This window comes from Geotalea toluenoxydans JCM 15764, assembly GCF_001311985.1.
Lineage (GTDB): Bacteria > Desulfobacterota > Desulfuromonadia > Geobacterales > Geobacteraceae > Geotalea > Geotalea toluenoxydans.
Genome location: NZ_BBCJ01000004.1, coordinates 113,292 through 170,962 on the forward strand (window position 1 = coordinate 113,292; position 57,671 = coordinate 170,962).

44 protein-coding genes and 9 pseudogenes (2 of these 53 cut by a window edge) are annotated in these 57,671 nt (G+C 52.3%); 34 read left to right on the plus strand and 19 right to left on the minus strand.

Annotation, left to right across the window (positions count from 1 at the left end):
• From JCM15764_RS03670 to JCM15764_RS03700, 8 genes and pseudogenes are all read right to left on the minus strand, one after another.
• Positions 1 to 185 carry the start of a CheR family methyltransferase gene (locus JCM15764_RS03670; protein WP_243688299.1) on the minus strand. The gene continues 688 nt to the left of window position 1, outside the view, so the window shows 185 of its 873 coding nt (coding positions 1-185); its start codon is at positions 183 to 185; the stop codon falls past the left edge of the window.
• Positions 186 to 218: 33 nt separating this feature from the next.
• Positions 219 to 1,277: a methyl-accepting chemotaxis protein gene (locus JCM15764_RS03675; RefSeq protein WP_279384250.1), complete on the minus strand. Its 1,059-nt coding sequence runs from the start codon at positions 1,275 to 1,277 to the stop codon at positions 219 to 221.
• On the minus strand, positions 1,256 to 1,936 hold the full coding sequence (locus JCM15764_RS26010) for an MCP four helix bundle domain-containing protein (RefSeq protein ID WP_054692710.1): 681 nt from the start codon (positions 1,934 to 1,936) through the stop codon (positions 1,256 to 1,258). The genes JCM15764_RS03675 and JCM15764_RS26010 overlap by 22 nt, the downstream gene beginning before the upstream one ends.
• Positions 1,920 to 3,650, minus strand: coding sequence for a chemotaxis protein CheA (locus JCM15764_RS29280; protein WP_243688300.1), 1,731 nt, complete (start codon positions 3,648 to 3,650; stop codon positions 1,920 to 1,922). The genes JCM15764_RS26010 and JCM15764_RS29280 overlap by 17 nt, the downstream gene beginning before the upstream one ends.
• Positions 3,629 to 4,555 carry an Hpt domain-containing protein gene (locus JCM15764_RS29285; protein ID WP_243688301.1) on the minus strand — a complete coding sequence of 309 codons (927 nt, stop codon included), beginning with the start codon at positions 4,553 to 4,555 and terminating at the stop codon, positions 3,629 to 3,631. Before JCM15764_RS29285 ends, JCM15764_RS29280 begins: the two co-directional genes overlap by 22 nt.
• On the minus strand, positions 4,552 to 4,896 hold the full coding sequence (locus JCM15764_RS03690) for an STAS domain-containing protein (RefSeq protein WP_054692713.1): 345 nt from the start codon (positions 4,894 to 4,896) through the stop codon (positions 4,552 to 4,554). The genes JCM15764_RS29285 and JCM15764_RS03690 overlap by 4 nt, the downstream gene beginning before the upstream one ends.
• A gap of 257 nt (positions 4,897 to 5,153) precedes the next feature.
• Positions 5,154 to 6,569: pseudogene (locus tag JCM15764_RS03695) on the minus strand (sigma-54-dependent transcriptional regulator).
• A gap of 13 nt (positions 6,570 to 6,582) precedes the next feature.
• Positions 6,583 to 6,816: an ATP-binding protein gene (locus tag JCM15764_RS03700; RefSeq protein ID WP_054692716.1), complete on the minus strand. Its 234-nt coding sequence runs from the start codon at positions 6,814 to 6,816 to the stop codon at positions 6,583 to 6,585.
• A gap of 203 nt (positions 6,817 to 7,019) precedes the next feature.
• Between JCM15764_RS03700 and JCM15764_RS21680 the strand changes: the two genes are divergently transcribed.
• Positions 7,020 to 7,166, plus strand: coding sequence for a hypothetical protein (locus JCM15764_RS21680; protein WP_243688302.1), 147 nt, complete (start codon positions 7,020 to 7,022; stop codon positions 7,164 to 7,166).
• A 30-nt stretch (positions 7,167 to 7,196) separates the two neighbouring features.
• Here the strand turns inward: JCM15764_RS21680 and JCM15764_RS03705 are convergent, their stop codons facing one another.
• Together JCM15764_RS03705 and JCM15764_RS03710 are read right to left on the minus strand one after the other, a co-directional pair.
• Positions 7,197 to 8,123 (minus strand): PAS domain-containing protein, encoded by a 927-nt coding sequence (locus JCM15764_RS03705; protein ID WP_243688303.1) that lies wholly within the window; start codon positions 8,121 to 8,123, stop codon positions 7,197 to 7,199.
• Positions 8,105 to 8,656 carry a HAMP domain-containing protein gene (locus tag JCM15764_RS03710; protein WP_054692722.1) on the minus strand — a complete coding sequence of 184 codons (552 nt, stop codon included), beginning with the start codon at positions 8,654 to 8,656 and terminating at the stop codon, positions 8,105 to 8,107. Before JCM15764_RS03710 ends, JCM15764_RS03705 begins: the two co-directional genes overlap by 19 nt.
• 323 nt (positions 8,657 to 8,979) lie before the next feature.
• Between JCM15764_RS03710 and JCM15764_RS29290 the strand changes: the two are divergent.
• The 4 genes and pseudogenes from JCM15764_RS29290 to modC all read left to right on the plus strand — a co-directional run bounded on the left by JCM15764_RS29290 (position 8,980) and on the right by modC (position 12,414).
• Positions 8,980 to 9,647, plus strand: a pseudogene (locus JCM15764_RS29290) (TVP38/TMEM64 family protein).
• 276 nt (positions 9,648 to 9,923) lie between these two features.
• Positions 9,924 to 10,639, plus strand: a pseudogene (modA, locus tag JCM15764_RS03720) (molybdate ABC transporter substrate-binding protein).
• Between the two features lie 33 nt (positions 10,640 to 10,672).
• Positions 10,673 to 11,355 (plus strand): annotated as a pseudogene (gene modB, locus JCM15764_RS03725) (molybdate ABC transporter permease subunit).
• Between the two features lie 3 nt (positions 11,356 to 11,358).
• The gene (gene modC, locus JCM15764_RS03730; RefSeq protein ID WP_054692725.1) at positions 11,359 to 12,414 is read left to right on the plus strand and encodes a molybdenum ABC transporter ATP-binding protein; all 1,056 of its coding nucleotides are present in this window, start codon (positions 11,359 to 11,361) and stop codon (positions 12,412 to 12,414) included.
• Positions 12,415 to 12,498: 84 nt separating this feature from the next.
• On the opposite strand, the pseudogene JCM15764_RS03735 reads toward modC, so the two are convergent.
• The 3 genes and pseudogenes from JCM15764_RS03735 to JCM15764_RS03745 form a co-directional block, all read right to left on the minus strand.
• Positions 12,499 to 14,355, minus strand: a pseudogene (locus JCM15764_RS03735) (cytochrome c3 family protein).
• Between the two features lie 221 nt (positions 14,356 to 14,576).
• Positions 14,577 to 16,220 carry a B12-binding domain-containing radical SAM protein gene (locus tag JCM15764_RS03740; protein WP_279384251.1) on the minus strand — a complete coding sequence of 548 codons (1,644 nt, stop codon included), beginning with the start codon at positions 16,218 to 16,220 and terminating at the stop codon, positions 14,577 to 14,579.
• A 279-nt stretch (positions 16,221 to 16,499) separates the two neighbouring features.
• Positions 16,500 to 17,042 carry an MXAN_5187 C-terminal domain-containing protein gene (locus tag JCM15764_RS03745; protein ID WP_054692826.1) on the minus strand — a complete coding sequence of 181 codons (543 nt, stop codon included), beginning with the start codon at positions 17,040 to 17,042 and terminating at the stop codon, positions 16,500 to 16,502.
• Positions 17,043 to 17,237: 195 nt separating this feature from the next.
• Here JCM15764_RS03745 and glmU point away from each other — a divergent pair.
• Positions 17,238 to 18,610, plus strand: a pseudogene (gene glmU, locus JCM15764_RS03750) (bifunctional UDP-N-acetylglucosamine diphosphorylase/glucosamine-1-phosphate N-acetyltransferase GlmU).
• Positions 18,611 to 18,649: 39 nt separating this feature from the next.
• Positions 18,650 to 20,478, plus strand: a pseudogene (glmS, locus tag JCM15764_RS03755) (glutamine--fructose-6-phosphate transaminase (isomerizing)).
• Positions 20,479 to 20,535: 57 nt separating this feature from the next.
• On the opposite strand, the gene JCM15764_RS03760 reads toward glmS, so the two are convergent.
• From JCM15764_RS03760 to JCM15764_RS03775, 5 genes are all read right to left on the minus strand, one after another.
• Positions 20,536 to 20,751, minus strand: a complete 216-nt coding sequence (locus tag JCM15764_RS03760; RefSeq protein WP_054692728.1) for a hypothetical protein — start codon at positions 20,749 to 20,751, stop codon at positions 20,536 to 20,538.
• Between the two features lie 87 nt (positions 20,752 to 20,838).
• Positions 20,839 to 21,324 carry a glycine/sarcosine/betaine reductase selenoprotein B family protein gene (locus JCM15764_RS03765; RefSeq protein ID WP_054692731.1) on the minus strand — a complete coding sequence of 162 codons (486 nt, stop codon included), beginning with the start codon at positions 21,322 to 21,324 and terminating at the stop codon, positions 20,839 to 20,841.
• A 45-nt stretch (positions 21,325 to 21,369) separates the two neighbouring features.
• Positions 21,370 to 21,624, minus strand: a complete 255-nt coding sequence (locus JCM15764_RS21685; protein WP_243688304.1) for a carboxymuconolactone decarboxylase family protein — start codon at positions 21,622 to 21,624, stop codon at positions 21,370 to 21,372.
• Positions 21,606 to 21,902 carry a carboxymuconolactone decarboxylase family protein gene (locus tag JCM15764_RS21690; RefSeq protein WP_243688305.1) on the minus strand — a complete coding sequence of 99 codons (297 nt, stop codon included), beginning with the start codon at positions 21,900 to 21,902 and terminating at the stop codon, positions 21,606 to 21,608. Before JCM15764_RS21690 ends, JCM15764_RS21685 begins: the two co-directional genes overlap by 19 nt.
• Before the next feature lie 43 nt (positions 21,903 to 21,945).
• The gene (locus JCM15764_RS03775) at positions 21,946 to 22,533 is read right to left on the minus strand and encodes a TetR/AcrR family transcriptional regulator (protein ID WP_054692733.1); all 588 of its coding nucleotides are present in this window, start codon (positions 22,531 to 22,533) and stop codon (positions 21,946 to 21,948) included.
• A gap of 274 nt (positions 22,534 to 22,807) precedes the next feature.
• Here JCM15764_RS03775 and JCM15764_RS03780 point away from each other — a divergent pair, with 274 nt between their 5' ends.
• The 11 genes and pseudogenes from JCM15764_RS03780 to JCM15764_RS21705 all read left to right on the plus strand — a co-directional run bounded on the left by JCM15764_RS03780 (position 22,808) and on the right by JCM15764_RS21705 (position 33,657).
• Complete coding sequence (locus tag JCM15764_RS03780) at positions 22,808 to 23,509, plus strand: LytR/AlgR family response regulator transcription factor (RefSeq protein ID WP_054692735.1); 702 nt, start codon at positions 22,808 to 22,810, stop codon at positions 23,507 to 23,509.
• A gap of 232 nt (positions 23,510 to 23,741) precedes the next feature.
• On the plus strand, positions 23,742 to 25,634 hold the full coding sequence (gene cooS / locus JCM15764_RS03785; RefSeq protein WP_243688320.1) for an anaerobic carbon-monoxide dehydrogenase catalytic subunit: 1,893 nt from the start codon (positions 23,742 to 23,744) through the stop codon (positions 25,632 to 25,634).
• A 6-nt stretch (positions 25,635 to 25,640) separates the two neighbouring features.
• Positions 25,641 to 25,865 carry a nucleotide-binding protein gene (locus JCM15764_RS21695; protein WP_243688306.1) on the plus strand — a complete coding sequence of 75 codons (225 nt, stop codon included), beginning with the start codon at positions 25,641 to 25,643 and terminating at the stop codon, positions 25,863 to 25,865.
• 8 nt (positions 25,866 to 25,873) lie between these two features.
• Positions 25,874 to 26,464: an ATP-binding protein gene (locus JCM15764_RS03790; RefSeq protein ID WP_243688307.1), complete on the plus strand. Its 591-nt coding sequence runs from the start codon at positions 25,874 to 25,876 to the stop codon at positions 26,462 to 26,464.
• A gap of 16 nt (positions 26,465 to 26,480) precedes the next feature.
• Complete coding sequence (locus JCM15764_RS03795) at positions 26,481 to 27,074, plus strand: 4Fe-4S dicluster domain-containing protein (RefSeq protein ID WP_054692737.1); 594 nt, start codon at positions 26,481 to 26,483, stop codon at positions 27,072 to 27,074.
• 26 nt (positions 27,075 to 27,100) lie between these two features.
• Positions 27,101 to 28,299, plus strand: a pseudogene (locus JCM15764_RS03800) (NAD(P)/FAD-dependent oxidoreductase).
• Positions 28,300 to 28,576: 277 nt separating this feature from the next.
• The gene (locus JCM15764_RS03805; RefSeq protein WP_054692739.1) at positions 28,577 to 29,563 is read left to right on the plus strand and encodes a fibronectin type III domain-containing protein; all 987 of its coding nucleotides are present in this window, start codon (positions 28,577 to 28,579) and stop codon (positions 29,561 to 29,563) included.
• A 569-nt stretch (positions 29,564 to 30,132) separates the two neighbouring features.
• Complete coding sequence (locus JCM15764_RS29295) at positions 30,133 to 30,558, plus strand: CxxxxCH/CxxCH domain c-type cytochrome (RefSeq protein WP_439645252.1); 426 nt, start codon at positions 30,133 to 30,135, stop codon at positions 30,556 to 30,558.
• Positions 30,540 to 30,881 (plus strand): annotated as a pseudogene (locus JCM15764_RS29300) (CxxxxCH/CxxCH domain c-type cytochrome); the annotation flags it as partial. The gene JCM15764_RS29295 and the pseudogene JCM15764_RS29300, both read left to right, overlap by 19 nt.
• Positions 30,882 to 31,051: 170 nt before the next feature.
• Positions 31,052 to 33,343 (plus strand): CxxxxCH/CxxCH domain c-type cytochrome, encoded by a 2,292-nt coding sequence (locus JCM15764_RS03815; RefSeq protein WP_054692745.1) that lies wholly within the window; start codon positions 31,052 to 31,054, stop codon positions 33,341 to 33,343.
• A gap of 32 nt (positions 33,344 to 33,375) precedes the next feature.
• A complete protein-coding gene (locus JCM15764_RS21705) occupies positions 33,376 to 33,657 on the plus strand; it encodes a CxxxxCH/CxxCH domain-containing protein (RefSeq protein WP_243688309.1) in 282 nt (93 codons plus the stop codon).
• Here the strand turns inward: JCM15764_RS21705 and JCM15764_RS03825 are convergent.
• A complete protein-coding gene (locus JCM15764_RS03825; RefSeq protein WP_243688323.1) occupies positions 33,546 to 33,785 on the minus strand; it encodes a hypothetical protein in 240 nt (79 codons plus the stop codon). The genes JCM15764_RS21705 and JCM15764_RS03825 overlap by 112 nt on opposite strands.
• On the opposite strand from JCM15764_RS03825, the gene JCM15764_RS03830 reads away from it, so the two are divergent.
• The 16 genes from JCM15764_RS03830 to JCM15764_RS03905 form a co-directional block, all read left to right on the plus strand.
• Positions 33,786 to 34,580, plus strand: a complete 795-nt coding sequence (locus JCM15764_RS03830) for a CxxxxCH/CxxCH domain c-type cytochrome (protein WP_054692753.1) — start codon at positions 33,786 to 33,788, stop codon at positions 34,578 to 34,580.
• 341 nt (positions 34,581 to 34,921) lie between these two features.
• Complete coding sequence (locus JCM15764_RS03835; protein WP_243688310.1) at positions 34,922 to 35,455, plus strand: hypothetical protein; 534 nt, start codon at positions 34,922 to 34,924, stop codon at positions 35,453 to 35,455.
• Between the two features lie 83 nt (positions 35,456 to 35,538).
• Positions 35,539 to 36,159, plus strand: a complete 621-nt coding sequence (locus JCM15764_RS03840) for a transglutaminase-like domain-containing protein (RefSeq protein WP_054692759.1) — start codon at positions 35,539 to 35,541, stop codon at positions 36,157 to 36,159.
• Positions 36,160 to 36,326: 167 nt separating this feature from the next.
• Positions 36,327 to 36,731: a hypothetical protein gene (locus JCM15764_RS03845; protein WP_054692762.1), complete on the plus strand. Its 405-nt coding sequence runs from the start codon at positions 36,327 to 36,329 to the stop codon at positions 36,729 to 36,731.
• A 40-nt stretch (positions 36,732 to 36,771) separates the two neighbouring features.
• The gene (locus JCM15764_RS03850; protein WP_054692765.1) at positions 36,772 to 37,068 is read left to right on the plus strand and encodes a hypothetical protein; all 297 of its coding nucleotides are present in this window, start codon (positions 36,772 to 36,774) and stop codon (positions 37,066 to 37,068) included.
• Positions 37,069 to 37,211: 143 nt separating this feature from the next.
• Positions 37,212 to 40,196, plus strand: coding sequence for a hypothetical protein (locus JCM15764_RS03855; RefSeq protein ID WP_243688311.1), 2,985 nt, complete (start codon positions 37,212 to 37,214; stop codon positions 40,194 to 40,196).
• Positions 40,160 to 40,648, plus strand: coding sequence for a S1 domain-containing protein (locus JCM15764_RS21710; RefSeq protein WP_243688312.1), 489 nt, complete (start codon positions 40,160 to 40,162; stop codon positions 40,646 to 40,648). The genes JCM15764_RS03855 and JCM15764_RS21710 overlap by 37 nt, the downstream gene beginning before the upstream one ends.
• Complete coding sequence (locus JCM15764_RS03865; protein WP_243688313.1) at positions 40,552 to 41,745, plus strand: hypothetical protein; 1,194 nt, start codon at positions 40,552 to 40,554, stop codon at positions 41,743 to 41,745. Before JCM15764_RS21710 ends, JCM15764_RS03865 begins: the two co-directional genes overlap by 97 nt.
• 11 nt (positions 41,746 to 41,756) lie before the next feature.
• Positions 41,757 to 42,728, plus strand: a complete 972-nt coding sequence (locus tag JCM15764_RS03870; protein WP_054692783.1) for a hypothetical protein — start codon at positions 41,757 to 41,759, stop codon at positions 42,726 to 42,728.
• A 556-nt stretch (positions 42,729 to 43,284) separates the two neighbouring features.
• Entirely contained in the window at positions 43,285 to 46,443 is a 3,159-nt protein-coding gene (locus JCM15764_RS03875; RefSeq protein WP_243688314.1) for a putative adhesin, read from the plus strand.
• 8 nt (positions 46,444 to 46,451) lie between these two features.
• Positions 46,452 to 46,841, plus strand: a complete 390-nt coding sequence (locus JCM15764_RS03880) for a hypothetical protein (protein WP_054692789.1) — start codon at positions 46,452 to 46,454, stop codon at positions 46,839 to 46,841.
• 82 nt (positions 46,842 to 46,923) lie between these two features.
• A complete protein-coding gene (locus JCM15764_RS03885) occupies positions 46,924 to 47,871 on the plus strand; it encodes an REP-associated tyrosine transposase (RefSeq protein WP_054692796.1) in 948 nt (315 codons plus the stop codon).
• Positions 47,859 to 48,311 carry a hypothetical protein gene (locus tag JCM15764_RS03890; RefSeq protein WP_054692798.1) on the plus strand — a complete coding sequence of 151 codons (453 nt, stop codon included), beginning with the start codon at positions 47,859 to 47,861 and terminating at the stop codon, positions 48,309 to 48,311. The genes JCM15764_RS03885 and JCM15764_RS03890 overlap by 13 nt, the downstream gene beginning before the upstream one ends.
• A gap of 152 nt (positions 48,312 to 48,463) precedes the next feature.
• Positions 48,464 to 48,835, plus strand: a complete 372-nt coding sequence (locus tag JCM15764_RS03895; protein ID WP_054692800.1) for a hypothetical protein — start codon at positions 48,464 to 48,466, stop codon at positions 48,833 to 48,835.
• A gap of 132 nt (positions 48,836 to 48,967) precedes the next feature.
• Positions 48,968 to 53,395 carry a CARDB domain-containing protein gene (locus JCM15764_RS03900; protein ID WP_054692802.1) on the plus strand — a complete coding sequence of 1,476 codons (4,428 nt, stop codon included), beginning with the start codon at positions 48,968 to 48,970 and terminating at the stop codon, positions 53,393 to 53,395.
• Positions 53,343 to 57,671, plus strand: the 5' portion of a protein-coding gene (locus JCM15764_RS03905; RefSeq protein WP_243688315.1) for a FlgD immunoglobulin-like domain containing protein. The gene runs 603 nt beyond the window's last position; 4,329 of the gene's 4,932 nt are visible here — the first part of the coding sequence; the start codon lies at positions 53,343 to 53,345; the stop codon falls past the right edge of the window. Before JCM15764_RS03900 ends, JCM15764_RS03905 begins: the two co-directional genes overlap by 53 nt.

The window sequence follows — 57,671 nt, forward strand, 5'->3', positions numbered from 1 at the left end:
AGGCGGCGGGCCAGACGGCTGTATACCAGGTCATGCTTGTTTGGTGAAAGGGAAATGCCGGCGATGCTGTGAATGAGTGCGCGAATGCGGCCGAACTCCTCCTCAGTAAGGGGAGAAAGGACCGCCTCCTTCCCATCCCATAGTCTGTCCGGTGCCGGCGTCTTGCCGGATGGTGCAGTCAGCATCCCCATCATTTCCATTGTTCCAGTCCCGGCGGTTTAAAATTCTTTCCAGTCACCCTCGGCCTCTGCCGGCACAGCGCAGTCATGCCCTTCCGCCTTGGCCAGCCGCATTAGAGCAGTGGCCGGCCTGGCCTTGGCAGTCAAAGGTTTGTTCGGCAGGGATTCGATCCTGCGTACTTTCTTCTCCACTGTTACCTTTCGCGATTGCATGGTTTCATCCAGCTTGAAGCGGCTGACCATTTGCACCAGTTGCCCTGCCTGTTCTTCCAGTGACTCTGCCGCTGCTGCCGCCTGCTCCACCAGGGCGGCGTTCTGCTGGGTCACATCATCCATCTGGGTAATGGCGGTGTTGACCTGTTCGATGCCGCTGGACTGCTCCAGGGAGGCGGCGGAGATTTCGGCCATGATATCGGTGACCCTTTTTATGCTGGTGACGATCTCCTGGGTGGTGTGGCCTGCCTCCTCCACCAGTTTGCTGCCGTCTTCCACCTTGCTTACCGAGTCTTCAATGAGTGATTTGATCTCCTTTGCCGCAGCGGCGCTCCGCTGGGCCAGACTCCGTACCTCGGCGGCGACCACGGCGAAACCTCGTCCCTGTTCACCGGCTCGGGCGGCCTCCACGGCAGCATTTAGGGCAAGGATATTGGTCTGGAAAGCGATGCCGTCGATGACGCCGATGATGTCGGAAATTTTGCGGGAACTGTCGGAGATGGAACCCATGGTGTTGACCACTCTGGTAATGACCTCTCCCCCTTTGACCGCTACCGAGCTGGCACTGATGGCCAGCTGGTTGGCCTGCTGGGCATTGTCGGCATTCTGCTTGACGGTTGAGGTCAGCTCCTCCATGCTGGAGGCGGTTTCTTCAAGTGCCGAAGCCTGTTCCTCGGTGCGCTGGGAGAGATCAGCATTGCCGGCGGAGATCTGCTCGGTGGCTGTGGCAATGGAATCGGCGCCGTTGCGTACATCCTGGACGATATTGACCAGGCTGCCGTTCATTTCCTTCAGGGCCAGGAGCAGCTGGCCGGTTTCATCCTGAAATTTCGGGTCCACCTTGCAGGTCAGGTCGCCATCGGCTACCAGCTGGGCGGTGCGCACTGCCTCCTGTAGGGGAGTGGTGATGATGCGGGTGATGAAGACGCCGAAACAGATTGCAGGATAATCCCTACCACCGCCAGGATGAGGGTGGAGCGGATTGCGGCATTGGCCATGGCCGTGTTCTGCTCGGCGGTTGCCGCCGCCTGCTTGACCTTGAAGTCCACCAGCTTGTTGACGGCAGCCTGTTCAATCATGGCTGCCTGGGTCGCGTCCCCGTTATAGACGGCGAGGGCTTCGGCATCCCTGCCGGCCATGGACAGGTCGGCTATCCTGCCGATGAGCGGCCTGAAGACAGTGCGGCTGTCGCTGAAGTCCTTCAACAACCCCTTCTCCTCGCTGCCGGTAAAGGCCTTCTCAGCCATTTCCACATTCTTGGTGATCTCTGCGCTCAGTTCCTTGATCTGTTCACTGTATTTCTGTTTTTCCGCCCGGTCCTGTACCAGCAGAATCTTGGCCAGGTTCACCCTCACCCGCTGAAAGGCGGTGGAAATGGCTCCCAGTTGGGAAATTGGCATGGTGACATTTTCATAGAGCATCTGTCCATTGTCGTCGGCCTTATGGATGTTGGCAATGCCGATCCAGCCGATGATCCCGCGATGAGGGCCAGGATGATGAAGCTTGACAGCAGTTTGGTACCGATCTTCAGATTGTAGAACCATTGCATAGCTGTTCTCCTTGGGCAGTTTTTGTATCCACCGGCAGTGCCGACGGTAGCATGCTTTCTGCGTTGTTCATCAGCTGCATCTCCGGGCTGGACATCAACCGCTCGATGTCCACCAGGATCAGCATCTGGTCATTGATGGTGCCGAGGCCGGTGATGTACCTGGTATCAAGACCGGAGCTGAATTCCGGAGCTGCCTTGACCTGTTCCGGAGCGAGGCTGATGACGTCAGATACCCCATCGACAACCATGCCGACCACTCTGCCGGCGACATTGATGATGATGACGACGGTGAATTCGTTGTAAACGGCGTTGCCCAGGTTGAATTTGATGCGCATGTCGACGATGGGGACGATGACGCCGCGCAGGTTGATGACTCCCTTGAGGAAGTCGGGTGAGTTGGCAATGTGCGTTACCGCGTCATAGCCGCGAATTTCCTGTACCTTGAGAATATCCATGCCGTACTCTTCTTTGCCAAGGGTAAAGGTGAGATACTCTTCTCCCTCCCCGCTCTGCGTTGATCCCTGTTCATTCTGCATCCCACGCCTCCTTTGATCTGGTCCGGTGCCAGTTACTGTTCCCTTTTTCCCGGTTGCATCAGCTCCCACGTCAAGGATCAAGGCTACACGACCGTCGCCAAGGATAGTTGCGCCTGAAGTGCCTTCCACCTTGCGATAGTTTTCCTCCATGCTCTTGATTACAACCTGGAGTTCGTCCTGCAGATTGTCGACCAGCATTGCCCCCTTTTCCCCTTCCACCTCTATGACCATGAGAATGCCACGCCGGGGATCGGTCACCGCATCGGCAAGGTTGAAGAGCCGGTGGAGGCGCAGGATGGGGATATATTCTCCCCTCACATGGACCACTTCGTTGCCGTTAATGGTTTTCAGATTTTCCCCGGTGGGTTGGAGGGATTCGACAATAGCGTTGACTGGCACAATCAGACGTTCATTGCCGACACCAACGCTGAGCCCGTCCAGAATGGCGAGGGTGAGGGGGAGGCTTATGGTGACGCTGGTTCCCTTACCCTGCTCCGACTTGATGGCAACCCGTCCTCCAAGGCTCTGAACGTTTTTCAACACCACATCCATGCCGACGCCGCGTCCGGAGATATCGGTGACCGCTTCGGCGGTGGAGAACCCCGGGGCGAAAATGAGCTGCCAGACTTCTTCATCGGACATGGTGTCGGCAGCAGCAATACCGCGTTCAGCCGCTTTCATCAGGATCTTTTCCCGGTTGAGGCCGTCGCCGTCATCGATGACGTCAATGACGATCCTTCCCCCCACCTGGGACGCCTGCAGGATCACGCTGCCGGTGGGCGCTTTGCCGGCGGCTAGCCGCAACTCCGGAACCTCCAGGGCGTGATCCAGAGCATTACGCACCAGATGGGTGAGGGGATCGGCGATTTTCTCCACCAACCCCTTGTCCAGTTCCGTTGTCTCGCCGACCATTTTCAGTTCAACCAGCTTGCCCAGCTTGGTCGCCAGTTCCCGCACCAGCCTGGGGAAGCGGTTGAAAACGATGCTGATGGGAACAAGCCGGATGGACATTACGCTCTGCTGCAGATCCCTGGTGTTCCGTTCCAGTTGCAGCAATCCCCGATGCAGGTTTTCAAAAAGAACCGGATCCAGCTGCCCCCCCATCTGGTCGAGCAGGGCTTGGGTGATCACCAGCTCTCCCACCTGGTTGATCAGCTGGTCGACCTTGGCCACGCCAACCCGGATGGAAGATTCCGCCTCTCCCCCCCGACGGCCGAAGGCTCCCGGCGCCGTTTCATCCTTGTCATAGGCCTTCTGCCGAACGGTTGTGTCTCCGCTGCCGTCCGGGAACCACTTGCCGTCACCGGCTGCGGCTCCGGCCTGTCATTGCCAATTTCAGCGCTTTGAACCCTGCGGATGTTCAACTGATCATCATCAGCCACAAACTCGAAAACATCGCGGATTTCCATATCGTTGCAGGTGCCGGCGAGCCGTAGCTGCCAGCGGGTGTGGCAATGTTCGGGATCAAGCTGCTCAACCGGCGGAGCATCAGCTATGATTGCCTGAGCCGTCAATTCTCCCAGTTCCCCCAGTTCGTCGAAGAGATAGTCAAGGCGGGCGCCACGCATGAAGAGGTCCGTGTCCGGGCTGAAGCGGAGCTCGAAGGGGCTTTGCATCTTTCCATCTTCTGCCTGGGCCTGAACTGCGGGTGAATCCTCTTTTGTCGAGGGGGAGGGAAGGGCGTCCTGTTCGGTTAGATGCCGCAGGCTGCAACAGACCTCCTCGATAAACTGCAGGTCGACCCGTTCTCCATCACGGTGACCGGCCAACTGCACGGCGATGGCATCCTTTGCCTTCAGAAAAAGGTCAACCATCGACGCGGTGAGCAGCATTTCGTGGCCCCGGATCCGGTCGAGCAGCGATTCAAGCAGGTGGGTGACCGAGGTCATATCCTCGAAGCCGAAGATGCCGGCACTTCCCTTGATGGTGTGGGCCGAGCGGAAGAGGGCATTCAATTCCTCTTCATCCGGCCTGTTCAGATCCAGGGAAAGGAGGATCCGTTCTATTTCAGCCAGATGCTCGCTGCATTCCTCAAAGAAGGTCTGGCAGAATCGGGCCATGTCCATGGAGGTTTTCATTGCTCGATCGCTTCAGGATCCAGGATTTGAAAGTGGTGGGTAAAGCCCAGGGCATTGATGATGCCGTACAGGTTATCCGACACGGCGGTAAGGCATGGCTCAATGCCGATCTCTCGCACATCGCGGACGAAGATCGCCAGAAGCTGACATCCGCAGGCATCCAGTGCATCAATGCCCTCCATGCCGATCAGAATCCGCCGGCTGGCTTTATCTGCACCTTCGTTGTCATTCTTGAGCCCGGCCAGGTACGCTGAAACCAGTGCCCACTGGCCAGCTATGCCGGCCACCGACCAGTCACCATGCAGACTGAGTGTCAGCGGCTTCTGTAACGATACGGTCATGGCAATCCTCCCTGCTGCATTTGTCAGTCTCACTTTGCAGGGGCAATGCAAGATTGAATCGATAAATTTAAATGTAAAATCAATAAGTTGGCAAAAGGACAGTTTGTGGGTAGCGTGCGACGTTTGTTGCGCCTGAAAAATGGGAATTCCGGTTGAGTGTTGATTTTTAGCGGGGTGAGAGGGGAGCGACAAAGGTTACGCCTGCAACTTTTGTCGCAGGGTTTGGAGTGGGGAGGCTCTTCGTCTGGATTAATATCTCAGTCTGGCGGATTTTCACCCCGGCGGCTCAGGCGCTTGTTCAGAGCCTGCCTGCTGATGCCCAGGTGGGAGGCTGCAATTCCCTGATTGCCGCAGGCAGCTTTCAGGGCATGGGCGATGAGAGCTTCTTCCGCTTCCTTGATGGTTGGCATACGCTCACCTGCTGCTCCGCTGCAGTGCTTGAAATAGTCAATGGGATCGGGGCCATGGGGGGCATGGTCGTTGCCGATGGCTTTCCGGAAAGTTTCGAGGGAAAGCACCCCCTGTTGATGACTGGCCACGGCGTCGAAAATCAGCCTTCAACTCGCGGATATTGCCCGGGAAGCTGTAAGCAGCAAGGTAGCCGTTAAGCTCGACTGGGGTAACCGGCCTGCTTTTGCCTATGGCCGCAGCTGCTTCATCCAGGAAGTGGTTGACGAGCAGGGGCATATCTTCAAGCCGGTCGCGCAGTGGCGGCACCTGGATCCGGTGCGTTTTTAGCCGGTAATAGAGGTCACTGCGGAAGGAATTCCCCTCCATCATCTGCTTCAGGTCGCGGTTGGTGGCGACGACAATTCTGGCATCGCTTTTCTTTCCATTGTCGGAGCCGAGAGGATAATACTCCCTTTCCTGCAGAAGACGCAGCAGCTTGATCTGGGACGGCAGTTGCAAGTCGCCGATCTCATCGAGGAAAAGGGTGCCCCCTGCCGCCTTTGCCACCAAGCCTTCACGCGCCTGGTCAGCCCCTGTAAACGCTCCCCTGGTGTGGCCAAAGAGGGTGTCCGAGAAAGCCTGGTCATCCAGACCGGCCACGTTGACGGCTATGAACTGGCCTTTGCGGTGGCTGGCATCATGGAGAGCGCGTACGACCATTTCCTTGCCGACCCCGGTTTCTCCAGTCACCAACACCGGCTGATCACTTGCCGCCACTGCCTCCATATAGCGGAAGATGCGTCTCATGGCCGGGTTTCGCGTGATGATAGAGGCAAATACCTCTTCCCGGTCCAGGCGATCCGAGAAAAAATGCCTTGTCAGCAGGGAGACCTCGTTGCGCAGGGAATGCAGCTCGAGAGCCTGTTGACACTGGCCAGCAGCCGGCTTTTCTCGGCAGGTTTGACAAAATAGTCGAAGGCCCCGGTTTTCATGCATTCCACCGCCAGCTCGATTTGGTTGGCCGCGCTCATGATGATGACAGGGATCTGAGGAAAACGGTCTTTGATCTCCTTGAGCAGCTCTAAACCACCGAGGAACGGCATATAGAGGTCGAGAACAATCAGGGCGACGCTCCTTTCCTCAAGCAGGGGCAGCACCTTGCGGCTGTCGCTCAGGGTGGTCACTTCGCTGAAACCGGCCCCCCTGAACATGACGCTGTGGATGAAGAGCATCTCCTCCTCGTCATCGACAAGAAGAATTGGAAATTTCCCCGGGACTGTCATTGTAACCTCGCCGTCAAATCTGATAATCTGCTGCCATTTTACAGTCGCCGTCGGTAGCAGTCGGTAATCCAGCGCCGACTGCCGCCGGGAGCCGGACCGTTGCGGTGGTGCCCCCATCGGGGATGGAATCGAACAGCAGGTAGCCCCCGTGCTCCTTGATGATGGTGTCGGTAATGGAAAGTCCGAGGCCGGTGCCCCCCTCGTCAAGCCTGGTGGAAAAGAACGGCTCCGTAAGCCGTTCGAGCACCTCCGGCGCATCCCTTTTCCTTCGTCTTTCACTGTAACCGTGATGAAGCCGGACTGCTCATCAAAGGCCGAGGACACAGAAACAGCTCTGGATTTATCGGCAAGGGACTGGAGTGAGTTCATCACCAGGTTGATCATCACCTGCTCTATCTGCTGCGATCTTCCTCTGGCAGGGGGAAGATTTTCCCCGAGACAGAGCGAAAAGTGATTGGTGTGCTTGTGTATGTGATGGATGAGAATGGAAACACCATCACCGATCGCCTTGTTGATGTCGAATGGCGTCGCGACCGCCCCTTTTTGTTCCCGGTAGAAGCCTTTCAGGTTATCGATGATGGCGCTGATCCGGCGTGAACCTTCGGTAAGCCCGGAACAAAGTCGGTATCACCTGCTGCATCTCGGCAAAGGGCAATCCTCCCAGGTATATCTCTCCGTACTCCTCGCCATGGCGCCGCAAGACGGGAACGGCATCGTTCCAGGCCTCGGACAGAAGGGTCGCATTTGCGAGATATAGCTGTTAGGATTGTTGATCTCATGGGCAATGCCCGCCGTGAGAACTCCCAGTGCGGTCATCCTGTTGGCATGAATCAGCTTCGCCTGGGTCTCCTGCATCTCCTTTTTCAGGCGGATACTTTCGCCGATGTCGCGGAAGGAGCAATAGACAAACTGGTCGCTGTCGATTTTTATCAGTTTGCAGCGGATGGAAACCGTGATGTTCATGCCGTCCTTGGGCATGACTGTCGCTTTGTCCAGCTGAACACTGCCGGCATGGTCGGAATTGGCAAGGAGATCTGCAAGCCTCGCCAGATCATCGGCGTCAAGAATTGCAGACAGCTCAAGGAATATCAATGCGTTGTCATCGTAACCGAACATCTTGCCAGCTGCCGGATTTGCATCCACAACCCGGAATGTCTCCGGCGACAAAAGGAGAATGGCATCCCAGTTCTGGGAAAAAAGCTGGTGGAATCGCTCCCCCATGTCGCGCACTTTCTCCTCGACACGCTTGCGGTCGGTTATGTCGAGCATTATGCCGACCAGTCCCTCCGGTATCCCTTCGGTATTGGTGAACAGTGCTTTATAAAAGACCACATCACGATAACTGCCATCGGCATAGGGGGTTCTTGACTCGTAAACCTGTACCCCCTGCCGTTTTGCCAGTTCCAGGTCTGAGGTGTGGTAAATGTCCGCCAGTGCTTTTGGTGCAATGTCATAGACGGTTTTGCCTATGATCTGGATGCGGGGCATGCCGATAAAGGCTGCAAACGAGGCGTTGCAGCCAAGATACCGGCCGGTCATGTCCTTATAAAACACAGCGCCGGCATGGTGTCCATCAGCACCTGCAGGAAGCGGAGCTGTTCCTGAATGGTTTTCTTCTTCATATTCAGTTCAGACAGTATTTTGTTGAACGCCCCGGCAGGGGATCCTATCTCCTCACCGGCTTCAATCTCCACCGGTTTCTGTTCATCCTCCGCGGCAACCTTTTTCACGTGGCTGGTGAACCGGTGTAATGGCGCTGTCAGCATGCCCATCAAAAGCCAGACCATGACAATGGACAGGAAAAGAACGGTTGGAGCTGCAAGCAGCATGAGTTCCGGCGTAACCCGCTCAGCCACGGCGACGACTTCTGTCCGGAAAGTCATAATCTTGCCGTTGATCCCATTGGCCATGGAGGAGGCCAGAGCACTTTGCTGCCCATAGATGAATGATTTTAGATGGCGCTCGAAATAGATCCCCGAATAAGCACCTATGGACATGAACAGAACGACGAAAGCAGAAGTCGTCAGGACTATCTTGGTTTTGAGACTCACCATATCGGCTGTTCCCTTTGAATATTTAACCGGCAACTATCCGCTCCTTCGACCTTTCCTGATTGCACCTGATAATGTATATGAAAGTTCTGCAGGCAACAAGACCTCTGAACTTATCTGCCCAATATGGCCAGAGTAGCTGCAGGATTGCCAGTTACAAGCTGTTTTCTTCAGTTCCTGTAAATTGAGCTCACCTGTTATCCCTCTTGCCGATTAGCGCATATTGAAGTTATCGGGACAGGTCAACCAAAATTTAGATTTTTCAGGGGTTGTTCTGTTCTTCGACTTTCATCCGGCAGATATTTTCGCTATACTGGCATTTCTGTACCACATTCGGATCATTGTCTAAGGAACAACGAGTGAAAAAAATATTACTCCCACTGCTGCTGCTCTTAATTCTTCTTTTTTTCTGGCTCGATCTGGACCGCTTCCTGACTCTCGATGCGCTGAAAGCCAACCATGCTGGTCTTGTTTCCTACTATGAACACCATAAGACTGCCGCTGCCGTGGTCTTCATTGCCATCTATGTTCTGCAGACAGCCCTCTCCCTGCCGGGGGCGGCGATACTTTCCCTTGCTGCCGGAGCAATCTTCGGGGTGATGTTGGGAACAATCTACGCCAATATCGCTGCCACCAGCGGAGCTACTCTGGCATTCCTCGTCAGCCGCCATCTGCTTCATAATGTGGTGCAGAAGCGGTTCGGCGCCAGGCTGGAAGCATGAACACAGAACTTGAGCAGCGGGGCTTCGGCTATCTGCTGTTCCTCCGCCTGGTGCCGGTTTTCCCTTTCTTTCTCATCAATCTCGCCGCCGGCCTGACCCGCCTGAAACTACGCACCTTTTTCTTTGCCACGCTGGTGGGAATTATCCCCGGCAGCTTGGTTTTCTGCAACGCCGGGGCTAGTCTTGCCAGTATTGAGTCACCGGAGCAGGTGCTTTCGCCGCGGGTGCTTGCCTCCTTTGCCCTGCTGGGTTCGTTTGCTCTCATCCCCGCTGTTTATGGGAAATGGAAGGGGAAGCGGCCTTGAAATATGCACGGCTGACTGGCGCCAGCATTATCAAAGACTTTTGCCGCTTTATTAGGCATTCTGCTATTGCCGTTAATATGCTGTGGGTTTTTCTCTAATCCACGTTCTTGTACACAGCGATGTCCACAACGCCTGTTGAATGGGAACCCCCCGGAATCGGCATCTCATGAGAACGTAATGGGGGCCGTTAAATCTGACAAGGCATATTAGCTGCATCACTATAAATGAGTCCCTCTGCTTTTCAGGAGAAAGGAGCCGATAATGAAGCGGCTGATCATGCTTTTTGTGCTGCTGTGGTCAACATCTGCCTCTGCAGGGCAAGTTCACCTGTCTGTTGCTTCCAGTCTCAAGGAAGTTGTCAATGAACTTTCCGACAGTTTCAGCAGAAAAAACAGGAATATTACCGTGTATAAAAATGCAGGCGCCTCAGGAACCCTTGCCAGGCAGTTGGATAACGGCGCACCTGCAGATATCTTTATTTCTGCCGACAGCCTGTGGATGGACTACCTTGTCGGCAAAAAGCTTGTGGCATCCTCCAGCGTCGTCACGTTTGCCGGCAATGAGCTCGTTTTCGCCGGCAAGGCCCATAAGCGGATTAAATCACTTAAAGATATTGTCCTGCTGGAAAGGATCGGCATCGGCAACCCCAAAAGCGTACCCGCAGGCGAATATGCCATGCCGCCATAAGAGCTGCCAATATGGAAAAAGATGTTGCAAAAAGACTGGTCATGGCCAAGGATGTGCGGGAATGCCTTCTTTACCTGGAACGAGGCGAGGTAGACGGGGGATTTGTATACAGGACGGAGGCTTTGCAGGCAAAGCAGGCGCAAGTTCTTTTTGCCGTGCCGCCAGCGCTTTACCCAAAAATTGTCTACAGGATGGGACTCACCGGCACCGGCAGCAGGAACCCACAGGCGGTATCCTTCTATAATTATTTGAAAGGTGTCGAGGCGCAGGCGATCTTGCTCAAGAAAGGGTTCAAGATAAAATGACCATTCCGGAACGGCTTTTACGAGAGGCATGCGATGACAGCACTTACTCCCCCAGATTATGAGGCTATCTATCTGTCGACCAAGGTAGCGATGGCCGCCACGGCCCTTTCTTTGCCCTTCGGCATTGCCTTCGCCTATGTCATGAATTTTACCGCATTCAGGGGCAAGCTGCTTCTGGAGGTCCTGATAAATCTCCCCCTGACCTTGCCCCCGGTGGTGATCGGCTATCTGCTGCTGTTGGTGCTGGGCAAGAACGGCTGGATCGGATCTTTCCTTGATCAGCTCGGGATAAGGATAATATTTACCTGGAAAGCGGCTGTAATTGCTCGGCAGTTGTCGGCTTTCCCCTGCTGGTCCGTGCGGTGCGCCTGAGCATGGAGCATATCGATTATCAGCTCATTCAGGCATCCCGCACCCTTGGGGCGAGCAGGCACGATACCTTTCTCACCATCATTCTGCCCCTTTCGCTGCCTGGAGTGGTTGCCGGCTCACTGCTGATGTTTGCACGCAGCCTTGGCGAATTCGGCGCCACTATCATCGTCGCCGGCAACATCCCCGGAGTCACCCAGACAATTCCCCTTGCCATTTATGATTATGCAAGCTCCCCGGCCAGTGAGGCTATGGCCATATCCCTTTGTGTCATCTCCATCCTCATGTCGGCGGTTGTGCTCCTCTTACACGAATTCATCAGCATCAAGCTGGCCAAGAGGGGGTGAAACATGGAATTGTCCGTGCAGGCAAAAAAGAGTTTCGCAGGCTTCACACTTGAGGCCGATTTCACCGTCTCCGGCGACCGGATTGGCATTTTCGGTCAATCGGGAGGGGGCAAGTCCACCCTGGCTTCTCTCATTGCCGGCTTGCATAGTCCCGACGCGGGGGAAATCTGCCTCGATGGCCATTGCCTTTACAGCAGTCGAAGGGGGATATCTGTGCCGCCCGAAAAAAGGCGGATAGCAGTCGTTTTCCAGCAGCCATGCCTCTTCCCCCACCTGGATGTCAGGTCCAATCTGCTCTACGGTTTCAAGCGCTGTGCCCCCGAGCATCGAACCGTCGACTTTGCCGTTCTGACGGAAGTCCTCAGGCTTGACGGCCTGCTGGGGCGGGGTGTCAACAATCTCTCGGGGGGCGAAAAGCAGCGGGTGGCCCTGGGAAGGGCAGTTCTGGCAAATCCCGCACTGCTGCTCATGGACGAACCTCTCTCTGCCTTGGATGATGGGCTCAAATTTCAGATCATTCCTTACCTGAAAAGTGTCAGTGTCGAGTTCGGCATTCCCTATCTTTTCATCTCCCATTCGCTGATAGAAATGAGGCTGATGGCGGATCAGGTCCTGCCCGTCGAACGGGGCAGGATCCTTGAGCGCACGACCCCCGACGAGTTGGCCAGGGCACGTATGGGCTACAGCCAGGTGGGTTACATCAATCTGCTCAGGCTTGAAGACCCACGGCAGGTCGGCGGCATCCATGCCTACCGGTGGGGAGAAGCGGAGCTTTTCGTTTCCTCAGGGAGTGTTGAGTCTGCGTCCTTATTCGAACTCTCATCCAAAGACATCATCATCTTCAAAAAGCATCCGGAAGCCATAAGCGCCAGGAACCTGCTGAGATGTGTGATCGTCAAGACTTTTTCTTCGGGGAATACGGTGGGGGTTGAGCTCGCCTGTGGGTCGGGACGTCTGGTATCCGAAGTTGTAGCCGAAGCGGCCGAGGAACTGGGGATTGTGCCGGGATGCGAGGTATTTGCTGCAATCAAGGCTGCTTCTTTCAGAAAGCTGGAGTAGACGGCATGTTTGATCATTAGGTACAGAAAAAAGAGGGCTGCCATTTCGGCAGCCCTCTTTTTTCTTGTTTATTTCAATGGAATCCTAGTGGGATCCCCCGGCAAGGAAGGCGAACAGCATGAGCACGACAAGGGTAAGACCGGTAATTACGGCTGTGAAGCCGAAGGCCTTGACGATGAAATCATAGGCGATACCGCTGGTGCGCTTGGCCCTGAAATTCTCGGTGATTCCCTGTTCCTCGTAACGTTTCCACTGGTCGCCACGCTCCTCAAGGAACTCATGCTTGGGCAACTGTCCGTTGAAAATGACGAAGTCCATGGGGAACTTCTCCGGCCGACCATGGGTGTTGAAGAAGTGGACGGTGAAGATGAACCCGGTGGCCAGCAGCGCTTCGTCGGAATGGACGATGGTTGCCACGTTGAATGCCCAGCCTGACAGGAAGTAGCCGAATATCTCCGGGAACCACAGCATCAGGCCCGAACCGCCGATGGCAAACATACCCCAGAAGACGGCGATGAAGTCGAATTTTTCCCAATATGTCCAGCGCTCAAAGGTCGGCTTCGGTCCCCGGAACAGGAACCAGCGGACCATTCCGGTGACGTCCTTGATATCCCTGAAATTGGGCATCAATGAGTCGGGTCCGAACATCCTCTGCAGGAAGTTGCCCTTCAAGTCCTTGCGGATGAAGAGGAAATGGATGCTAAGGGCAATAGCACTGGCGAAATAGACAAAGGTAATGCCTGCACAGATCCTGTGGATAAAGCCGGCTTTGGCCGATCCACCTAAAAGCTCCATGAACATCTTGGCCCAGACCTGGTCGCTGAACTTGAGCGGCAGGCCGGTCAGCGAAAGACCGAGGAAGCTGATGATCACCAGGAGGTGGAGGAAAATGTGCCGTCTCTGGAAGCGACGGTAAACGGCATGTCCATCTGCTACTACATGTCCAACATGACCTTCCATGAGGGCCTGTGCTTTTTCCCTGTTCTCCACAAAGCCGCGGAACATCCAGAGCAGCGAGTGGAGCCAGAATACGGCAAAGGTGCCCACCAGCAGGCCGGTCATGGCAATGAATGTGTAAAAGAGGATGGGGTATTTCTCCCGGTCGGTGTGTTCGCCATGGGCATAGAATTTGGTAAAGAGCGCTGTAGCATTTTTATGGCACTGGGCGCAGGTTACTACCAGGTTCTGCGGGTTGACGCTTGATTTGGCGTCCTTGGCAGGAAGCACCATATGAGCAGTATGGCAGTCTGCACAGCCGGCGACCTTCTCAGGGAAACCGAGCCGGTAGTTCTTGCATGGTAGCTTTCCATGTAAGTCTTTACAGCGACATTGAAGACGCCGTTACGTTCCATCATCTTCTCGTCGCTATGGCACTTCATGCACACTTTGGTGTGGAATTCACGGTTGGTGTGGGATTTGGGATCTCCCAGGGGCTTGATGTCATGGAGGTTGTGGCAGTCGTGGCAGGCTGCAGAATCCTGGTTGCCTGCTGCAACGGCCTTGCCGTGAACGGATTGCTGGAAGACAGCCTGTTTTTCATGGCACTGGATGCATTTTGCGACAACAATGCGTTTTGTCCTTCTTCCAGTAAGTATGGGTGTGGATGTCGGTGTGGCAGTCGGCACATTTCACATCGTTCTGGACGTGGACGCTGTTGTAATGTTCAGCATTCTCCTTTTTGTGGCAACGCTCGCAATGGACCTTGGCGATCTTGGTCTCGCCCCGCATATGCCTGGCAAGATCGGTGATCTCCACGTGACAGCTGGTACAAGCATTTTTACCGTGGACTGACGCAGCAAAGGCGGCAGCGGAAATCTTGTTGCTGTGGCAGCCAAGGCAGGTGGCCGGGTCAATGGCCATCCCCTGCTCGGCGGCAGTCGGCCCGACAAAAGCCAAAAGCAGCAACAGGGCAGGAAGCAATCTGGTTACGATCTGAAACATGAAACAACCTCCATACGACAAAGTAAGCGTCTTAGAACGCGAATAGCCTGCTGTGTTCAATTAATGAGGTTTTGTTAAGTCAAATAGGCTGACGGCAAGGCACTCATAGCAAATGACCGGATACTAATATGGGGAAGATTAAAAAGCAACAGGAAAAAAGTATACAATATACACTCTATTGCTCATATGTTCCTGCCAGAAAGGCTTCTGGAAATTAACGCTCATTTTTCACTGATGGTCACAATGCCCTCTGCTGCCGCGAACTCGAGAAAGGAGCTTGCTTCTTCAGCTGCAAGTCCGATACCAGTCAGGATTTCCCCGGCGGGCTTTCCGCAGCCAAGGCGTTGCAGTAGCAGGTAATAAGGCTCAATCAGTGACTCGGTGAAAACGTCGTCCGCCCGTGGATATATGACGGCGAAGGACCCGCTGGGCTTGAAACATCCGGCAAATTCACGCAGGTTGATTTCCCCTGCCTCCAGAATATCGATTATCTCGAAATTGAATCTGGCAAGAATAGCGGAGGGGGAAAGGGTGAGCGGCTCGCGGAGCAGATCGGTGTGCTCCAGTTCCCTGTCGGTGGGGAGGTCGGGCAGAGGAGAAAGAAGAGCTGATGCATAGTAGTAGTGAAAATCCACCAGGTCATGAACCAGCGGGATCAATTGAGCTCTTTTCTTCTCGGTGAAAAGATATTGCAGGAACCGGCGTTGCATCTGCAGGATCTCCCCGTCACTCAATTGATCTTCACCGGTCACCGTAATTTTTTGTTCGCTAAGCCAAAGCATGAAAGATTCCAGCAAGGCAGCCGGTCTGAGATGAAGGGCCTGAAGCACCGAGTTGAACCAGGCTACCGCTTTCCCCCTGCTGTAGAAAATATCGCAGGCGGCGGCCAGTTTTCCGGCAATCTCCATATCTGCCGCGGAAAAGGTCGGAGATGAGGCAACAGTGTAAGGCGCGGATTTTAGCCAGGCAAGCCCGAGTTCCTCAGCCCGCTCGGCCAGACGGGTCCCGGGCAGTACCGCGAGGGGGAAGATATCCAGGTGATTGGGATACAAGGACAGGGCAAAATCAAGGCTTTGCCTGAAGCCGGCCAAGCTGTCGCCGGGTAGCCCGTAGATCAGATCGAAACCGAAAATTGCTCCCACATTGTTCAGCATGCCAATCTTGGCGCTGAAGTCCTGCTGATTGAATACCCTTCCCACGTTACGCTGTACAAGCGGGTCCGCGCTTTGAAGCCCTATCTGCAGAGAGCAGGTGATTTCTGCGAACAGTCTCGCCAGTTCCGCATCAATAAACTCACTTCTCACCTCGAAGTGGAAATGGATGTGGGGTGCCACCTTTTTGATCAGGCGCAGTATTGTTTTTGCCCGCTTCATATCCTGATTGAAGGTGGAATCAAGAACGAAGACCTGGGCAACCTTCTTCTTGACAAGGAAATTCAGTTCTTGCGTTATCCTCTCCAGGGAGAAATGCCGAACGCCGACACCCCCTTTGTGGTCGAAGCAGAATTCGCAGGCAAAGTTGCAGCCACGGGAGAGTTCCCATAATACCCCATCCCCTTCACTGGGAGCGAGGACCCCCGATAAATATGGTGAAGGTAGTTGATCCAGGTCCGGCTCAGGGTGCCGGTGAAAGGACTGGAAGCCTTCTTGCTGCGCAAGGGCAAGGCCTCCGGTCCCGGCAAGTGAACTGCCCTGGGTCATGCGTGCCATGACATCGACGAAGGTGGATTCCCCTTCACCGACGACGATAAAATCCAGCGTGGAAGTGGCAAGTAATCTCTTCGTATCGGCAGTAGCCTCGGGGCCCCGGCGAAAAGCGTCAACCGTGGCATCAGCTTCCGCAGCGCAGAGACGATACCGAGGCACTCGTTGCGATTCCAGACGTACATGGAGAATCCTACCGCGTCAGGGTCCAGCTTGAGGATGTCTTCGATGAATTGTTCTTGGGGTGTACCGATGAACGTAGCGGCGAGGGATACGGAAACCTTGCCAGAGAGCCCTTCCTCATGGTCCAGGGCTGCCTTCAGACAGGCAGCGGCAAGAGGGACCGCCTGTGGGGATGGAAAGGGATGGATGGAGGCAAGGACTACATGCACGGGAAGCTCCGATGCATAACGGCATCAGGTGGAATGGAAATTTCGATCATCACTGCTTGGGCCGGGCTTTTATTTTGGGCTTGCCGTCCTCGATGACGACCTTGAATTCAACACTGTTGCAGTTATACTTTGAAGAAATCAGGGGCTTCTGTTTCTCGATGGCCGCGGAGATCATGTCGGGGGTGATGCTGCTTGTCGGCAGATTACAGGCCTTGCGTGCTTCCACAAATTCCCTGTACAGTTCATTCACCTTGGTGTCGCCCTTCGCTTCACGAGGCTGTTTCTTGTCCGGATGTTGAGAGTGCATGGCCATTTTGAAGCGGTCACGGGAGTACTTTCCTTCCTCTATCAGGCGGTTGATTCTGGTCCATTTCTGCTTGTGGGTGTTAAAGGACGCAACCAGGGAATTATACCTGAACTTGAGCATCGTGTTGGAGATGTTGGTGTTGGCGTATTTTCGGCAGGCTCTTTCGACAGTGTCCAGAAGATTCAGGGGTTCGCGTTTTTCCAGACCAAGGAAAAACTGTTCATACTTTGTAACCAGTTCATGCAGGTTCTGTTCGAAAAATAACAGATCTTCAGGTATCCCCATGTTCCCTCCGAAGCTTAAATATAACTGCAAGATATTGATTCTGTAAAGGGAAAACCAAGAGTATCCGGACATAGGTTCACGGGGGATACCGTTCTTATGGCAAGTCATCCCTCCCCTGTTAATATGTTGACGAAGCAGTGGCTTATTTGCTAGAAGTGATAATTTACTTATGAAGTCTCAACTGGAGGCCTTTCAATGGCAAAAGTGGCTGCAATTGTCCTTGCTGCCGGCAAGGGGACACGAATGAAATCCGAACTGGTCAAGGTCATGCACCCCCTGTCCGGCATGCCGATGATTTCCTGGCCGGTCAACGTGGCACGGGAGGCGGGTGCTGCGGTCATAACGCTGGTCGTCGGTCACCAGTCGGAAAAGGTACGGGAATTTTTTGCCGATCAAGGGGACATTGTTTTTGCCTCCCAGGAGGAGCAACTGGGCACCGGGCATGCGGTTGCCTGCTGCAGTGAGGCGCTTTCAGGTTTCACGGGCACCATTCTTATTCTGTGCGGCGACGTGCCGTTGATTACCCCGGAGACCCTGCAGACGTTCCTCGACTACCACCAACGACAGCTGGCCGCCGTTACCGTTCTTACCACCTGCATGGACAACCCCTATGGCTACGGCAGAGTGATCAAAGACGCAGCGGGTCATGTGACGGAAATCGTAGAAGAAAAAGACGCAAGCGCCGAACAGCGGCAGATAAACGAGATTAATTCAGGCATCTATTGTGTTGATGCCGGGTTTCTCTTCACTGCCGTCGCCGATCTGAAAAATGACAACGCCCAGAAAGAATATTATCTGACAGATATCATCAAGACAGCCGTTGCTGAAAGGCGGACCTGCTGCGCCTTTCCCATTGCCGATCCGATGGAGGTAATGGGGGTAAACGACCGCGTGCAGCTGGCAGAAGCAGGCCGCATCATAAGGGTGAGAATCAATAAGGCATTGATGGTGCAGGCACAACCATCATCGATCCCGAGGCAACTTACATAGATCATGGGGTCGTCGTCGGCCGTGACACAACCATTTATCCCAACGTCTGCATCTCCGGCGACACCGTCATCGGCGACAACTGCGTCATCGAATCTTCAGCCGTGATCAAGGGGTGTAAGGTAGGGGACTGTGTGACGATCAAGGCCGGCTCGGTGATGGAGGATTCCGTCATAGGCAACACGGTTGCCATCGGGCCAATGGCACATCTCCGGTCTGGCACCGAGCTTGGAGACGAGGTCAAGATCGGCAATTTCGTTGAAACAAAGAAGATCGTCATGGGCGCGGGCTCCAAGGCATCACACCTTACCTACCTTGGCGATGCGACCATCGGCAGCCATGTGAACATCGGTTGCGGAACCATAACCTGCAATTACGACGGGGTGAAAAAACACCGGACCGTCATCGAAGATGACGTCTTCGTCGGCAGCGACGTGCAGTTCGTAGCTCCGGTTACCATTGGCCGCAACTCCCTTGTTGCCGCAGGAACCACTGTCACTGCCGATGTCCCACCAGACTCCCTGGCCATCGCCAGGGCTCCCCAGGTCAACAAGGAAGGCTGGACGCTGAGGAAAAAATAAACCGGATGAAAAATCTGAAACTGTAATGGAGTTATAAATATGTGCGGAATTGTTGGTTATACAGGCAGACAAGAAGCAACCCCCATTATTCTTGATGGTCTGAAAAGGCTTGAATACCGGGGCTATGATTCTGCAGGCATCTGCACCCTCAATAACGGCCATGCCGAAACCAGGCGCAGCGAGGGCAAACTGATAAATCTGGAAAACCTCCTTGCAAAAGAGCCGATTGCCGGCGCCATCGGCATTGGCCACACCCGCTGGGCAACCCACGGCAGGCCCTCCGAAATAAATGCCCATCCCCATCAGGCCGGGCCGGTGGTTGTCGTCCACAACGGCATTATCGAGAATTATCTGCAGCTGCGGGAAGAGTTAAGGGCCGCCCACCATACCTTCAAGAGTGAAACAGACACCGAAGTGATCGCCCATCTGGTGGAGAAAAAGCTCCGTGAAGGCGGAGATTTTGAAAAGGCCGTGCGACAGGCGCTGGGTGAACTACGTGGCGCCTATGCAGTCTGCATCCTCTGTGAAACCGAGCCCGGCACCATGATCGCCGCCAAACAGGGCTCGCCCATGGTTATCGGCCTCGGTGACGAGGAATTTTTCGTCGCCTCCGACATCCCGGCCATTCTGTCCCACACCAGGGAAATGATCTTCATGGAAGATGGAGAAATGGCGATCTTTCGTAACAATAAGCCTGTGTTCTCCACGGTTGCCGGCGCTCCCTTGACGAAGAACTCCCGTCACATCGACTGGTCGCCGCTCATGGCGGAAAAAGGGGGATACAAGCACTTCATGCTAAAGGAGATCTTCGAGCAGCCGCGCGCCATCAGTGACACCATCGCCGGCAGACTCTTGGAGGAAGAGGGTGACGTCTACCTTGAAAGCCTCTCGTTGCCGGACGGCGAGCTGAAAAAAGTCGAGAGGATCTGCATCATTGCCTGCGGCACCTCCTGGCATGCGGGTCTGGTGGGGAAATTCCTTCTTGAGGAGCATTGCCGGATTCCGGTGGAGGTGGATATCGCCTCGGAATTCCGCTATCGCAATCCCGTAGTCAATGATCGGACCCTTATCATCCTCATCTCCCAATCGGGAGAGACTGCCGACACCCTGGCAGCCATGCGTGAAGGCAAAGCCAGGGGGGGCAAAAACGTTGCCATTTGCAACGTTGTGGATTCCTCAATCGCCCGCGAAGCCGACGGCGTCGTCTATACCCACGCCGGCCCCGAGATCGGCGTTGCCTCCACCAAGCATTCGTCACCCAGCTGGTAGCACTCTATCTCTTCACCATCAAGCTTGGCCGCACCATCGGCACCATCGACAAGGAGAAGGGCCAGACAATGATCGCCTCCCTGGTCAGGGTGCCGACACTCCTGGAAAAGACCCTGGAACTCAATCATCAGGTCGAGAGCGTGGCCAAAAGATACATGAACGCCCGGGATTTCCTCTACCTCGGCCGCGGCATCAATTATCCCATCGCCCTGGAAGGGGCATTGAAACTCAAGGAGATCTCCTATATCCACGCGGAGGGATATCCCGCTGGCGAAATGAAACACGGCCCCATCGCCCTCATTGACGAAAATATGCCGGTCGTCATCCTCGTTCCCCAGAATGCCAACTATGAAAAAGTGGCTTCCAACATGGAAGAGGTCATTGCCCGTGGCGGCAGGGTCATCGCCATCTGCTCGGCAGGAGACCGTGAGATAGCAGGCAAAGCCGAGGTAACCCTGGAAATACCCCAGGACAACGACGACCTGGCGCCGATCCTCCTCTCGGTGCCCCTGCAGCTCTTAGCCTACCACGTGGCGGTCCTCAAGGGAACCGACGTGGACCAACCGCGCAATCTCGCCAAGAGTGTGACGGTGGAATAGGGGCGCATTCTGCTTTTGATGATTGTTTGTTGATCGTGAAAAATAAAGCAGGTTTCATCAGTGTGCTTCTTTGCGCAGTTGCCGCTCTCGCAGATCATCTTTCCACTGGTACGGCAAATCAACAATCGACCCGGCTGGTAATGTTTCTGTTGCATAGTGTAAGCAATCTTTCAGTACCGCCTCGTGTGTCGTCTCGTCACCCACATCGCCAAGTGTGAGACCAAAGGGGTGCTGAATAAATAGAGCTTTTGATGGCTTGACCAGGTCGGTCATCTCTTTTACCAGAGTTAATGAGATCGTAGTGATGCCGAATATATCCAGTACTCTTTGAACCAGTCCCACGGACTGGGAACATATCGGTCACGAGGGGACCAGGATCGCCAGATCTACCCCATCGTCACGGAGCATTCTGGCAACCTGGGGAGCATTATTCCAAAGCAGTCTCTCAGTACGAGGGATGTAACCCATAAATGAAAAGTGGCGGGGAGCAACCGCGCCAATAGTTCCGTTTTCCTGCATCCGTCCGAGGAGTTGAAATGGGAATACCGTATCCAGATCATTTAAAGCTCGCCTGGTGTCATAACCGGGATGTGAGAGTGAAATTTGTTCGGAAGGCGTATTACTTGGAATAATGCGATAGCTGTCATCTCCAAGGGGGTTGCGGGTATCAAAGCGGGTCTGGCTTTCGGCAAGGTAAGCACCTGCAGTTACGACCAGTGCGATGCTGCATTCGTTGATCGGTTTCTTAAGAGGTGTTGCTTCAGTAGGTTCGGCAAACGATGCCCACTGGAAGTCAGGAAGGACTTTCCCCCTGACATATTCACCTTCAACATCTAAATAGCTCATAGGTATCTCCCTTTTTGCAATGGCTTAGGATCATAAGACCCAGTGTCACGTGAAGTCAACTTCGACCTGCAGAACATCCAGGAACTTGTTGAAGGCTGTAAAGAGTTCCATGACGCCAAGTGCTTCAATTATCTCGGCATCGATAGCGCCTGTTTGCTTAAGTGCAGCAAACTCTTCATCGGGAACTCGCAATGGAGTAGTGTTTGCTTTACGGGCAAAGGATATCAGTGCCCGTTCCTTGGTAGTGAAGTTCGCCTGCTCCAGGTCTTCTTCAATTGATCTTATCTCTTCCTCAGACACTCCAATTGCCCGCAACGCTCCCGTGTGAGCCGCGACACAGTAGGCGCAGCATTATCTCGTGAAACCAGAACGGCAATGGCCTGTTTGGTCTTCTGGCTTAACGTTCCCTCTCCCATTACCGCCTTTACCTTGTTCCAGTTGGCCTTGAGTAAAGGCAGGTGATTGGCATAGGTGAGAAAGAGGTTCGGGACTTTCCCGAATGCACCTTCTATCTCGGCGAAAACTTCTTTTATTTCTTTTGTGGCTGTCGTTACGTCATAGGTTGCTATCCTGGCCATTTTCTTGTCCTCCATTTCTGAATAGTGTACCCAGTCTCTCTGTTCAAGTTCGCAAATCAAGAGTGATTCGTAATGTCTCAAGACACTCTTTCATCGGCCGCTCATCCTTTTTGAGCCGGGACATCATGATGCCACCCTCTATAGTTGCGATGATGTGTTTTGCCAAAGCTTCACTACTTATGTCAGTTCTTATTTGTCCTGACTTTTGAGCCATAGCGACAACGACTTCAACTCTGTTGATCCATTCATCAAAAACAGCATCGATAGCACCGGCAAATTCAGGGTTAGAGTCACTCATTTCAAGGGCGGTGTTGCCGAAAATACAGCCACCGACAAAACCAGTACCCAGATGCTTTTCCAACGCGCACCGAAAGAACTTATCAATACACACCCCGGGATTTTCACCACCAAGAGCCTTACTCAGAAAATCCATGAACTCTGCCGTTGCCTCACTCAAAACCTCGTGTGCAATGGCATCTTTCCCTGCAAAATGAAAATACAAACTTCCTTTCTGCATGCCTGTTGCTGCAACGAGGTCACTTATCGTTGTTGCGTTGAAACCCTTGCTATTGAAAAGCTCTCGTGCAACTTCAAGTATTTTTTCACGAGTCAATTCGCCTTTGGTTTTCATGTCGCCCTCCCCATAAAACCGAACGTTTGGTTTATTTTTCTCACAAATAACCAAAAAGTCAATTCAATATATAATTAGGATTGTCTGAACCTGCCCCCACTTAAGATACCGGTGGATGAAGGGGGCAGTATTCGACCCACCCCTTTCTTTTTTGTTGTTGATGCAATATAGTTCCCGATGCTAGTAGTCAGTCGGAATCTCCTGCTATCCTCTCGCTACGATCCGTTAAGTCAGACAGACTCCTGATATGGCTAGCCGAAAGGAAACCAAACATATGAGCCGAACACTTATTAGTATGATTGAGCAGATGGAGCCGGGAGTGGTAATCCTCAACGATGATCTGACGGTCTCTTCCGTGAGCAGCATGATTTTCCTGATTTTCGGTCATATCCCTCGCGAACGGATCTTTGCTGGAGACCTCCTGGGCATTCACAGTGAGGAGGCACGCGCCAAGGTAAAGGAGACGTTGCGGCTGGCACGCCAGGCACAGAGGCATATTCCTCTCTCGCTCAAGTTTGTCACCAGTGAAGGCCAGGACCGATACCTGCTGATCAAGCTGATAACCATTGTGGGCCGTGAATCCGCCGACGACAAGACCTGCGCCCTGTTTTACGACATAACCCCCTTCACCCTGGCTGAACGCAAACTTACCCGGGTGCCGGTCACTTCCCGTGGTGAGATCCATCTCCTCAAGCCGGAAGAGATCGTTTACCTCAAGGCTGACAATATCTATTCCATGATCTATACCGAATCGGGCGAATACCATAGCGACCTGTCCATCGGCGCCATTGAAAAACGCCTTCCCGGCGAGATGTTTTTCCGCATTCACCGCAGCTTCCTTGTCAATATCACCAGAATCCGCAAGGTTCATCGCGAGCGCCACGAATGTACTGTGGAAGCCGTAGGAGGCGAGGTGCGCCTGCCGGTCAGCCGCGACAAGCTGCAAGGTTTTCTGATGGAAATGGGTCTTAAGTAACCCTCGCCTGTACCATTCACTTCATTTTTCCTACCTTCCACAAGCCCGACACCCCTTCCGCAAGATCCCGCTGTTTCACTTCTCCTCCATAGCGTATACTTGGACAAAAAATCATTACAAACGTTTACGAGGAGGACAGCATGGACGTGGCATACGAGGGTCATGACAAGCGCAGCGCTGATCCGGCAGCCGTGGAGATGCTGCGGATTGCGACCGGGAGGGATATGCAACCATTTGGGAGCGCTATGAAAAACAGCAGCCCCAGTGCAGCTACGGCCAGTTGGGAACCTGCTGCCGGATCTGCTCCATGGGGCCCTGCCGGATCGACCCCTTTGGCGATGGTCCGACCCATGGCGTCTGCGGGGCTACCGCCGATACTATCGTGGCTCGTAACCTGGCGCGTATGACTGCCGTCGGCTCTTCTTCCCATTCCGACCATGGCCGCAAAGTGGCCTTGCTGCTCAAGGCAGTGGCAGACGGCAGCAATACTGATTACCAGATCAGCGATGAAAAAAAACTATTGGCCGTGGCAACCCGCCTCCACATCCCCATCACCGGTCGCTCATTACCAGGGGTGGCTGCCGATGTGGCGGCTGTCGCCCTTGACTGTTTCGGCAATCAAGGCGAAGAGCCGTTGGTTTTCATGGAAAAGTATATGCCCGGCAAACGATTCCAGCGCCTGAAGGGGCTGGAGGAGACTCTCTACAAAACTACCGGGGCCAAGACCGGCCTTCTGCCCAGGGCTATAGATCGCGAGGCGGTGGATATCCTGCACCGTACCCACTTCGGCTGTGATCACGACCCTCTTTCCCTGGTGGCGCAGTCCATACGGTGCTCCCTGTCCGACGGCTGGGGCGGTTCACTCATTGCCACCGAGCTGCAGGATATCCTGCTGGGGTCGCCGACAATCAGGCCAGTCAAGGCCAATCTGGGAGTCCTGGAAGCGGAAAGCGTCAATGTCGTTGTCCATGGTCACGAGCCGATCCTGTCGGCCAAGGTGGTGGAGATGGCCCAGTCGGAGGAGTGTCGCCGGGCGGCTGAGGCTGTTGGAGCCAAACGGGTAAACGTGGTGGGGCTCTGCTGTACCGGCAACGAGGTGTTGCTTCGCCAGGGGGTCGGCATGGCCGGCAATGAATCCCACAGCGAACTTGCTATCATGACTGGGGCGGTGGATGCCATGGTGGTGGACGTGCAGTGCATCTATCCGGCTCTTGCCGATCTCGCTTCCTGCTTTCACACAAAGTTCGTTACCACCAGCGAGCAGGCCAAGATCCCCGGCGCCTTGCACATCCAGTTCGAGGAGCAACATGCCGACGCAATTGCCACCCGGATCATCAAGACCGCCATCGCCGCCTTTCCCAATCGTAACAAGGCCAGGGTCCATATCCCACAACACAGCTCCACTGCCATTGTGGGATTTACGGTGGAGGAGATCCTAAAGGCACTGGGGGGAACTCCCCAGCCCCTCGTCGACCTGATCGTCAACGGCACTATCAAGGGGGTCGCGGGGATCGTCGGCTGCAACAACGTGAAGGTACAACAGGACTTTTTTCACCGGGTATTGACGACGGAACTAATCAAGCGGGACATCCTGGTAATCGGTACCGGCTGCTGGGCCATTGCCGCCGCCAAGTCCGGGCTGATGGACTTGCCTGCCCAGGATCTGGCGGGACCGGGCCTGAAAGGGGTCTGCAAACAGTTGGGAATTCCGCCGGTGCTGCACATGGGATCGTGTGTGGATTGTTCTCGAATGCTCAACCTGGCCGGGGCCATTGCCGATCATCTCGCAGTGGATATCTCCGACCTGCCGCTGGTAGGGTCGGCACCGGAATGGACCACAGAAAAGGCCGTAGCCATAGGATCCTATTTTGTCGGCTCCGGAATTCCTGTACATCTCTGGCCTCTGCCGCCGATTCTGGGAGGTCCGGAAGTAACCAGAATACTGACCAGGATGCCAGGGATTTGCTGGGGGGATGGTTTTTCGTGGAAGAGGACCCGGTGGCCACAGCCGATCAGATGGAAAAGATCATCATGGAACGGCGCGGTGCGCTGGGTATCTGAACAGGAGGGAGTTTCCCATGTGTCAACCGCAATCACCCGGGTTTCGAGTTGTTATCACCGGTAAAGGGGGGTGGGCAAGACCACTCTCACCTCATGTCTGGCCACCATCCTTGCCAGGAACGGTATCAATGTCCTGGCGGTGGATGAAGACCCGCAGATGAATCTGCCCAATGCTCTCGGAGTAGGGTTCGAGGCAGCGTCGCGTATTGTGCCGCTCAATCGCCACGCCGACTACATCGAGGAAAAGACCGGCATCCGGCCGGGAAGAAGCGGCTGGGGTGCCTGTTCAAGCTGAATCCCGACGTGGACGACGTGGTAAGCCGGCTCGGCTTGAAGGTGGCCGAGAATCTCAACCTGCTGGTGATGGGTACGGTCAAACAGGCCGCCGGCGGCTGCCTGTGTGCGGAAAACGTCCTCCTGGATGCCACCATCCGGCACCTTGCCTTGCGCGGCAACGAGGCTATCCTGCTGGATACCCAGGCTGGGATGGAACATTTTGGCCGGGCACTTGCCAAAGGTTTCGGTCAATGCGTGGTGGTGGCAGACAGTTCGTACAATGCCCTGAGTGTGGCCAGCCATTCTGCCGCTCTGGCACGCCAAAGCGGGATTCCGATGGTCTATCTGGTGGTAAACCGGGTTACTCCCGGTGAGGGGCGACTGGCGCGTTTTCAACTGGAAAGCGACCAACTGTTTAAGGATATTTTCGATGCCGTGATCGAGCTGCCGGCCGAACCACAACTGCAGGCACTCGATCCCCATGTGGCAAGGATCATGGACTATCACCGGAGTGCGTACACTACCGCCGTGACGCGGCTGGCCTCACTTCTGAATTCGCCTCCCTGCACCTGTACTGCCGACCACCACCATAGCCACAGTCATCAACACGCCCATTAATCACGGAGAAGATGCCATGAAAAGGATATTCGTGGATTATAAGAAGTGCCTGGCCTGTAAAGCCTGCGAAACCGCCTGTGCCGTGGAACATCATCCATCCGGCAACCTGTATGCCGCCCTGGGTGACCGCAAGACCCAGGTGAACGTTCGGGTGCTGGGGATCGAACATGAGGCCTTCCCGCTCTCGTGTCGGCATTGTGACCCGGCAGACTGCCTCAATGCCTGTCCTTCCGGCGCCATCTGCCGTGACCCGGAGAGTGGGGCGGTTGTGCTGGATGCCGCACTGTGCAAAGCCTGCGCCATGTGTGCCATGGTGTGTCCCTTCGATGCCATCTCGTTCAAACAGACACACCGTTCCTGCTATAACCGTGACGTCGCCTACAAATGCGACCTGTGCAACGGACGAATCAAGGCGGGAGACGAACCTGCCTGCGTGGCTGCCTGCCATTCCGGCGCCCTGGTCTATACCGAGAATGATGCAGCCCGGACGCAACGTGCCTCCCGAAGTCTGCGGAGTTACCTGCTGGGAGAAGAAGGCCCTCCCCCATTGCTTGAGCTGTTCCGGGAACTGCGCAGGAAAGAATTTGCCCGGCGTCGTGGAGGGCTATGATGAAGGTTGTGACGGTCGGTACCGGCATGGCAGCGGCGGAATTTGTCCAGCGGCTGAGGCTGGATGGATTCAGCGACGAGATTGTCATGTGCAGTGACGAGGATTTCGCCCCGTATTCCCCATGCGTGATCCCTTTTTACTTGGCTGGTGAACCCTTTGACACGGTTTTCTGGAAAGGAAAGGACTTTTACCGGCACTACCGGGTGACGCCCCGCCTCTCAGACCCTGTGGTTGAAGTGGATGCGGAAAAGCGGATTGTCAGGACCGCTGCGGGAAGGACCGAGGTCTATGACCGGTTGTTTTACGCAGCCGGTGCGCGGAGTTGGTATCCTTGCCCCGAATGGCTCGAGACGCAGGGCGTGTTCGGTTTCAAGACACTAACCGACATGGTGGCAATCGATAAATATATCAAAGAGCACAACATCAAAAAAGGGGTGGTGTTCGGCGGTGGATTCATCGGTGTCGATGCTGCCTGGCCTTGCGGCACCGGGGCCTGGATATGACGCTGGTGCATCGCAATAACCGGATCCTCTCCCAGATGACCGACGAGGAAGGGGGGCAGTTCGCCACCCGCAAACTGGCACGGAAAACCGGCATCGACATCAGACTGAAGTGTACGGTAAGCGAGATCGTTGCAGATGGCGGCCAACTTGCTGCAGTTGGGTTATCAGACAACAGCATGATGGAAACCCGCTTGCTGATTGTTGCCATCGGCGTCTCGCCCAATTCGGAGCCATTACGTGGGCATGACAAGGGGGTGCCGGTTGACCGGCAGATGCTGGCCGGCGCCGGAATATATACAGCCGGAGATGTTGCCGTCACTCCACATGCCGTTACCGGGGCGACCGGCATCTACGCCACGTACCCCAATGCCATGCAGCAAGCTCGCACCGCTGCCAGGCACCTGTTGCACGGCCATTGCCAGTATGCCGGATCCGTGAATACCAACGTGCTGAAAAAACACATTGATTTTCCCATAGTATCTGCCGGCAGTTTTACGGGAGAGGCGGTAACCTGGCAGCAGGGGGACATCTGGCGACGGGTTTATCTGGAGGACGATATGATCAACGGCTACATCATCATCGGCGATACCCGTATCTCCGGATATATCTATCAGCTGTACCTGTCCCGCAAGAAGGTGGGTAGCACCATTAAGAAAATCCTCTCTGCGCCCCGTCATGACGCCTACTATCGCCATATGCTGGGATGTGATCAGGAGCCGTAATTTTCCAATAAAGCCCCCTGACTTTGTCAGCCTGTTTCAGGCAGCCTTTCCCCCCTCAATTAATATCCCTCATTAAATAGTTATGGCATTCAAAATGCTGTAACGGTTCATTCCGAATTGTCTTCTGCCGGAAAAACGGTCAAGAAACAAAATAGCTGGTTACTCAGACAGCGTTGCCGCTTGTTGAATTGATTCAGCGTATTAACGGGTCACCAGGATTGTCATGCTATTTAACGTAAATGTGAAAGAGGTTAAATTTTCCTAAGGAGGAACGCAGATGGCAAAGCGAACGGCCGTAAAGGCCCGGGCATGGTTCGGGCAGCAGATCGCACTCCTGTGTCTATTGCTCATATCAGCGTGGAGTGTCTGGGGCGCAGAGATGGTAACCAACGGTGCTTTCAGTGGCAGCACCGGCTGGACATTCAGTACCGCCACCTATGACAGCACCACAGGCAGAAGTGCTAATGGTTCTGCCAAGCTGTACATTGCGGGAAGAAACACAGCCACCGCCGGTACAGTGACACAGTCGATTTCCATTCCTGCCGGGTCAGTCATCAATGCTGTGGCCTTGTATTCCCAGTTGACCACCAATTATGAGACTGCAGGCGACAACATATCGGTAGACCTGCGTTATGAAGATGCCACCACCGTCAACATTTTCAGTTCCGGTGAGCTTACCAACAGCGCTTGGACTGTGCGCAATGGCGCCGGTGTCACCTTAGCGCAGAATGTCAATCAGATTATCATCACCATGAACACCAAGGCGGGCAATAATACGGCAGCAAACGCCTCCCTGTGGGTGGACGACCTGTCCATCAGCTACACTGCATCAAACAACGGTACTACTCCCGGCGCAATGACATCCTTTGGCGCCACGGATAAACAGATCAGCATCCAAGTCGCCTTCACAGGCGATGATGATAACGATAACAGTTGTGTCATTGCCTACGGCACTACTCCTGGTAACTACAACTTTACGGCTCCGGCGCCGGTTAAAGGTGCAGGTATTTACACCACCACCGTCAGCGGCCTTACTCCCAATACCCCCTATTATTTCCAAGCCACTTTTACAGATCCAGATAACGTTCCCGGCACGGTGACCGGTACATTCTCCACGACCCCACCTCTTTCGGACCCTCTGCTGCACAACAGCATCAACCTTGCGCCAAATATTGGTCGGCCAGCAGCGGTTGGGGTGTTGCCGGTGGTCAGTATGGAGAGTTCACCTGTACCACCTGTCATAATCGAAACACCGGTAACATAAAAAGGGTAGTGGGTTCGATACCTGCCACCATCGGTACGGCAGTAGTGAAACCTGTAACATACCGCAACGTCACCGCCTTCGGTAACGATGCCGGCGGGCATGCTACTTCGCAGCGCATCTGTGAAGTCTGCCACACCCAGACCACAGTGCATAAGTACAACCAGACAACCGGCGACCTGAATCACAAGAACGCCAACTTAACTGACTGTACCTCCTGTCACGCCCACAACAAGTCCTTCGGTGCATCTTGTAACAGTTGCCACGGGTATCCCCCCATCAACGCCACTCTTGGTACTGACGGTCTGGCCTCGCCTGCAACAGGCGTGCTGGTCTCCGGGCAGGCTGGCGCCCATGCCACCCACGTCAATGTCCGCGGCATGACCTGCGAAACCTGTCACCAGGGCTATACTCAAAACCCGATGGGGAATCAGACCCTGGAATTTGGTTTCAATATCAACGAAGGAACCATAGCCGGATTCAAAGGCACCTTCAACGGCGGCAGTTTTGCCAGTAAAACCCCATATTCCCCTTACAGCAGCAACTCAACCTATACCGGCACGACAGTCAACATGGCAACAGGCAACAACAATACCTGTTCCAACCTCTACTGTCACGGCGGGTATGCAGGCAGCAACGGCTCCCTCACGGTTCCCTCCTGGACCGCCGGTGCAACGGCCAAGGGTTGCGGTGCCTGCCACGGCGTAAGCCAGGCAACTCCTCCCACCTCCGGCAACCATGTCCGCCATACCGGAACGGCAACGGGCAACATGGGTATTGCTTGTAGTGATTGTCACGGGACACTTCCTGCCAATAATGCCCATGTTAATGGCAATGTGGTAACAAGCCTGAATCCCGCATCGAAACTGCGGGCAAATGCCACTTATAAGGCTTTGCCAACCAGTCTTCTGCAGCGCTCAGCTATGGCGCCTGTGCTGTTTACTGCCACAGCACGGTTCAGAATTCTACAGCCACTGCTGTTGCAACTCCGACAGTGACACCAGTCTGGGGAGGCGCACCAATCGTCTCCTGCGACACCTCGGCATGCCACGGCAATCCACCGGCCAATGCCAACCATTCCACCCACGTAAATGCAGGATACGAGTGTATTGTCTGTCATAATACAGCAGGCAAGGACACGGCCAAGCATGCCGACTACAACATCGATGTTACCTTCAGCGGCGTTGCCGGTTCCGGTACCTACAGCCAATCCCCCAACACCCCTGGCAACGGGTTCGGCACTTGTTCGGCGACTTACTGCCACAACGGTGCAGCCAGTGCTCCCACATGGAATGGCTCTTCCCTGCCGGCCGATTGTACAGGATGCCATGGTAATGAAGTGACCGCGGCAACCAAGTTGAGTGGAGCCCACAATGCCCATCTTAACAATGCAAGCCAGGGAGCGTCTTTACATGTAGTTCCTGCCACGCCCCGACTATTACCAACCCCAACAATAGAACGATTACGAACAGCATTTCCCATGTCAACGGCATGCTCAACTACTCCGGTCTCTATGCGGGCAGGAACGCGACCTGCAGCAACATCTACTGCCACAGCACCGGCAAGGGCGCCTTTGTCAACCCACCAACATGGGCCAGCGGCACAACCTTGAGCTGCAACGGCTGCCACGGCACCGGCGGCAATACAAGCGGTATGCCTTCACCGGACGCAGTGGGCGTCAACAGCCACGTCAAGCATCTGCCGTCCCAGGATACCACCAAGTGCGTCTACTGTCACCGGACCACCGTCAACGGCACCAATGCCATTATTGCAGGCAGTCAGCACATCAACAAGGCTCGCGACGTCCGCTTCAGCAAACCGAGCAGCTTCACCAACTACTCCGGTACCTACAATGCAGGCAACAGGACCTGTTCAACCTCCTACTGCCACGGAACCTCAGCTTCAGACGCCTGGGGTACCACAGGTCCCCTGGCATGCAACAAATGCCATGATTCCAGCAATGCTCTTCCAGGCGCCCATGGCATTCACTACAACACGGCAACCGTTGCCACCGGCCTTTACGGTGCAGTCCCCGGCAGCTCCAGCCAAAGCGCAACCGCATATCAGTTTGCCTGCTCCGCCTGTCACGGCACAGATACCAATGCCCATGCAGACTATCCCAAGACAGCCGTGTCCGATGCCACTATCTTCTTCGGCTTCAGTTCCGCCGGTCGTGGCGCCAATGCCAACACCGCCTATGTCCGCCAGGCTACCGGCGCTACCGACAGCAAAGGTTATGACTGGACCAGCGGCGGTAACGGCAACTGTACCACCACCTACTGCCACAGTAACGGCCGCGGCAGCAATGGCGTAAGTACAACCGTAAACTGGGGCATCACCGCCAGGGATGCAAGCTGCGGTACCTGCCACGGTACTTCGGCAACCACCATCGCAGGATCTAACCCTGCCAGTACACCGAATATGCTCTCCGGTGCTCATAAGGCACACATCTCTACAGTCTCTACCGGTGGCAGTTTTGCCTGTACCGACTGCCACGCTGACACCCTGAGCGGGAATACCACCATTGCCGCCAATGCTTATAACAAGCACGTCAACAAGTTCATCAACTACTCCGGCCGCTATGCCGGCAAGAACAAGACCTGTTCTACCTTCTACTGCCACAGCAACGGTAAAGGCGGCGCACCGGTCACAACCCTGCCTACCTGGACCAGCGGCACGACCCTTGGCTGTAACGGCTGCCACGGTTCCACGGGCAACGCCAGCGGTATGCCGACACCCGATGCCGTCGGCGTCAACAGCCACAACAAGCACCTGCCGACCCAGGACACCACCAAGTGCGTCTACTGTCACCGCACAACGGTCAACGGCACCAATGCCATCATAACCGGCAGCCAGCACATCAATGCTGCACGTGATGTCCGCTTCAGCAAGCCCAATGCCTTCACCAACAACTCGGGTGCATATAATGCCAGCAACAGGACCTGTTCGACCTCCTACTGCCACGGCACCGCAGCATCCGATGCCTGGGGTACCGCCGGACCGCTGGCATGTAACAAATGCCACGAATCCAGCAACGCCCTGCCCGGTGCCCACGTGATCCACTACAACACGGCAACCGTAGCCACCGGCCTTTACGGCGCAGCCCCCGGCACCTCCAGCCAGAGCGCAACCGCTTACCAGTTTGCATGTTCCTCCTGCCACGGTACCGATACCAGCAAGCATGCCAACTACCCAGTAACCAACGTATCAGATGCAACCATCTTCTTCGGCTTCAGTTCCGCCGGCCGTGGCGCCTCGGCCAACAGCGCCTATGCACCGCAGCTTACCGGCTCCACCGACCTCAAGGGTTACCAGTGGACGACCGGCGGCAACGGCAATTGTACCGCCACCTACTGCCACAGTAACGGCCGCGGTAGCAACGGCGGCAGCACAACGGTCAACTGGGGCGTAACAGCAAGAGATGCAAGCTGTGCAACCTGTCACGGTGACACCACAACCACCACTGCCGGAACAAATCCCTCCAGCACACCGACCATGCTTTCCGGTGCTCACAAGGCACACGTCGTTACCGGTACCGGCGGCGGCTTCGGCTGTATTGACTGCCACGCTACAACCGTTAGCGGCAATACCGCCATTGCAACAAACAGCTATAATAAGCACGTCAACAAGTTCGTTGACTACTCTGGTCTCTATGCCGGAAAAACAAAAACCTGCAGCAATATCTACTGCCACAGCACAGGCAGAGGAACCTTTGTCAATCCGCCCACCTGGGCAAGCGGCACAACCCTCAACTGTAGCGGCTGCCATGCTCCACCTCAGTAAACCTCACTTCTGGTAGCCATAATGCCCACCTTGTGGCCGGTGCAACCTGCCAGAACTGCCACTGGAACACCAGCCAGGCCAATGGCACAATTGCAGCCGTTGCCCAGCACATCAACAGAGCAGTCGGAGTCAACCAGGGCAGTACCTTTAAATCTGTTGCCGTCGGTTTCACAGGTACCACGAGCTGTTCGGCAATTTCCTGTCACAGCAACGGCACCTCCGGCGGGGCAGCGGCAGCAACATGGGGCGGTACCCTCAAATGTGACGGCTGCATCCCAATCTCTCCGCCGCCCACACGGTTCACGTCAACCTGAACCTGAGCACCGGCATCACGTTCTACAACTATACCGCCATCAAGTCCACAGGTTCCGAGCCGGTCAACGGCGTCAAGTACGGTTTCGGCTGCGGTACCTGTCATCCACTGGTGGAATCTACCTTCCATATGGACGGCAGCGTAGAGGTGCAACTTGATCCGGCCACCGTCGGCGCCGGCGCTCTGCGCCAGAAAAACGGCGTCGGCGCATTAATGAACGGTGACAAGAGCTGTGACCTTGTCTACTGCCACAGTGACGGTAAAAACGCCATGGTTGCAGGGCCTACCGGCAACGGCCATGCACCGGTCTGGACGACCACCTTTGCTGTCCTTGGTGGCGACCGTTGTACGAAATGCCATGGCAACTCGCCGCAAACCGCAGCCCACAACGCACACCAGGTCGGTATTCACTACGACAACATCTACAACGGTACGTCCGGCAAGTTGGCTGCTGTCAACACCGGTTCCTCCAGCCATGGTGTAGCAGGCCAGTCTACCACCATCACCTGTAACACCTGCCATTACAAAACGATCACCGCCTCTGGCAATGACCAGAACACCCTGTGCAAGACCTGCCACACCGGTCCGACACATCTGCAGGGGAATGCGGCCATTGCCGACTTCTCCTTCCATGTCAACGGCAGGAAAGAGATCTCATTCAAGCCTTCGCTCAAGGTCATCTCAAAGGCACAGCTCAGGCAGACCAGCTTCTCCAACTACTCCGGTCTCTGGGTACGTAACGGCGGCAACTACAAGAACGGCGTTAACGCCTTCGATACCGCCAAGACCGCTCTTACGGACACCATGTGGAACTCGACGGCAGGTAACTGCTCCAACATCTCCTGCCACAACCTGAGAGTGGGCGAGACAGTCAACTGGACCGACACCACCATCAGTTGCCAGTCCTGTCACAGCAAGCTGTAATTCGAACCATAAAACAGCAGCACAAAGAAAGGCCGGGTTTCTCCGGCCTTTCTTTTTTTCCCGACGGTTTAGCCTTGCTTCAGAGGCTGCGTCTGTGGGAGTGTCGTAACTTTCGTGTTAACAATTACATATGTATTTAAAATAATATAAATATGCTTGTCGTATTTTAATTGGTTTTCTATAGTCCCAATTGTCCTTTTATATTGAAGAGATAGGAAGTGTAAAATTTTTTTACAGTGTAAATTTTACACTTGTAAAAACTGCCTTCTTTTTTCCTCTTAGGAATTTTCTTTTGCAATGGAATATATAAATAGGTTTTTATGCTTGTTCTGGAGGGGGTAGTGCAGAGATTTCTACTTCGATTGGTGTTTCCCGTGTTGATGTTTTGCTCGCCGGCTTTTGGCGACGAGCTAGAAAAAGACCTGTCGCTGGATCTGCGAGAAAGCAGGGCCATTGCAGCCGCCACCAGAGCCAAGTCATACCGGGGCGAGCAGATAAGCGCCGAGGTGGTCAAGCTTAAGACACAGGCGGAGAAGATACGGGCAGGTTTATTGCTGCTCCAGGAACGTTACAAAACCCGCGTCTCAGCAAACTCTTCTCTTAACGGGCAGGCATTGGATCGCCAGGATGCAACTGCTGGTGGGCTCATCAAGGCGTTGGAGGAATACCTTGCTCTGATCGATGCCATCCCTCCGGACAATGTTGTCGCTCCTTCCGTGCTCGACCGCCTGCTGTCTGTCCTCAATGCTCTTGCTCCTCCGAAAAAAAGCACCATACTTGGCAGCCTTCCCTACAAACACCTCGGCTATCCCGCAAAAGAGCCGGCAACCTCACCTGTTGTAACCCCTGCCTACAAGGGCGGAGACGCAATGTAATCAAAGCCGATACCGCATCAACTCCTGAAGCTCCCATCTCCAAAGATATCTCAGAACTTGCCCAGTCCCTCAACTGGAACCCGGTGCTCATCTACGAATGGGTGAAGAACAACGTGGAGACCGAATGGTATTGGGGTGCCATGAAGGGAGCGGAGGAGACGCTGCGGCAGAAAAGCGGCAATGATGCCGATCAGTCAGCTCTGCTGGTCGCACTGCTTAGAGCCAGCGGTTTTCCGGCAAGGTATGTCAAAGGAACGATGGAGTTTTTTCCAGGCATTGAGCGGGCGAAGAATCTGATCGGTCTCGATGACCCGGCGAAAATTTATACCTTTCTTCAGAAAGCCGGCATACCGGTAAAGCCGGTTATTGCAGCGGGCAGAATTGTAAACCTCCAGGCCGAGCACCTCTGGGTGGAAAGTTACATTCCTTATTCCAACTACCGCGGCGCCGTCATAGACGAGCATGGCAAGATCTGGGTAGCTCTCGACACCAGTATCAAACCCCAGGGCTACACCAGGACTCAAGGAGCCGGTGTGCCGGCAGATATGCTCGGTACCTTCAGGAGCGAATACCTGGGAGAGCTGCAGGTTTTAGCCCCAATTGACTCTCTAAAGGACAAGCTGAACAAATCCCTCGCCGACAGCAGCCCGGCAAGAGCTGGTCCGACCTTACCGACAAGCAAGTCCTTGTACCGGATGTCCTGAAGATCCTTCCCGGAAGCCTGCAGTTCCCGCAGATTTCCATCACCGGCGAGTATCAAACCCTCCCCGAGGACCTGAAGCATAAACTAACCATCACCGGTACAGCCAACGGTACAGAGCTTTTCAGCCATACCCTCGACGCTTATAAAGTATCCAACCGCAGGCTGGCATTGCGCTACGAACCGGAAACCGTCGAAGATCAGGGCACCATCGACTCTTTCGGCGGACTGGACAATACGCCTCCGTACCTGGTGCGGTTGCGGCCGGTACTGACCCTGGACGGCGAACGGCTGGTGGTGGCCCAGGATGGCCTGCCCATGGGGGCAGACTATACCCTGAACATCGACATCGTCACCCCCAACGGCACGGAACGCATTACCAGCAACCAGATTATCGGCAACCTGGCGGTAATCGGCATCGTCAGCCAGAATGCCCAGCTCCAATCGCCATCAGTGAAGCAGACGACGCCGAAGCCATACTGCACAAGGAGGCAATCGGCTATATCCACCGCTGGAACAAATCCGAGGAGGATCTGGCGGCTCTGCTGGGGCAACGCATCTCCCGGCCGACCGTGACCGTGGCCACCGTCGGCGGCAGATCGACGTCACCTTTCTCATGGACACTCCCCACGATTTCCAGTGGAAAGGGCTCTTTCTCGATGCGGGCTATCGCAGAATCGAGACGGTGGGAAGAAACGGCAATGAGCAGGACTTCATGCGCCTGTCCGCCCTGGAAGGGTCCATCCTGGAAAACAGGATCTTCGAAGACGATCTGAAGGTCGACTCTGTCTCTACGGCAAAACTGCTGCAACTTTCGGCGGCAAACGGCATTACAACCATCACCATCGACAAATCCAGCAGCGATGGCTTATTACCGACTCTTCCTTCGATGATGCCATCAAAACGGACATAGCCAATGCCGTTAACCAGGGGCTCACCGTTACCATCCCGCAGAATGAGATTGGCTACTTCAATTGGAGCGGTGTCGGCTACATCAAGGAGAACCCGGAGACCGGTGAGTCGGGGTGGATGCTGTCCGGGCAGGTGGCTGGGGGGATGACGGCTGTTAGAAAAGATCAATGGGTCCAAAAAGATCTAGCAGACAGCCTTTCGTTGCCATACAGCAGCACGCCGAACAATGATCCTAATTCTGTGCGAAAGCTTGTGCGAATTAAAAGCTCAGATTATCAAGATGGTATTGTCGGGAAGACGCTACCAGAGCCGTTACAAGTTTTGGCTCTCGATGGAGCGAACAGACCGGTAAAGAATGTACAGGTAGTCTTTCGCAGCATAGCTGGAGGAGGATTGCTGGGTCCAGATGCCACAACCGATACAACAGCTGGTGCCAGTGAATATAGAATAGCCACAGGCGCGGATGGCATTGCCCGTGCCTACTTGATGCTGGGGACCAAAACAGCTGATTCACCATACTTTATCATGCAGAATAAGCCCTATGCTGTCCAAGTCGGACAAAATATGGTCAACGTCCAGGCTGACATCTCCAGTGGCGCTCTTGCGACTGACAAGCCATTTGAGGCTTATGCCTTCCCCGGAGATGCCGTCAACATCGTTAAAGTGGCGGAAAATACAACAGATAACAAGTGGGGGTTACCCGGCCTTTTTGCCGGTTCGATATGGGTGCTGGTAACGGATGTCTACGGCAACCCCATTTCGAATAAAGAGGTTACTTTCAGCGTTGAAGAGCAAGTTTACCGTCTCAACCCACAGCCGTTCGAAACTCCGAATGCGAAAATACATAATGCGAGATTGCTGCGATTGGAAAATTCCTGTCCAGGATCACCGACTCTTGATTGTGCTGACAGCATGGAACAATTGCAGGTAACTAGCAATATAACCGGTGCCGTTGCAGAAGTCCTGCTGGGGAATACAGACGGTACCGATTTCACCATTACAGCAAATGCCCTGAAGGACGAAAACGGTACTGAAACTTCTACTCCATTACAGCCGGTCAGCTTTACCTATCACAGCTATGGGATTACAGAACGAAGTGATGATACGGCCGCTACGTATCTAACTGCCAGTGTAGTGCACCACTTTGATTCACGAGGGAATCGTATTGATGCGGGTAAGGCTGGAACTGTATTCCCGCAGCCACTTACGGTTACTTTATATCGTTCTGAAGAAACCACTGTATCTGCCATAAAGGATAACTGCTCAACGGCCTGCTATTACCTGAAAGGGACAGGCATATTTCAGACAAGCAAGGTCAATGATGGTACCGTTTCTTTCTCTATTAGCCAAGGAGGTGGCTCTGTTTCTCCGGCAGTAGTTCCAGCTTCTTCTAATGGTCAAACTCCTAACACAATTATTGATGGCATATATGAGTCGTACCTGACTCTTGGCCAAGCTCCCGCATTGAATGTAATTTCTGTCCTTGCCTCTACTTCGTCACTGGTAAAACACATCAATACCTCGACAGGAGAAACATTCTCCAAAAGTAAAACCCTCACTACGGAAACAAGCTTGAACATATGGGGTGTTTTACCAAGGTTGGAGCCCGATCAATGGATACTGATCAACAGTAAAGGCTATCCTACAGCAGATGTGCCTTTGCGACTCTCAGTCAAGCCCGATGAATATCCTGTTGGTAGCCTGGCAGTTCGCTTTTACGAAAACGGGTTGTGGGGATATATGGGTGAGGTGCCTGTACAAAGAGCAGGAGGGGTGCTTTCTGCTGGTGGTGCTGTTTTTGATCCAAGGAATTCTTACCAAGCCAAGCTTGTTCTTTTTGATTCCCAGATTTCTAACGTTGAGAGTGATCCCGTACCAATAAAGGTTGTTGCCGTTGACCTGGCGATCGACTCGGAAAATACAAGCGGGCTCAATCCCGATGGAACCCACAAAGATCCGCAGAGAACAGTCCACAGCGAAGTGATAGAAGATGCGCCGGATCAACCAGGGAAATACATCCCGCTTAACGAGAGGGACATCAATAATAACAAAATCTTGGATTTCGCGGACGGCTACGATCTTACATCCTCACAACCGACGGACAACGGATCTGCCGCTTTTGTGCCGATCCTTCTGGAGATCCCTGAGCCGATAGACACGACTCAAGCGCAGGTGCGCTTCATCTACAATGCATCTGATCCTGCAGGCGTAACCCAAAGCACCACCGGAGAGTATCTCCCTGCACCCGGTGGACATATCCGTCTCTGGAACAAAGATGGCATCAAGGGGAGGCAAAAAGCAAGCCTTGCCAATGGCGGCAACTACATAAAGCCGGGGGATATTCTCAACACCTCCCAACTGGGCGATCCTATTGCCCCAGGAGTATGGCGCCTCTATGTAGAGGGAGTAACCTCCAGCACTCAACTAGGGGAAGAATCGATACGCATGGATATAGACCCAGACGGCAATGGCCCTTCACCATTCATGATGGCGGATGAAGTACGGGCAACAGTAAACAAGCCGCTGCTTATTACCGACTACAACCGCGACAGGGTGATCGATGATAAGGACAGGCTTAGAGCGGCTTTGGGAAATACTTTCTATTTTTGGGTGAATGACGACATGGATTCGGGAGATATCAGTGAGGATAGCGACACCCCCGAATATCGTACAACATCGCAGATTCTTTCCCTTAAAAACTTGAACGGCAAAGACTCTAAGGTAAATGGTACACGTGACCTTGAAGATTTTTTTCCAGTGTATCTGGATTTACAGGAAATGCTGGCAAAGTTTACCCCATCCGCATTTGACTATGTTTTAAAACAGGGCGATTCAGCGCTAAACCTGGCTTTTCCAGGTCTGAACGACAGCAAAACTGGTCTAAATGCAGATGAATCTGGAAAATATCTGACTGATGCTACTGAGAACGGTGTTGCCAAGGGACTTGCTGAAAAGGAGACATTCAAGGTTACCAAGACAGGCATCAGATTGAACGACCATCCGGGTAACCCTTCGTTCTTGCAAAACATCATCGCGGAAAAAAAGGAGTCATCCTCATCGAGGGTAATTCATCGACATCTCATCCGCTGGTATTGGAGATTATTGATCGTGGTACTGGAAAGACTGTAGTTACGTCAAGCCTTAATCTCAGTATTGCAGGTGTTGAGCAAATGTTCCGGCATAAAAACCTTATCCAGACGATGAATAGGATAGAGAATCATCTACTCCCAACACCACCTGGAGTATCGCCGATCCCGGGGCATCCGGTACCAAGTGCTGGTAAGTCCGATAGAGTGGATGCTGCTGATTTTGACAACTCCAAGCATTTCACTGGATTTGATACTGAAAATGATGGCACCGACTTCGTGTTCGTCCATGGCCTGAATATCAATGGTGATGAAGCGCGTGGTGTGCAGGCCGGGATATTCAAACGCCTCTTCTGGTCAGGATCTCGTGCCCATTTCTGGGGTATTACCTGGTATGGATGGGACTCTCAGCCACAATCGGCTTCTGTTTCGGTACTCGTTCCCCCAAATATCATCATAATGTTCGACATGCATACAATGCCGGATTACTCCTAAAGAATTTTATCGAAAATCAAGGTCTACTGAATCCTACAATTGCCGGTCATAGTTTAGGCAATATCGTTGTTTCTACAGCTATTCAGAATGGTGTTAATTACAGCCGTTACTTAATGATTAACGCAGCAGTGGCTGAAGAGGCCTATATACCAGAAAATGCATATACCAAGGATGAAACTGGCGCTTTTGGCCCAAGCTCAAATTGGTATACCAACACACGTCGGACGATGTACCATCCTGCCTGGCGATACCCTAACGGGCAACCTACTGATATAGGTTATGATCCGTTCCTCTGGTCGTCTGAGTGGTATACGCTGTTTGACAAGGATGATGTTCGTTCAACCCTTACTTGGCGAAATTATTTCGGAAAAATCAGGATGGACGCTAGAGTCTACTCGTTTTTCACGCCCACAGATGAAGCTTTCAAACCATTTAACTATAATCCATTAGCAAGCGGCGCACCTACCGACCCCCGGGAGTATCCAGCAAATGTAAATGATTGGCCAGGATTAGATGATGTTTTGGCAGAGTGGCTTAAAAGCCTTTGTTTCGACAACGAAAGACTCGGCAACTATGCGTGGTCGATGCAGGAATTGTTGAAGGGACGGATGACAATGGAAGGGTTCACACAGGGAGGATGGGGGTTCAATAAGGTAGAGGGCGGAGATTACTATCCCTGCACTACGCTTCCTGATAGCTCCAACGTTTGTAATTTCATCACACCATCCGAGGCAAATACGCTCATACCGCAATTGCTTAAGGCAAAGCCGCTTTTCAACAAGAATCCCGACAACGAGTCTTTATTTACAGATAACCCTGTGCAGTTTAGTTCACCTGATGCGTTTGCGCAAAAGCAAATGGAGTTGCTGTCCAATGAAATACCCTCGCTTACCTTTGCCGCCGGGCATCGAGGGGTGAAGGAGTTTGCTGATAAAAATAATATTGATATACGAAAAAACTATTTAGAGCAAGTTCCATACTCGCCGTGGCCGCGTAAACCATTAATAAACCACGAGTGGCGACACAATGATTTATACAATGTTGCCTATCCATACACATACAGGATGTTCGATGATTTTGTTTCGAAAATGAAATGAGAGGAGTGTAAATGAAAATGAATAAAATGTGTACTTGCTTGTTATTACTGCTAATAAGTTGTTTATGTCGACCAGAAAATTCACAAGCCTTAACATTAGCAAAGCTTATACTCAATGTAGTTGATGAGAAAAATCAGCCAGTCGAAGGTGCAGATATTGAAATCTGCTTTGTGGGAGGCTGTACCTCAGATGATGTAAAAAACTACAAAACTGATGAGAATGGAACTTGCAAAGTTTCAGGATTGTCAAAAGATGGCCAGATCAGTGCTGGTATTACTAAGAAAGATTATTACAGTACCTTATTCCATCAAGACTACTATATATCTAAGCTGGGTATGTGGCAGCCATGGAACAAAGAGTATACAGTTGTACTTCGTCCAAAGATTAATCCGGTTCCTATGTATGTAAGAGAAAAATGGATTACTATTCCAGTCGTTGGCAAGGAGATTGGATTTGACCTTGTAAAATTTGACTGGGTTATTCCCTACGGACAGGGTGTTACGTCAGATTTTATATTCAGGGTTGATCGCCAATATAAGGATGTTGACAATTTTGACGCAATTATGACGTTGACCTTTTCAAATGAATCGGACGGCATTCAATTGTTAAAAGAAGACACAGGTGGCGACTTCAACGTAGGTAGCAGGTTCAGACTTCCTAGAAATGCTCCGGAAACAGGATATGTCCGGAAATTAGCAAAAAGAAAAACAAGAGGCGGAGGAGTCTTTTATGATGATGCATATGAAGATAGCAATTATTTTTTTCGAGTGCGTTCAGAAAAAGATGAAAAAGGAAATCTAACACGGGCAATGTATGGAAAAATAAAAGGAGATATAAAAATTGATCCTAGATCAACTGAAACTGGAGACATACACTTGTTTTACTATCTCAACCCTGATTATACCCGTAATCTTGAATTTGATCCCGACAAAAATCTGTTTAGTCCCCTACCAAGAAGCGAACGTCTTATTGGTTTGCCGTAATGTCATAGAGAGTAAGCTATGAAGATACTTGAAGGTGCCTTTTTGTTGCTATTACTGTTGATCGCTCCAGTAGTCGTGCAAGCCTCTGCCTTAGCCAAGTTTGCACTCAAGATGAACAGCCGCATGAGTTGTACAAAGAGCTCTTTTACAAAATGCTGCAACGCTGTCAGGTCGTGGCTCCGAAGCACCGCTTCAGGAGAGTCGGAAGGGGTCGGGAGAGTCGGAAGGGGTCGCGTCTACACATTTCGCAATCTTCTTGGATAAGGTATAAGTCAGGCACTATCACGGGAGAAACTCATGCACGGCCACTAACAAGGTAAAAGGGAACAGGCTGCTTTTTAACCATCTGTAGCTAACGCAGAAATAGTTCTTTGACAACTGAATACTAAACAGCGCAGATCTCCTCGGCGGCAACCGAACAGGCTCCCATGCCGCCGGGGCATAAACGGTATGGTTTTGTGTAGCAATCAACCGGGTAGTCGTTCTCTACTACAAGGTAGGGAACCCGCTCAAGGTCCGTGACGGCAATGGCAACATAACCACCACCGAATACAACGTGTTGAACCTGCCGACAAAAGTCACCGACGCCAGGGGCAAATTCGCCACCAGCGACTATTACAAAACCGGCAAGGTCAAGACAGTCACCAACCGTCGCGGCTATGCCAACACCACCGGCTATGACAAGCTCTGGCGGGTCACCAAGGTCACTGACCCGCTCCTGAAAACCATCGAGACTACCTACGACAAAGTGGGGAATGTCCGTACCGTCAAGGACAAGCGGGGGATTATTGCCGAGACGCTGTACGATGATCTGTACCGTCCCGAGAGAAAGTTGAAGGACGGCATCAGGCTGGCAACCTTCCAGTACGACGATGCCAACAACCTTCTCGCCGAAACCGATGCCGAGAACAACAGGACCGAATACAGCTATACCAAGCGCAATCAGAAGGAAAAGGCCACCTATGCCGATGGCAGCTTCGAGACCTATGGCTATGACGGCAACGGCAACCTGAAGACTGAAACCGACGAGGAAGGCATCGTCACTACCCACGCCTACGACAAGGAAAACCGCCAGACCAGGACCGAGCGGGCAGGGGAAGAGACGCAGAAAGCCTACGATGTCATGGGTAACCTGGCAGCAACCATCCAGCCCAAAGGCAACAGCCGCGGCTACGGCTATGACCTGCTTAACAGGTTGATACGCGTCACCGACGATGAATTCGGCATCAACCTCGTCACCCGGTACGAGTACGACAAAAACAACAACCGCATCAGGACCACCGACCCCCGTGGCAATGTGGTGGAGAACCAGTATGACGAGCTGACTCGCAAGACCGCCCATATCCAGAAGAAAGCCAGCGGCGACCTCACGGCCAGCTACGAGTATGACGAAGAAGGCAACCAGACCAAGCTGACCGACGCTAAAGGGCAAATATCAACATATGTCTACGACGAACTGAACCGCCGCACCGAAAGCCACTACACCGGTCTCGACATTATCACCGGCTATGACGAGAACAACAATGCCGTCTCCGCAGCAACAAGCGGCACCAGCAGCGACAATACAGTAAACACTTATGACAACTTCGACCGCCTGAAAACCAGCACCCAGCGCGGCACCCAGATCAGCTACAGCTATGACAACAACGGCAACCGGTTAAGTGTGGGAACACCGACAAGCACCACCAGCTATACCTATGACCAGAGAAATCGGGTAAAGACCGCCACCGCAGGCAGCGATGTTACCACCTTCGACTACTTCAAGGACGGTAAGAAGAAAAGCGTCATCTACCCCAACAGCGCCAAAGAAGAATACGCCTACTACCCGACCAACCGCATCCAGAGCGTAACCAGCAGCGCCAACGGAACAACTGTTTCCCGGTTCGATTACAACTACGACCAGAACGGCAACCGGCTGACCCAGGACGAGGCCAGGGGCGCCAGGACCATTGAAACAACCTACGCCTACGACACCTTGGACCGGCTGCAGAGCTATACCGTCATCGAAAATGGGACCAGTACCACCACCGCCTACACCTTCGACGGGTACAACCGGGCCAGTGAAAAAGTCACCACAGCAACCACTACAACAACCAAGGCCTACAGCTACGATGAAACCGACTGGCTGACCCAGACAAGCGACGGCACCAGGACCATAACCTATGCCTACGACAATAACGGCAATACCTTAAGCAAAACAGACAGCACCGACTCTGACAATCCCGTCATTTTTGCCTACGACTCCAGGGATAAACTGACCAGCGCCAGCAAAGGCGGAACCACCCTTGGGCAATACAGCTACAACGCCAATGGCTACCGTATTCGCCAGAACAGCAGCGACCGGGGCAATGTGGAGTACCTTTATGACGGAACCGCCGTCATCGAAGAAAGAAACGGCAATGGCCTCCTGGCCCATTACCGCTATGCCAACAAGCTTTATAGCTTAACCACTCCGCAGGGGAACCAGTACTACCATCTGGATGCCCTCGGCAGCACAACCGACCTGACCGACGACAGCGGCGCTACCAAGGCCAGCTATTTCCTCAATCCTTGGGGTATGATCGTTGATAGCATTGGAGAGAGTGCTAACAGGAGAGTTTTTACCGGCAAGGAGCAAGACACCAACACCGGGCTTATCTACTTCGGTGCACGGTATTATGATCCCGATACGGCACGGTTTACCACGCAGGATACTTATCTGGGTGAGCAGGGAACACCGCCGTCACTTCACAGATACCTTTATGCTTATTCCAATCCGACGGTGTTCATTGATTTGGAAGGGTACTGGTCATGGAAGGAGACATGGAAGGTAGTTAAAGACCCAGTCGGAAGCGCTCTCAATTACACCAGCAAAGGACTCGATTACCTCGGCAGGAAAGTTGACCAGTATGTAGACAACAAAAGACCTGGCGCTATCATGACAGGAGTGGCAACTACAGCAAAGACTGCGCTAACTGTAGGTAAAAGCATAGTGGACACGCCTGGTGACCTCGTCGAACAGAGTCGTGAGTTTGTCAAAGATCCCCTGAACCCAGTGAAGATACCTGTCTTTGGGCCTATGGGGAAAGGGATCGGGGAAAGCTACGCAAGAGCATACGAAGATCCCAGCCTTGTAAACATCTCTACTGCAATTGGAAACACGGCATTTGGTGTAGGTTTGGCTTTGGGCGGTGCTGAGTTTGCCCGAGGTGCCAAGGTTAACGGAACGTATCAGGCGCCAAAACCGGCCCCTGGTTTAACTGGGGAACCAATTTCAGGGGAAAAATCACTTGATGTGGGAGCATTGGATGCGACTGGTGGTAAAAATATCTTTAGCGGGCATGGTGGATATGAGATTGGTAGTGGTATAACAGCAATCCCAGATGGCACAAGCTTGACTGTGTACTCAAAGTTTGGCTCAACAATAAGTGACGAACTAGGAAATATGATTGAGACTGGGGCAAACCTTTCAAATGTGTACAGCCGGACCTATGGGACAGGTGACCGCCTTCCGAATTATACACTTTATCCTCCCGAAGGTCTTAACATTAAAGGCACTCCAATTACAGTTGATAGCCCAACACAATTGTCCGACCTTTTGAATCCCAATATGGGAGAATGCCACTGGGCTGCATGTACACACAATCCAAAATCGGTTAATGCCGAAGTTATGTATGATAAAAGTGGAATTGTAGATATGAATAGTTACAAGTACATCAAAATCTACACTAAGTGAGGTAAAGTATGACACTTAATGAATGTATAATTGAATGCGTAAAGCACAGATGGGACAACTCATACTTTGAAAAATTCATGGAAACAGAAGTATTCTTTTCTATTGTTCAACCCAACCAACCTCTGCAAGCAGGCCCCCTAATCACGACAAATTTAAAAATAAGATTGTCAACTGCAAAGCTTGACGTCGGCTGCATGGCTTTGTTTTATACTTCAAAATTAGATACCAGGTTGTCGCAACACTATGGAGGTATGCCACTCCTCAGAGCAATAGAAATGGTTTGTAACATGGATGGCGTTGACGGAATGCTGATTCAGAGTGATGGCGAAGCATGGGTTGTTGCTAACAAGGACGCCCTTAGAAAGCTCCTTTCCACCCTGCCATCTCAAAGAGATTAAAAGGGTCAGGTCTACAAATTTCACAAAAGCAGGTTATGCTTTGATTTGGTAAATTTACTTTATCAGTCAAAGGAGAAGAGCTATGGCACGACCACTACGCATTGAATATCCAGGAGCCTACTATCACATAACATCCAGAGGCAACGAGCAGAAGGATGTGTTTAAAAGTCAGAAAGACCGGGAGAAATTTCTTTCATATCTGGAATCGGCAACAGAACGGTATGGTGCGGTAATCCATGTATGGTGCCTGATGAACAACCACTATCACCTGTTGCTGGAAACACCACACGGAAATCTGTCACAGATAATGCGCCACATAAACGGTGCCTACACTACATATTTCAACATCAAGCGGAAACGGGCCGGACACCTGTTCCAGGGAAGATATAAGGCGATACTGGTCGAGGCGGACGAATATGCAGTCGAACTTTCAAGATATATCCACTTGAACCCGGTTAGAGCCGGTGCAGTCGAAAGGCCGGAAGAATACCGCTGGTCGAGCTATAACAGCTACATCGGCCAACACGCGCCACCGGCCTGGCAGAAGATGGATTTTATTATTGGCTACTTTGGCAAGAAAACAGCTGATGCCCGAAAGAAGTATCGTCAGTTTGTGGAAGATATGCTTGGGGAAGACTACGAAAGCCCGCTAAAAGAAGCCGTTGGATCTTCTCTTCTTGGGAGCGTTGGATTCATAGAAGAAATCACCACAGCTCACTTGCAGGAAAAGACATTCAGCAGAGATGTCCCGGCACTGCGTCAGTTGTCAACGCAACCACAGCCGGAGGAAATTGTCTGCCAGGTAAAGAAAGTCTTTGCAGAGAACGAAAAGCTAGCAAGGCAGGCAGCAATACATCTCTGCCATAGATACAGTGGCGCAAGACTGCGAGAAATAGGGCAGCTCTTCGATGTACGGGAATCGGCAATTTCGGAGGGGAGCCGACGGTTCGCAGAGAAGTTGAAAGGGGATAAGTGGCTTAAAAACAATGTAGAAGCGGTGAAGAGAGAATTAAAACTATGGAATGTGTAGACGCGACCCTTTTAAGCGCTCGCGACCCTTTTAAGCGCTCGACCCTTTTAAGCGCTCCCGAAAGCCCGCTAAAAGAAGCTGTTGGATCTTCTCTTCTTGGGAGTCTTGGATTCATAGAAGAAATCACCACAGCTCACTTGCAGGAAAAGACAGTCAGCAGAGACGTCCCGGCACTGCGTCAGTTGTCAACGCAACCACAGCCGGAGGAAATTATCTGCCAGGTAAAGAAAGTCTTTGCAGAGAACGAAAAGCTAGCAAGGCAGGCAGCAATACATCTCTGCCATAGATACAGTGGAGCAAGACTGCGAGAAATAGGGCAACTCTTCGATGTACGGGAATCGGCTATTTCGGAGGGGAGCCGACGGTTCGCAGAGAAGTTGAAAGGGGATAAGTGGCTTAAAATCTCTGTGGAAGCGGTGAAGAAAGAATTAAAACTATGAAATGTGTAGACGCGACCCTTTTAAGCGCGCCGTGAAGAAAGAATTAAAACTATGAAATGTGTAGACGCGACCCTTTTAAGCGCGCCCTCTTGACCCTTTAAGCTCTTCTTTCTGAGAACTGAAATCATATCGACAAAGGAAGGAACCACCCAATGCACATCAATACCTATCTTAGAATCGCTCTTAAAACTTGTGTTCTTATCGTCTTATCGACAGGTTCTTCCCTTGCTGGCACTTTGGACAAGGTCCAGTTCATCAAAATTGCCCCTCAAGATGCAAAAGCGGTCATAAAGGCTGCTGATGGCAAATTGCAGGTGATAAAGCCTGGGGACGACATTGGTGAAAACGTAACCGTCAAAGAGATCGCTGCCAACCGCATTGTGCTGGAAGAAAAGACGGACAATGGGCCGGAAACCGTAATAGTGCGCATGGAAAGCGGCAAGGCTAGGATCGAGCGGCTTAAAAAGCAGCCGGATAAAGGACAGCCTATGGTCGCGCCTGCAACTATGCCTGCTCAGAAGTAGTAACACAGCAGCAGGGTCGTGGCTTTGGATGTCTGTGATGGCCCTGTGTTTGGACACAATCTGATTTTTGATTCTGATTTCGGCAGCGAAATGATGGCTGCCGGTTTTTATCTGGCGAGGGGGGATTGATCTATGAAAAATGAGGGATTACAGCATAAATACTTTGGAATTCTACTGACATTGATCCAGAGCTTTCTGCTTTTGACATTGCTGCCATTCTCCTCCTTTGCAGATCCCTTCACCGCCAAAACCATCGGTGATTACGGCAACGTCACGGTCATTGAGACAAGTGGAGCTTACGATGCCGAGCTGCCCGATGGAACGAGCAACGTAGAACCGCGCCAAGCTATTGCTAAGGAGTTTTTCAAAACGCACAAGGATGAGTACGACTTCCTTGCTATCTTTACCAACTACGATTTTCAGCTGCCAAAGGACGCAATCGCTTTCTACCAAAATGTCAAAAACGACATTAAGGGTATCGGGCTGGATCCTGAATATAACCGCACAGAGTTTTATGGGAGCAAAGGCAAGCTTCAGGGGACCATCGACATGGGAAACCTGCTCAAGCTTGCCACAAACAAACTTGACCCAAAGTATCAATTCGTGATCGATACCCTCAGCCACGAAATGCTCCATCGTTGGGGTGCTTTTGTCAAATTCAGGGACTGGAACGGCAATGAGAGCGAAGGGCTGCTCGGGTATCAGAAAGTGCACTGGAGCTTTCTTCTGGATTCGGGAGCATCTACCCACTACGGAAACTACTGGCAGAACAACGGCGACGGGACATTTACTTCCCTTGCCGCCCGAAAATATTACTACAGTCCGCTTGACCTCTACCTGATGGGGATGATCGACAAGTCTAAAGTTCCCCCCATGCTCCTCATAGAAAATCCCGCCATAGATCCCACAAAAAAACCCGAAGCCGGGGTTACCATAACCGGAACTCCACGAACCGTAACCATCGACGATATTATCGCCGTTAACGGTGAGCGTGTCCCTTCGGCAAAAGATTCACAGAAGCAGTTCAAAATGGCCTTTATTCTTGCCGTCGCCCCTGGAACCTTCACGGGTGAAGAACTCTTCCCGCTGGAAACGGTACGGAACGGCTTTCTGACCCGCCAGTCAATCCTGACCGACGGCAAGCTCCTGGTCGAGGTCGCTTCAACCCCGAAAGACGGCTTTCCCACCAATCCCGGTGTACGTCCCCCGGCTAGTGTTCCTCGCACACTTCCTCCCAACATCGACGAAGGGAGCAAATGGCTGGTTTCTCACCAGCAGGCCGACGGCAGCTGGACCGATTATTCGCTGACGTCCGAGCGGGACACAGCGGAGGCTGTATCAACCCTCCAGCTCTTCCCCTTAGCCCAGCAACAGTTTCAAGCCGGTCTGCAGTGGCTGAACCAGACAGCATCATCCAATACAGACTTTCTCGCCCGACGTATAGCGGCGACGATCAAATCAGGAGGCGACGCCACTGCTCTTGTGCAAGAATTGCTGGCGCTCCGGAATGTGGATGGAGGCTGGGGTACGGGCCGCAGTTTCATGAGCAATGCGCCTGATACGGCACTTGCATTAAAAGCCCTGGCTGCAGCGAAATACGCTGATCAGCAGGTGATATCCAAAGGGATAATGTACCTGCAAAAAATGCAGGCAAGTGATGGCGGTTGGAGCTCCGGAACCACCACAAGCCTCATTCAACCCACAGCCTCTGTGCTCAACGTTCTCAGTGCCTACAGGAAAGACTATTCTCTGGAGAACAGCATCACTTCTGCCATGACATTTCTTGCCGGTAAGCAGAATTCGGACGGCGGCTTCGGCAACAGCCCGAGTACCGTCTACGACTCTGCCGAGGCAGTAATGGCGCTGCATGAGACGGGAATGGACAGAGCTGCGATCAACAAGGGAGTGGAGTATCTCCTGTCACAGCAGGCGGAGAACGGAAGCTGGCAGGAGAGCCCCTATCAGACCGCCTTGGCCGTGCGGGCGGTATGGCAGGCAAACGTGGATCCCGACCTTTCCATCAAAACAGAGGAGATCACCTTCATTCCAGAGAAGGTAACGAGTTTACCCACAAACGCAGTACTCAGTGCTGTTGTCTGGAACCTGGGGCGGACAGATGTAGCCCAAGCTAAGGTAGCCGTCTACGATGGGGAAATTATCCCAGAGAAAAAGGTGGCAGAGCAAATCGTTGCGTTCCCCGGATCATCACCGGTGACGGTGACGTTCTCGATTCCGATAATCGATGGCAATGGTCATCTGTTTTATGTGGCTGTTGATCCTGACAATGCGGTAAAGGAGAACAACAGAAGCAATAACAGTGCTGCCAAGTCGCTGATGCCGGAAGTAACGTATGACTTTGAGGTGCTGCCGGCCGATGTGACATTATTGCCCAACCAGGTTGATATAGGACAGTCTATAAAAATTACAGCAAAGGTCTCTAACCGCGGAACCTCAGATGCTTTTCAGGTGCCAGTCCGGATTTTCATCGATGAGCAAGGTGTTCCCTTTGAGATTGCCACCTTTACCGCTGACATTCCTGCCGGAGGAAGCACTGCCAAAGAGGTGATGTGGAAGGCAAACAAAGCAGGGAACGGTATGCAGCTTACCGTTCAGGCCGACCCGAGCAATGCGTTTACTGAAACATCGAAGGCAAACAACAGTGCGTCGGTGCCGGTCACGGTCAATGGCACCACCTTTCCAAACTTGTCGGTGTCATACAAGGATATGACAATCACCCCGTCTACAGCCAGACAGGGAGGGGATGCATCCATTTCTGTTCTGGTGCGAAACGACGGTTTCTCCACTGCCGAAAATGTGAAAGTAAACTTCTATAAAGGAGTTGCCAGCAAGGACGGCGTCCTGGTGGGAAGTGACGTAATCCCCGCTATCCCGGCAGGCGCAGGAGTGCGCGCATCCGTCAACTGGACCAAAATAGCCGAATCGGGTTCAAAAATCATCTCTGTGCTGGTCGATCCGGAAAACACCATTCCTGAGTTTGCCAAGGACGACAATTTTACATTCACCACCATATCCGTCCTCAGTCTGCCCGATCTTATCATTACCAACAGTTCCATATCTCTGAGCCCGTCATCTCCCAAGGAAGGGGATACCGTCTCAATTGCCGTGACTGTGCAGAACAAAGGTGAACAGGATGCCTACGATGTGGCAGTCAAGGTAACGGATGGGAGCTCCATTGTAGGAACCCAAATCATTCCGGTTGTTGCAGGAAACTCACAGGGAGTGGCAACGATAGCCTATCCAGTGGCTGCTCTAAAGGGAACCAGACAGATCAGTGTCGTCGTCGATCCAGACAATGCAGTTTTGGAACAGACCAAAGACAACAATACAGCAGTGAAAAGCTTCACCATTCAGAATGCCAATCTCTGGGTGAACCAGCCCTACTTCTCGCCAAACGGGGATGGTGTAAAAGATAGTACGGACTTTTCTTTCCGCTTGGCCGGAACCACCCATGTCAAGGTACTGGCATATAATAGCAAAGGCGAGGTCGTACGGACTTTCAGCGGCGGAGAACTGGATAATACAACAGGGACAGTTGTAACGTGGGATGGCAAGAGTGATATCGGTGCTGTCGTGGCTGATGGAGAATATCAGCTTAAAGTTCTAGATGCGTTAAGTGGGGCTGTGCTTGGAAGTCTGCCGGTGGTGGTGGATAATAACCGGTCACTGCTGACGGAGGTAATTGGTACTAAGTTCTTTTCGAATTTGAACATTACGCCAAATATTCCATATTTTACAAATTGGAAATGGTTGCCTGATGAAAGTGGCATTGTTTTCCAAGTAGTCTCAGGTAACTCGTCTTACAGTCCTGGAATTTATGTAGTTACACCTTTCGGCGAGGACTTAATACCTTTATTAATCTGCAAACCCGATTTTTGTAATGTCATTTCTTATGAAATCTCACCAACTAGTGACAAGATTGCAGTTGTTACAAGAGAATCTTCCCGCAAGGCCAATGATGTTTCCTGGATTGAACAAAATAAAATTTATGAAGTAGATCGAGATGGAACACGATCAAAGATTGTAGCATCATTTGATGCCAAGTATCAGCTTAAATACAGTAGTCCATATGTTACCGAGATTTATCAAAAAGTGGTTGATAGAATTAAATGGTCGCCTGATGGCAAAAATCTTCTTTATGAAATAGGCAGATGTAATACAGGGTGGGAGTATAATAACTGGTGTAACACGCTGCCATCCTATGATCTATATGTATTTTCCTCTGAAAGTGATCAGAACAGTAAGATCGAAACCTTTACAGATTATACATATGGTTATTGGTCCCAAGATGGAAATAGTCTCGTCTATTCAAAAGACACATCAATTTGGAAATCAGACCTGCGGGCAAACAAGAGATCCATTTTTACAGGAAATTACGTAACAAACATTGGTAGTCTTAACTGGATCCAAGACAGATATATGCTCGTATCGATGGGTAGTTTGTATTTAATAGATTACGAAGCATTGAGCCACTTTAAATATATGGGGGATGACAGGCGACAAATTAAGAGAAAAGGCCTGGCCTATTATTTCACCGGATAATAGATCTTTTGTGTTCCAAACATATAATGAGGATGGTACTACTAACTTGTATCATTATGGTGATGCAAAGCGTCTATCAAAGGTTTACAGCTTGAATACTGATCATTGTTCGAATTGCGATCCAATATTCGATACTGTTACTTGGTCACCAGATAGTAATCAAATAGCCATGGTTGTATGGAATTGGATTGATGATACTTATGGCCCAGTGTTCACGAGTATTAACGTAAGAGACAATCAGGTCCAAGAAGTAAACTGGTCTTCACTCAGGCCGGTGCCAGATGCATGGTCTGGTCTTATGTCAGCAGATATAGCTAATGATTACCTGATTAAATGGATAAACGATGGATCTACAATAATCGGCATTTATGATAAAGATATTAACAATGTTAATGACACATATATCGTTGATATAAATACGGGTAAACAAAACAAACTTTTCTCATTTGTATCGAACTCGAACTATAGATATAGTCCTGAATCAAAGAATATAGGTGCTTCACCTGAGGATCATTATATCTTTACCATAGAACCACGCACCAATTCAGAAGGAGGGTATTCTAATACAATAATATCAAACACATTCCTACACAATATATCAGCTACTGTGTGGGCAACTAGAACCAAATCTGCTGTGTCGCTTAAGGGTGTTGCTCAGGACCTTAATTTTGAGGGTTACAAACTCGAATACGCAGACACGCAGGAACCTTCGTTGTGGCAACTGATTGTTCCCCCCTCCGATGTCCCTTTGGTCAATGACACCTTCGCAAATTGGATACCTCCTCATGACGGGACCTTCTTAGTCCGTCTTACCGTTTGGGATAAGGCCGGAAATACAGCGACTAGCAAGAAAAGGGTTACATGGAGTGGCGCCAAGCAGGTAATTGCGGGCATTTACAAGGACGTCGACGTCATTTCACCAAAAAATTACGACGGCATCAAGGACGAAGTAAAGCTCAATCTCACCGTCCTGGTGCCTGCCCATCTGGAATTCACCATCTATAACGAAAAAGGGGAGCTAATCCGAGACATCCTGCGGGAATATACAGGGTATACCAGTGATGTAGTTGCCTGGGACGGGCGTGATTCTGCCAATAATCTCGTCCCTGACGGTAAATATACGATCAAGCTCCTTGACTACTCTTTCACAGTTGAAGTTGATAATACCCCTCCCGATGTGGCTATCGATCTTGGGAAATTGATAATCGACAGCGACAAGGTGAAAGATGTTGCAGGTTTGGATTATCCGCAAAAAGCAAAGAGTGCCATATCTGCATTGATTAAAGGACATGCCTTCGACACCAGGTTAAAAAATTGGATAATAGAATATGGCGGTGGTGATAATCCATCCGAGTGGCATCTATATAAGGAAGGTGAGACTAATTTCGGCAAAAAGGATGCTGACGGCAAGGTCATAGTTCCTGCTGAGAACGACATCGTAAATCCTACCTATTTCGACGAAGTTATGTGGCTGGTCGGAAAAAAACTGAGAATCACCGCGGAAGACTATGCAGGCAACAGGAGCAGCATCGTTTCGGGATACCTGGAAGACCAGCGCCTGTGGCAGGCAGGTTGGAATAATACTGGGTCAGTTTATTTTTTCAAAGAAGCTTTAGAAAAGATTAAATGGCCGAACTATGAGTCTTTTTGGCAGTATCTTGATCAAAAGGTTCTCAACCCATCGGATTCACGGGGTGTGGTGTTGGGTGTCATACGCGATAACCTTATTAACGGCTTGGCATATGAGGCTCTTCGGTTTCCCATTGCTTCCCGTCATCTGCAATATTATGACGGTTCCTGGCATGACTATCCTATTACGACACCGGTGGCCAATGGTGAAGTAAAAGTAAACCTAAATAATGTCGATAAAGAACGAATAATAGCTGTCAGGTTCAAATCAGTCGATGTCTCTGGCAATATATTTTTATCCAATACTTTCATTGTGGGGGATAGATCGGAATCAAGCGGCAGTTTGAATTTTACTTCAAACCTTGGCAATGGCACTGCCGGCAGCCTGCCAAGCACCGTGTCCTACAACTTCGACATCATTTATCCTGACAGCCCCATATGCGGGCAAGCTTCTGGTGAAGTTATTCTCCCCACCGCGAAACTTCTTCTGGCAGGTGCCAAAAACGTCACCTATCTCATCAACACGGGCAGCACTGACACTATCTTCGGCACAAGCATAATGGGGACGGACAGTTGGAGCCAACTGAAGGTCGATTCCTCGGTGCTGGCAGAGGGTAGTTACCCGCTCAAGGCACTTGTTACTTTTAACGACGATAGTCAAAAGTCGCTTGATTTGGCTAAAGATGTTGTAGTGGACAAAACCCTACCAACGGCGATGATAACGGCACCAGATGGGGCCTCTCCACTATGCCCGTTACGGACGCAGGGAACCAACGGTGCTTGGCTTGGCATCGAAGTTAAAGGAATGGTGGCTGACAATATTAAAGTTAAAAAATATGCCTTAACCTATGGAATAGGAGAGACTCCCACCTATTGGTTTCCTGCAATCGCAGGCAGTGGGAGCGGGCAAAAAGAAATTGCGGGTAATGGGCCTGTTAACGGAATTTTGGGCATATGGAACGTAACAAATATTTCCGGCTCTGTCTTTACCCTTAAACTAACGGTCACTGACACAGTGGGCAATGTCTCTTGTTTCACAAGAACAATCAGCGTGGATAAAGAGATCAACATCGGCAATCTGTCTTCTTCGCAAAAGCTATTTTCTCCCTTTAATGGTGCTGTCAGCCATAGCACAACCCTTGGCTTCGATATAGGTGAGCCCTCGGTAGCTGGACTCTCTATCCATAACCTTGTTGAAGACGCTGCCCATTCCTTGCAAGTCAATCCAACGCCGGTTCGGCACATCCTCAATGGTCTGAATTATACCAGTGGCACGGCTAACGCTATTTGGGATGGCCGGAATGACCCAGGGACAATTGTGCCCGACGGGTTGTATGGTGCATCACTTGTTGCCACCGATAATTGCGGTAATTCAGCATCGAAATGGATACCGGTGGAGGTGGATGCTACCCCACCGACCGTTGCGATCAGTTATCCGAATCCAGTCGATCCACTTCCTCCCGGCAATATGCTTGATGTGAATGGGACAGCCTCCGACAAGCATTTCAAGAGTTACACTCTGGAGTGCGGACAGGGCGACAACCCTGTCGTCTGGCAGCCGGTTGCCAGTGGATCATACCCCGTCAACGGTGCAAGTTTCGGCATATGGAATACGTATGGTCGTGAGGGAAGATGGACGCTGCGTCTGACTTCGACAGACAAAGCAGGTAATGTGGGCAGTACGAGCACCACCATTGACCTTGGTGCCAGGAAAAATCTTGTCAAAAATCTCGAGGCTGTGCCCAGAGGGTTTTCGCCCAACAATGATGGCAAGATGGACAAGACCCAGGTCAATTTCGAGTTGACCGATGCCAGTGACGTAAAAATTGAGATACTCGACACTACTGGCACTTTGGTGAATAACTATACCGTTGCATCTGCTCCAGCAGGTATCTCCCATTATATTTGGGATGGCAAGAGCAGTGCCGGTGTTACGGCCGCTGACGGTATTTATCAAGTGAAGCTGACGGCAACGCTTTCATCCAATACATCGGTAACGCAAACGGAGGCCATTAACGTTACCGTTGATACTAACCCGCCGCAAGTTGACATCCAGAAGCCGGCGGACAAAGCCTATTTGAATACAACCTCTGTTGCCGTAATCGGAGCGATAAACGATCCAAGCTTTAAGGAATATGCCGTTTCGCTCTCTGCGCCTACGGGGGTGCAGAGCCTGGAGACAGGAAATCAGCCCAGGACAGCTTATACCTTTGGTACCGTCAAGGATGCTGCTGAAGGTGATTACTCCATAAACGTCAATGCTTCAGACCAGGCTGAAAACGGCCAACAAGTAACACGGACATTTACTGTTGACCGTACACCGCCAAAAGTAACCATAGATCAGCCGAAAAATGGCGATTATTTTGGCGCTGCTAAGAATGTGATCGACATAACCGGCTTGCTTGTTGAGAAAAATCTGGAACGGTACAGCCTCCGTTATGGTGCCGGTGACGCACCAACTGTGTGGAAAGAAGTGGTGGGTGGCGATACGGTGCCGATGGCGTCGAAACTTTCTTCCTTAAAGGTTGGCAAGGATGACGGCGTCGCCGATGGGACTTATACCGTCTCATTGTATGCCAAGGACAAGGCAGGCCAGGAGGGTGAGGTTCGGGCAAAAGTCATTATCGATAATACACCCCCAGTGGTG

Coding starts and splice junctions, on each gene's coding strand:
- JCM15764_RS03900 (WP_054692802.1), top strand. CDS start 48,968: ATGAAAAATGAGGGATTACAGCATAAATACTTTGGAATTCTACTGACA.
- JCM15764_RS29295 (WP_439645252.1), top strand. CDS start 30,133: ATGGCAACAGGCAACAACAATACCTGTTCCAACCTCTACTGTCACGGC.
- JCM15764_RS03895 (WP_054692800.1), top strand. CDS start 48,464: ATGCACATCAATACCTATCTTAGAATCGCTCTTAAAACTTGTGTTCTT.
- JCM15764_RS03760 (WP_054692728.1), bottom strand. CDS start 20,751: ATGACCGACCTGGTCAAGCCATCAAAAGCTCTATTTATTCAGCACCCC.
- JCM15764_RS26010 (WP_054692710.1), bottom strand. CDS start 1,936: ATGGTTCTACAATCTGAAGATCGGTACCAAACTGCTGTCAAGCTTCAT.
- JCM15764_RS03745 (WP_054692826.1), bottom strand. CDS start 17,042: ATGGGGATACCTGAAGATCTGTTATTTTTCGAACAGAACCTGCATGAA.
- JCM15764_RS03815 (WP_054692745.1), top strand. CDS start 31,052: ATGCTCAACTACTCCGGTCTCTATGCGGGCAGGAACGCGACCTGCAGC.
- JCM15764_RS03795 (WP_054692737.1), top strand. CDS start 26,481: ATGAAAAGGATATTCGTGGATTATAAGAAGTGCCTGGCCTGTAAAGCC.
- JCM15764_RS03690 (WP_054692713.1), bottom strand. CDS start 4,896: ATGACCGTATCGTTACAGAAGCCGCTGACACTCAGTCTGCATGGTGAC.
- modC (WP_054692725.1), top strand. CDS start 11,359: ATGGAATTGTCCGTGCAGGCAAAAAAGAGTTTCGCAGGCTTCACACTT.
- JCM15764_RS29285 (WP_243688301.1), bottom strand. CDS start 4,555: ATGAAAACCTCCATGGACATGGCCCGATTCTGCCAGACCTTCTTTGAG.
- JCM15764_RS03765 (WP_054692731.1), bottom strand. CDS start 21,324: ATGAGCTATTTAGATGTTGAAGGTGAATATGTCAGGGGGAAAGTCCTT.
- JCM15764_RS03885 (WP_054692796.1), top strand. CDS start 46,924: ATGGCACGACCACTACGCATTGAATATCCAGGAGCCTACTATCACATA.
- JCM15764_RS03855 (WP_243688311.1), top strand. CDS start 37,212: ATGACGGCTGTTAGAAAAGATCAATGGGTCCAAAAAGATCTAGCAGAC.
- JCM15764_RS03850 (WP_054692765.1), top strand. CDS start 36,772: ATGGACACTCCCCACGATTTCCAGTGGAAAGGGCTCTTTCTCGATGCG.
- JCM15764_RS03805 (WP_054692739.1), top strand. CDS start 28,577: ATGGCAAAGCGAACGGCCGTAAAGGCCCGGGCATGGTTCGGGCAGCAG.
- JCM15764_RS03780 (WP_054692735.1), top strand. CDS start 22,808: ATGAGCCGAACACTTATTAGTATGATTGAGCAGATGGAGCCGGGAGTG.
- JCM15764_RS03825 (WP_243688323.1), bottom strand. CDS start 33,785: ATGGAAGGTAGATTCCACCAGTGGATGACAGGTACCGCAGCCGAAACC.
- JCM15764_RS03870 (WP_054692783.1), top strand. CDS start 41,757: ATGAAAATGAATAAAATGTGTACTTGCTTGTTATTACTGCTAATAAGT.
- JCM15764_RS03890 (WP_054692798.1), top strand. CDS start 47,859: ATGGAATGTGTAGACGCGACCCTTTTAAGCGCTCGCGACCCTTTTAAG.
- JCM15764_RS03865 (WP_243688313.1), top strand. CDS start 40,552: ATGGGACTCTCAGCCACAATCGGCTTCTGTTTCGGTACTCGTTCCCCC.
- JCM15764_RS03775 (WP_054692733.1), bottom strand. CDS start 22,533: ATGAAAACCAAAGGCGAATTGACTCGTGAAAAAATACTTGAAGTTGCA.
- JCM15764_RS21690 (WP_243688305.1), bottom strand. CDS start 21,902: ATGGCCAGGATAGCAACCTATGACGTAACGACAGCCACAAAAGAAATA.
- JCM15764_RS03830 (WP_054692753.1), top strand. CDS start 33,786: ATGGACGGCAGCGTAGAGGTGCAACTTGATCCGGCCACCGTCGGCGCC.
- JCM15764_RS03880 (WP_054692789.1), top strand. CDS start 46,452: ATGACACTTAATGAATGTATAATTGAATGCGTAAAGCACAGATGGGAC.